At 68.5% G+C, this 43,191-nt stretch carries 41 protein-coding genes and 1 pseudogene; 17 read left to right on the plus strand and 25 right to left on the minus strand.

The genetic code is table 11. The annotated features are described in order from the left end of the window. Positions 1 to 117 precede the first annotated feature (117 nt). Positions 118 to 1,953, minus strand: a complete 1,836-nt coding sequence (locus A5692_RS12440; RefSeq protein WP_068056367.1) for an acyl-CoA dehydrogenase — start codon at positions 1,951 to 1,953, stop codon at positions 118 to 120. 203 nt (positions 1,954 to 2,156) lie between these two features. Between A5692_RS12440 and A5692_RS12445 the strand changes: the two genes are divergently transcribed. Together A5692_RS12445 and A5692_RS12450 are read left to right on the plus strand one after the other, a co-directional pair. Beyond that, complete coding sequence (locus A5692_RS12445) at positions 2,157 to 3,182, plus strand: isopenicillin N synthase family oxygenase (RefSeq protein WP_068056369.1); 1,026 nt, start codon at positions 2,157 to 2,159, stop codon at positions 3,180 to 3,182. A 6-nt stretch (positions 3,183 to 3,188) separates the two neighbouring features. Beyond that, positions 3,189 to 3,677, plus strand: a complete 489-nt coding sequence (locus A5692_RS12450) for a flavin reductase family protein (RefSeq protein WP_068056371.1) — start codon at positions 3,189 to 3,191, stop codon at positions 3,675 to 3,677. A gap of 5 nt (positions 3,678 to 3,682) precedes the next feature. Here the strand turns inward: A5692_RS12450 and A5692_RS29465 are convergent, their stop codons facing one another. The 6 genes from A5692_RS29465 to A5692_RS12475 all read right to left on the minus strand — a co-directional run bounded on the left by A5692_RS29465 (position 3,683) and on the right by A5692_RS12475 (position 8,553). Next, positions 3,683 to 3,838, minus strand: coding sequence for a hypothetical protein (locus tag A5692_RS29465; protein WP_197514438.1), 156 nt, complete (start codon positions 3,836 to 3,838; stop codon positions 3,683 to 3,685). 95 nt (positions 3,839 to 3,933) lie between these two features. After that, entirely contained in the window at positions 3,934 to 4,680 is a 747-nt protein-coding gene (locus A5692_RS12455; RefSeq protein WP_068056373.1) for a succinate dehydrogenase/fumarate reductase iron-sulfur subunit, read from the minus strand. Beyond that, positions 4,680 to 6,596: a fumarate reductase/succinate dehydrogenase flavoprotein subunit gene (locus tag A5692_RS12460; protein ID WP_068056374.1), complete on the minus strand. Its 1,917-nt coding sequence runs from the start codon at positions 6,594 to 6,596 to the stop codon at positions 4,680 to 4,682. The genes A5692_RS12455 and A5692_RS12460 overlap by 1 nt, the downstream gene beginning before the upstream one ends. Before the next feature lie 39 nt (positions 6,597 to 6,635). After that, positions 6,636 to 7,463 carry a hypothetical protein gene (locus tag A5692_RS12465; protein WP_068056376.1) on the minus strand — a complete coding sequence of 276 codons (828 nt, stop codon included), beginning with the start codon at positions 7,461 to 7,463 and terminating at the stop codon, positions 6,636 to 6,638. Positions 7,464 to 7,542: 79 nt separating this feature from the next. Beyond that, positions 7,543 to 7,848 carry a hypothetical protein gene (locus tag A5692_RS12470; protein ID WP_068056378.1) on the minus strand — a complete coding sequence of 102 codons (306 nt, stop codon included), beginning with the start codon at positions 7,846 to 7,848 and terminating at the stop codon, positions 7,543 to 7,545. A gap of 264 nt (positions 7,849 to 8,112) precedes the next feature. After that, positions 8,113 to 8,553 carry an Hsp20/alpha crystallin family protein gene (locus A5692_RS12475; protein ID WP_068056379.1) on the minus strand — a complete coding sequence of 147 codons (441 nt, stop codon included), beginning with the start codon at positions 8,551 to 8,553 and terminating at the stop codon, positions 8,113 to 8,115. Between the two features lie 227 nt (positions 8,554 to 8,780). Between A5692_RS12475 and nirB the strand changes: the two genes are divergently transcribed. Both nirB and nirD read left to right on the plus strand, forming a co-directional pair. Beyond that, the gene (gene nirB, locus A5692_RS12480) at positions 8,781 to 11,360 is read left to right on the plus strand and encodes a nitrite reductase large subunit NirB (RefSeq protein ID WP_082962641.1); all 2,580 of its coding nucleotides are present in this window, start codon (positions 8,781 to 8,783) and stop codon (positions 11,358 to 11,360) included. Beyond that, the gene (gene nirD, locus A5692_RS12485) at positions 11,357 to 11,713 is read left to right on the plus strand and encodes a nitrite reductase small subunit NirD (protein WP_068056381.1); all 357 of its coding nucleotides are present in this window, start codon (positions 11,357 to 11,359) and stop codon (positions 11,711 to 11,713) included. The genes nirB and nirD overlap by 4 nt, the downstream gene beginning before the upstream one ends. Here nirD and A5692_RS12490 read toward each other — a convergent pair. From A5692_RS12490 to A5692_RS12525, 8 genes are all read right to left on the minus strand, one after another. Then, positions 11,710 to 12,162, minus strand: coding sequence for a hypothetical protein (locus A5692_RS12490; protein ID WP_068056383.1), 453 nt, complete (start codon positions 12,160 to 12,162; stop codon positions 11,710 to 11,712). The two genes, nirD and A5692_RS12490, sit on opposite strands and share 4 nt — an antisense overlap. Positions 12,163 to 12,235: 73 nt before the next feature. After that, the gene (locus A5692_RS12495) at positions 12,236 to 13,015 is read right to left on the minus strand and encodes a sirohydrochlorin chelatase (protein WP_068056384.1); all 780 of its coding nucleotides are present in this window, start codon (positions 13,013 to 13,015) and stop codon (positions 12,236 to 12,238) included. Continuing rightward, positions 13,006 to 14,157: a uroporphyrinogen-III synthase gene (locus A5692_RS12500; protein WP_068056387.1), complete on the minus strand. Its 1,152-nt coding sequence runs from the start codon at positions 14,155 to 14,157 to the stop codon at positions 13,006 to 13,008. Before A5692_RS12500 ends, A5692_RS12495 begins: the two co-directional genes overlap by 10 nt. A 77-nt stretch (positions 14,158 to 14,234) precedes the next feature. Then, positions 14,235 to 15,632 carry an MFS transporter gene (locus A5692_RS12505; RefSeq protein ID WP_068056388.1) on the minus strand — a complete coding sequence of 466 codons (1,398 nt, stop codon included), beginning with the start codon at positions 15,630 to 15,632 and terminating at the stop codon, positions 14,235 to 14,237. A gap of 354 nt (positions 15,633 to 15,986) precedes the next feature. Beyond that, on the minus strand, positions 15,987 to 16,898 hold the full coding sequence (locus tag A5692_RS12510; protein WP_068056390.1) for a 5-oxoprolinase/urea amidolyase family protein: 912 nt from the start codon (positions 16,896 to 16,898) through the stop codon (positions 15,987 to 15,989). Positions 16,899 to 16,913: 15 nt separating this feature from the next. Next, a complete protein-coding gene (locus A5692_RS12515; RefSeq protein WP_068056392.1) occupies positions 16,914 to 17,588 on the minus strand; it encodes an allophanate hydrolase subunit 1 in 675 nt (224 codons plus the stop codon). A gap of 112 nt (positions 17,589 to 17,700) precedes the next feature. Continuing rightward, positions 17,701 to 18,699 (minus strand): ABC transporter substrate-binding protein, encoded by a 999-nt coding sequence (locus tag A5692_RS12520; RefSeq protein WP_068056394.1) that lies wholly within the window; start codon positions 18,697 to 18,699, stop codon positions 17,701 to 17,703. Positions 18,700 to 18,756: 57 nt separating this feature from the next. Continuing rightward, complete coding sequence (locus tag A5692_RS12525; protein WP_068056395.1) at positions 18,757 to 19,341, minus strand: TetR family transcriptional regulator; 585 nt, start codon at positions 19,339 to 19,341, stop codon at positions 18,757 to 18,759. 129 nt (positions 19,342 to 19,470) lie between these two features. On the opposite strand from A5692_RS12525, the gene A5692_RS12530 reads away from it, so the two are divergent. Next, positions 19,471 to 20,880, plus strand: coding sequence for an MFS transporter (locus A5692_RS12530; RefSeq protein WP_068056397.1), 1,410 nt, complete (start codon positions 19,471 to 19,473; stop codon positions 20,878 to 20,880). A gap of 7 nt (positions 20,881 to 20,887) precedes the next feature. Here A5692_RS12530 and A5692_RS12535 read toward each other — a convergent pair whose 3' ends face one another. Continuing rightward, entirely contained in the window at positions 20,888 to 22,150 is a 1,263-nt protein-coding gene (locus A5692_RS12535) for a DNA polymerase domain-containing protein (protein WP_068056398.1), read from the minus strand. A gap of 59 nt (positions 22,151 to 22,209) precedes the next feature. On the opposite strand from A5692_RS12535, the gene fadD2 reads away from it, so the two are divergent. Further along, positions 22,210 to 23,889, plus strand: a complete 1,680-nt coding sequence (fadD2, locus tag A5692_RS12540) for a long-chain-fatty-acid--CoA ligase FadD2 (RefSeq protein WP_068056400.1) — start codon at positions 22,210 to 22,212, stop codon at positions 23,887 to 23,889. 30 nt (positions 23,890 to 23,919) lie between these two features. Here fadD2 and A5692_RS12545 read toward each other — a convergent pair whose 3' ends face one another. The 3 genes from A5692_RS12545 to A5692_RS12555 form a co-directional block, all read right to left on the minus strand. Continuing rightward, on the minus strand, positions 23,920 to 24,285 hold the full coding sequence (locus A5692_RS12545) for an ATPase (protein ID WP_067917995.1): 366 nt from the start codon (positions 24,283 to 24,285) through the stop codon (positions 23,920 to 23,922). Between the two features lie 963 nt (positions 24,286 to 25,248). Beyond that, entirely contained in the window at positions 25,249 to 27,450 is a 2,202-nt protein-coding gene (locus A5692_RS12550) for an acyl-CoA dehydrogenase (protein WP_068056401.1), read from the minus strand. A 99-nt stretch (positions 27,451 to 27,549) separates the two neighbouring features. After that, positions 27,550 to 28,680, minus strand: a complete 1,131-nt coding sequence (locus A5692_RS12555; protein ID WP_068056432.1) for an alpha/beta hydrolase — start codon at positions 28,678 to 28,680, stop codon at positions 27,550 to 27,552. Between the two features lie 110 nt (positions 28,681 to 28,790). Between A5692_RS12555 and A5692_RS12560 the strand changes: the two genes are divergently transcribed. The 4 genes from A5692_RS12560 to A5692_RS12575 all read left to right on the plus strand — a co-directional run bounded on the left by A5692_RS12560 (position 28,791) and on the right by A5692_RS12575 (position 33,016). Next, a complete protein-coding gene (locus A5692_RS12560; protein WP_068056403.1) occupies positions 28,791 to 29,429 on the plus strand; it encodes a VOC family protein in 639 nt (212 codons plus the stop codon). Then, complete coding sequence (locus A5692_RS12565) at positions 29,368 to 29,916, plus strand: hypothetical protein (RefSeq protein WP_068056405.1); 549 nt, start codon at positions 29,368 to 29,370, stop codon at positions 29,914 to 29,916. The genes A5692_RS12560 and A5692_RS12565 overlap by 62 nt, the downstream gene beginning before the upstream one ends. Positions 29,917 to 30,214: 298 nt before the next feature. Beyond that, positions 30,215 to 31,636: a condensation domain-containing protein gene (locus tag A5692_RS12570; RefSeq protein WP_068056434.1), complete on the plus strand. Its 1,422-nt coding sequence runs from the start codon at positions 30,215 to 30,217 to the stop codon at positions 31,634 to 31,636. Positions 31,637 to 31,663: 27 nt separating this feature from the next. Next, positions 31,664 to 33,016 (plus strand): hypothetical protein, encoded by a 1,353-nt coding sequence (locus A5692_RS12575; RefSeq protein ID WP_068056436.1) that lies wholly within the window; start codon positions 31,664 to 31,666, stop codon positions 33,014 to 33,016. A 7-nt stretch (positions 33,017 to 33,023) separates the two neighbouring features. Here A5692_RS12575 and A5692_RS12580 read toward each other — a convergent pair whose 3' ends face one another. After that, positions 33,024 to 33,692, minus strand: a complete 669-nt coding sequence (locus A5692_RS12580; protein WP_068056407.1) for a TetR/AcrR family transcriptional regulator — start codon at positions 33,690 to 33,692, stop codon at positions 33,024 to 33,026. Positions 33,693 to 33,772: 80 nt separating this feature from the next. Here A5692_RS12580 and A5692_RS12585 point away from each other — a divergent pair, with 80 nt between their 5' ends. Beyond that, positions 33,773 to 34,684, plus strand: a complete 912-nt coding sequence (locus tag A5692_RS12585; RefSeq protein WP_068056439.1) for an oxygenase MpaB family protein — start codon at positions 33,773 to 33,775, stop codon at positions 34,682 to 34,684. 121 nt (positions 34,685 to 34,805) lie between these two features. Continuing rightward, positions 34,806 to 36,380: a PPE family protein gene (locus tag A5692_RS12590; RefSeq protein ID WP_068056409.1), complete on the plus strand. Its 1,575-nt coding sequence runs from the start codon at positions 34,806 to 34,808 to the stop codon at positions 36,378 to 36,380. Between the two features lie 59 nt (positions 36,381 to 36,439). On the opposite strand, the gene A5692_RS12595 is transcribed toward A5692_RS12590, so the two are convergent. From A5692_RS12595 to rpmB, 5 genes are all read right to left on the minus strand, one after another. Continuing rightward, positions 36,440 to 36,748: a hypothetical protein gene (locus A5692_RS12595; protein ID WP_231984310.1), complete on the minus strand. Its 309-nt coding sequence runs from the start codon at positions 36,746 to 36,748 to the stop codon at positions 36,440 to 36,442. Positions 36,749 to 36,819: 71 nt separating this feature from the next. Next, positions 36,820 to 37,026 (minus strand): 30S ribosomal protein S18, encoded by a 207-nt coding sequence (rpsR, locus tag A5692_RS12600; RefSeq protein WP_231984311.1) that lies wholly within the window; start codon positions 37,024 to 37,026, stop codon positions 36,820 to 36,822. 53 nt (positions 37,027 to 37,079) lie between these two features. Continuing rightward, positions 37,080 to 37,385: a 30S ribosomal protein S14 gene (rpsN, locus tag A5692_RS12605; protein WP_068056416.1), complete on the minus strand. Its 306-nt coding sequence runs from the start codon at positions 37,383 to 37,385 to the stop codon at positions 37,080 to 37,082. Positions 37,386 to 37,387: 2 nt separating this feature from the next. After that, positions 37,388 to 37,552 carry a 50S ribosomal protein L33 gene (gene rpmG / locus A5692_RS12610; RefSeq protein WP_068056418.1) on the minus strand — a complete coding sequence of 55 codons (165 nt, stop codon included), beginning with the start codon at positions 37,550 to 37,552 and terminating at the stop codon, positions 37,388 to 37,390. After that, positions 37,552 to 37,788, minus strand: coding sequence for a 50S ribosomal protein L28 (rpmB, locus tag A5692_RS12615; RefSeq protein ID WP_068056420.1), 237 nt, complete (start codon positions 37,786 to 37,788; stop codon positions 37,552 to 37,554). The genes rpmG and rpmB overlap by 1 nt, the downstream gene beginning before the upstream one ends. A 105-nt stretch (positions 37,789 to 37,893) precedes the next feature. Between rpmB and mrf the strand changes: the two genes are divergently transcribed. The 5 genes and pseudogenes from mrf to A5692_RS12640 form a co-directional block, all read left to right on the plus strand. Next, positions 37,894 to 39,093 (plus strand): ribosome hibernation factor-recruiting GTPase MRF, encoded by a 1,200-nt coding sequence (gene mrf / locus A5692_RS12620; protein ID WP_068056422.1) that lies wholly within the window; start codon positions 37,894 to 37,896, stop codon positions 39,091 to 39,093. Then, positions 39,090 to 39,377, plus strand: coding sequence for a type B 50S ribosomal protein L31 (locus A5692_RS12625; RefSeq protein ID WP_068056424.1), 288 nt, complete (start codon positions 39,090 to 39,092; stop codon positions 39,375 to 39,377). Before mrf ends, A5692_RS12625 begins: the two co-directional genes overlap by 4 nt. A gap of 133 nt (positions 39,378 to 39,510) precedes the next feature. Continuing rightward, entirely contained in the window at positions 39,511 to 40,416 is a 906-nt protein-coding gene (locus tag A5692_RS12630) for a class I SAM-dependent methyltransferase (protein WP_068056425.1), read from the plus strand. 189 nt (positions 40,417 to 40,605) lie between these two features. Continuing rightward, on the plus strand, positions 40,606 to 42,072 hold the full coding sequence (locus tag A5692_RS12635) for a PPE family protein (RefSeq protein WP_068056427.1): 1,467 nt from the start codon (positions 40,606 to 40,608) through the stop codon (positions 42,070 to 42,072). Positions 42,073 to 42,406: 334 nt separating this feature from the next. Next, positions 42,407 to 43,191, plus strand: a pseudogene (locus A5692_RS12640) (type VII secretion AAA-ATPase EccA); the annotation flags it as partial.

Genomic DNA, 43,191 nt, shown 5'->3' on the forward strand with positions numbered 1-43,191 from the left:
AGGGCCGCCGCTGGAGTGAGGGGATCCAGCGGCGGCCTTTTTTGGCGCCGGGAGCGCCAGATAAAAACCCCGCTCCCATTTCGGGAGCGGGGTTTTGCTCATCATCTCGGAGGTGGCCTAGAAGGCGGCCTCGTCGAGCTCCATGATGTCGTTGTCCAGCGTCTCGATCACCTCACGGGTGCCGGCCAGCAGCGGTAGGAAGTTCTTCGCGAAGAACGAAGCCACCGCGACCTTGCCCTCGTAGAAGGACCGCTCGTCGCCGCTGGCGCCAGCGTCCAGCGCCTGCACCGCCACCGCGGCCTGACGCTGCAGCAACCAGCCGATGACCAGGTCGCCGACGCTCATCAGGAAGCGCACCGATCCCAGGCCCACCTTGTAGAGGCTGGTCACGTCCTCCTGCGCCGCCATCAGGTAACCGGTCAGCGTGGCCGCCATCGCCTGCACGTCGGCCAGCGCCTTGGCCAGCAGCTCGCGCTCGGACTTCAGCCGGCCGTTGCCCGACTCGCTGTCCACGAACTTCTGGATCTCGCCCGACACGTGGGCCAGGGCCACACCCTTGTCGCGGATGATCTTCCGGAAGAAGAAGTCCTGCGCCTGGATGGCCGTGGTGCCCTCGTAGAGGGAGTCGATCTTGGCGTCGCGGATGTACTGCTCGATCGGGTAGTCCTGCAGGAAGCCAGACCCGCCGAAGGTCTGCAGGCTCTCGGTCAGCTTGGCGTAGGCCTGCTCGGAACCGACACCCTTGACCACCGGCAACATCAGGTCGTTGACCTTGACGGCCAGTTCGGCGTCCACACCGTGCACCGCCTCGGCAACCGCCGCGTCCTGGTAGGTCGCGGTGTAGAGGTACAGCGCACGCAGACCCTCGGCGTAGGCCTTCTGGGTCATCAGCGACCGGCGCACGTCGGGGTGATGCGTGATGGTCACCCGCGGAGCGGTCTTGTCGGTCATCTGCGTCATGTCGGCGCCCTGCACGCGGGACTTGGCGTACTCCAGCGCGTTCAGGTAGCCGGTCGACAGGGTCGCGATGGCCTTGGTGCCGACCATCATGCGGGCCTGCTCGATGACCTCGAACATCTGCGCGATGCCGTTGTGCACCTCGCCGACCAGCCAGCCCTTGGCGGGCACGTCGTGCTGGCCGAAGGACAGCTCACACGTGGCCGACACCTTCAGGCCCATCTTGTGCTCGACGTTGGTGACGAAGACGCCGTTGCGCTCACCCAGCTCGCCGGTCTCGAAGTCGAACAGGAACTTCGGCACGAAGAACAGCGACAGGCCCTTGGTGCCCGGACCCGCGCCCTCGGGGCGGGCCAGCACCAGGTGGAAGATGTTCTCGAACAGGTCACCGGAGTCCGCGGAGGTGATGAACCGCTTCACGCCGTCGATGTGCCAGGAGCCGTCGTCCTGCTTGATCGCCTTGGTCCGCCCGGCGCCGACGTCGGAACCGGCGTCCGGCTCGGTGAGCACCATCGTGGAGCCCCAGCCGCGCTCGGCGCAGATCACGGCCCACTTCTTCTGCTCCTCGGTGCCGAGGTGGTACAGGATGTTGGCGAAGCCGGCACCGCCGCCGTACATCCACACGGCGGGGTTGGCGCCCAGCAGGTGCTCGTGCAGCGCCCACACCAGCGCCCGGGGCATCGGCATGCCGCCCAGGACCTCGTCGATGCCGACCTTGTCCCAACCGGCCTCGGTGACGGCGCGGACGGACTTCTTGAACGACTCCGGCAGCGTCACCGAGTGGGTCTTCGGGTCGAAGACCGGCGGATTGCGGTCGCCCTCGACGAACGAATCGGCGATGGGCCCCTCGGCCAGCCGGCTGATCTCCGACAACATCTCGCGGGCGGTGTCGACATCCAGATCGCTGTAGTCGCCGGCGCCCAAAGCCTTCTCAACGCCCAGGACCTCGAACAGGTTGAACACCTGGTCACGGACGTTGCTCTTGTAGTGGCTCACTACGGTTCCTCCTCGTTGAGAATGCCACTCGAATGGTTGGGTACTAGGTCTAAGTTACCCACCAGTAACACCGTTAAAATATCGCTCTCGGTTAGTTCAACGCAAGTCAATGTGAGCTAGATTTCATCGTCTAATTAACCAACCGGTTGGGAAGCCCGTGCGGCGACTCTGACCTGCGGAGATAGCGAAACGGATCTCAAACTATGGGATGCACCACCACCCTGCCCGTCGTGGATCTGCGCACGTCGGCGCCCCCGTTGCGGCGGGGGTTACGCGAGGCCGCGCACGAGGTGGGCTTCTTCTACCTGACCGGCCATGGCGTCCCCGACGAGCTCACCCGCAGGCTGCTGGGAGTGGCGCGGCGGCTGTTCGAGCTGCCCCAGGCCGAGAAGGACGCGGTCGCCATGGTGCGCAGCCCGCACTTCCGCGGCTACACCCGGTTGGGCGGCGAACTAACCCAGGGCCAGACGGACTGGCGTGAGCAGATCGATATCGGACCGGAGCGGGCACCCGTCGGGGGACCGGGTAAGCCGGACTACCTGTGGTTGCAGGGACCCAATCAGTGGCCGGCCGCGCTGCCCGAACTGCCGGGCATAGTCGCCGAGTGGGACGCGGCGCTGTCCGCGGTGGCACGCACGCTGCTCCGGCACTGGGCGGCCTCCCTGGGAAGTCCGCCGGACGTCTTCGACCCCGCTTTCGCCGAAACGCCCGCCACGCTGATCAAGATCGTGCGCTACCCGCGGAGCGCCGCCTCGCCGCAGGGGGTGGGCCCGCACAAGGACGCCGGGGTGCTCACGCTGCTGTTGGCCGAGCCGGGCAGCCGGGGTCTGCAGGTGCGCCGCCCGGGAACCCCGGACTGGATCGACGTGCCGCCCGTCGACGGCGCCTTCGTCGTCAACATCGGCGAACTGCTCGAGGTGGCCACTGCCGGTTACCTGCGGGCCACCGAGCACCGGGTGACCCTAGACGCGCAGCAGGCCGACCGGGTCTCGGTACCCTATTTCTTCAACCCCCGATTGGACGCGCGGATCCCGGTGCTGACGCTGCCGGCCGAGCTGCGGGCACGCGCCGGCCGGGTGGTCGACCCGTCGGATCCGATCTTCTCCGTCTACGGCCGCAACGCCTGGAAGAGCAGGCTGCGCGCGCACCCCGATGTGGCTTCAGCGCACGGATATTCGCCAGGTAGGGTCGGGTACGAGAATCCCGTTCTTGGCTCAAGGGGCGAATGAATTCCGGTGAACTCGAACAAGAAGCTGACACCGTCGACACTTCGAGAGGCCTTCGGCCACTTCCCGTCGGGGGTGGTCGCCATCGCCGCCGAGGTCCGGGGCACCCGGGAGGGCCTCGCGGCGAGCACCTTCGTCCCCGTGTCGCTGGACCCGCCGCTCGTGTCGTTCTGTGTGCAGAACACGTCGACGACGTGGCCCAAGCTCAAAGACCTGCCGATGCTGGGCATCAGCGTGCTCGGCGAGGCTCATGATGAGGCGGCGCGGACGCTGGCCGCCAAGACCGGGGACAGGTTCGCCGGTCTGGAGACGGTGTCCAGCGACAGCGGGGCGGTGTTCATCAAGGGCACCGGCCTGTGGCTGGAAAGCGCGGTCGAGCAGCTGATTCCGGCGGGGGATCACACCATCGTGGTGCTGCGGGTCAACGAGGTGACCATCGACGCCGAGGTGGCGCCGATCGTCTTCCACCGCAGCGCGTTCCGGCGCCTCGGCGCCTGACCGGGCTAGGGTCGGCGGCTGAGCTCGGCCCGGTAGCCGGCGATCCGCCGCTCGATCTCGGCGGCGTCGTCGGGGCGGCCTTCCTTGCGCGCAAGATCAGCGCGCGCGGACATCTCCCGGATCGCGGTTCGAATTTCGTTGACGCTGGTGGTTTCTCGCATATCGTCCACACTGCTTTTCGGTTGGGGGCAGACCGTCGGGCTCGGGCCCGACAGGGTGATATGCGGATACCCGGTGTGCCGGGCGCGCTAACGCCTCAGCGCCGGAACAGCTTGTTGCCCAGCCAGACCACCGGGTCGTAGCGGCGACCGGCGACCCGCTCTTTCATCGGGATGATGGCGTTGTCGGTGATCTTGATGTTTTCCGGGCAGACCTCGGTGCAGCACTTGGTGATGTTGCAATATCCGAGACCCGCCTCGTCCTGCGCCAGATCCCGCCGGTCTGCGGTGTCGAGCGGGTGCATCTCCAACTCGGCGAGGCGGATGAAGAAACGCGGGCCGGCGAACGCCTTCTTGTTTTCCTCGTGATCGCGGATCACGTGGCAGACGTTCTGGCACAGGAAGCACTCGATGCACTTACGGAACTCCTGTGAACGCTGCACGTCGGACTGCGCCATCCGGTACTCGCCCGGCTGCAGGTCCTTGGGGGGCTTGAAGGACGGGATCTCGCGCGCCTTCTCGTAGTTGAAGGACACGTCGGTGACCAGGTCCCGGATCACCGGGAACGTCCGCAACGGCGTCACCGTCACCACCTCGTCCTCGGCGAACGTGGACATCCGGGTCATGCACAGCAACCGCGGCACCCCGTTGATCTCCGCCGAGCAGGAGCCGCACTTGCCCGCCTTGCAGTTCCACCGCACCGCGAGGTCCGGCGTCTGGGTCTGTTGCAGGCGATGGATGATGTCGAGCACCACCTCGCCCTCGTTGACCTCAACCGTGAAGTCCTGCAGCGCGCCGCTGGCATCGTCACCGCGCCACACACGCATGGTCGCGTTGTAGGTCATTAGCCTCTCCGTCCTGGATGCTCGGCCAGCTCGTCGTCGGTGTAGTACTTCTCCAGCTCGGAGATCTCGAAGAGCTCCAGCAGATCCGGCCGCATCGGCACCTGGTCCTTGCGGGTGATGCTGATGTCGGGAATCACCTCGTCGCCGCCGGCGGCCTGGCAGACCAGCAGCACCTTGCGCCAGCCCGAATCCATCGACGGGTGGTCGTCGCGGGTGTGGCCGCCGCGGCTCTCGGTGCGCTCCAGCGCGGCCTTGGCCACACATTCGCTGACCAGCAGCATGTTGCGCAGATCGATGGCGAGGTTCCAGCCGGGGTTGTACTGGCGACCGCCCTCGACGTGCATGTTCTTGAACCGCTCCCGCAGCTTGTCCAGGCGGGAGAGCGCCTCGGAGACCTCGTCGGCCTTGCGGATGATGCCCACCAGGTCGTTCATCGACTGCTGCAGCTCGAGCTGCAGCGTGTAGGGGTTCTCCGCCGCGGCGCCGTCGGCCGGTCCCTCGAACGGGGACAGCGCCCGCTTCGCCGCCGTCTCGACGGCCTCGGCCGAGATGGTCGGGCGGCTGCTCAGCGCGCGCACGTAGTCGGCCGCGCCCAGGCCGGCCCGCCGCCCGAAGACGAGCAGGTCCGACAGCGAGTTGCCGCCCAGCCGGTTGGAGCCGTGCATGCCGCCGGAGCACTCGCCGGCCGCGAACAGGCCCGGGACGGTCGCCGCACCGGTGTCGGCGTCCACCTCGACGCCGCCCATCACGTAGTGGCAGGTGGGTCCGACTTCCATCGGTTCCTTGGTGATGTCGACGCCGGCCAGCTCCTTGAACTGGTGGTACATCGACGGCAGCCGCCGCTTGATCTCCTCGGGCGTCAACCGGGACGCGATGTCCAGGAACACGCCGCCGTGCGGGCTGCCGCGGCCGGCCTTGACCTCCGAGTTGATCGCGCGCGCGACCTCATCGCGGGGCAGCAGGTCGGGGGTCCGGCGGGCCGAGTCGTTGTCCTTGAGCCACTGGTCGGCCTCTTGCTCGGTCTCGGCGTACTGGCCTTTGAACACCGGCGGGATGTAGTCGAACATGAACCGCTTGTTGTCGGAGTTCTTCAGCACCCCGCCGTCGCCGCGAACGCCCTCGGTGACCAGGATCCCCTTCACGCTGGGCGGCCACACCATGCCCGTCGGGTGGAACTGGACGAACTCCATGTTGATCAGCGACGCACCCGCCCGCAGCGCCAGCGCGTGCCCGTCGCCGGTGTACTCCCAGGAGTTCGAGGTGACCTTGAACGACTTGCCGATGCCGCCGGTGGCCAGGACCACCGCGGGCGCCTCGAACAGGACGAACTGGCCCGTCTCGCGCCAGTAGCCGAAAGCCCCGGCGATCGCGTCACCGTCCTTGATCAGTTCGGTGATGGTGCACTCGGCGAACACCTTGATGCGCGCCTCGTAGTCGCCGACCTCGGCGTGGTCCTCCTGCTGCAGCGAGACGATCTTCTGCTGCATGGTGCGGATCAGTTCCAGCCCGGTGCGGTCACCGACGTGCGCCAGCCGCGGGTAGGTGTGCCCGCCGAAGTTGCGCTGGCTGATCTTGCCGTCTTTGAGGCGATCGAACAGCGCGCCATAGGTCTCCAGCTCCCAGACGCGGTCCGGTGCCTCCTTCGCGTGCAGTTCGGCCATCCGCCAGTTGTTGAGGAACTTCCCACCGCGCATCGTGTCGCCGAAGTGGGTCTTCCAGTTGTCCTTCGGATTGGTGTTGCCCATCGACGCCGCGCAGCCGCCCTCGGCCATCACCGTGTGGGCCTTGCCGAACAGCGACTTGCACACCACCGCGACCTTGAGGCCGCGTTCGCGCGCCTCGATGACCGCACGCAGCCCAGCGCCGCCGGCACCGATGACGACTACGTCGTAGGCGTGCCGCTCGACCTCAACCATGAAACCCTCGCTAAATTCTGGTTTTCCTCAGATGGCCTGTCAGCCAACAAATCTCAAATCGGGGATGGCGCCGCCGGCCACCAGTGCGATGTAGAAGTCGGTGAGCATCAGGGTGCCCAGCGTGATCCACGCGTACAGCTTGTGCCGGGTGTTGATGTGGCTGACCTGGGTCCAGATCCAGTACCGCACAGGGTGCTTGGAGAAGTGCTTGAGCCGTCCGCCGGTCACGTGCCGGCACGAGTGGCAGGACAGCGTGTAAACCCAGAGCATGACGACGTTGCCCACCATGATCACGTTGCCCAGCCCGAAGCCGAAGCCGCCGGGTCCGCTGTCCGAGTGGAACGCGATGATCGCGTCGTAGGTGTTGATCACCGAGATGATGCCGGCGATATAGAAGAAGTACCGGTGGCTGTTCTGGATGATCAGCGGGAGCCGGGTCTCGCCGGTGTAGTGGACGCGGGGCTCGGCCACCGCGCAGGCGCTGGGCGACTGCCACACCGTGCGGTAGTAGGCGCCGCGGTAGTAGTAGCAGGTCAGCCGGAACAAGAGCAGGAACGGCAGTGTCAGCGCCGCGTAGGGCAGCCACCAGACGTCCGGCAGGACCTGCGGCCAGAAGTCGCCGGCCGCCCCGCACGCCTTGCTCACGCACGGCGAGTAGAACGGGGTCAGGTAGTGGTACTTCGGGACGAAGAAGTAGTCGCGTTGGAACGCGCGCACCGTCGCGTAGATGACGAACGCCGCGAAGCCCAGGTCGATCCGCAGCGGCGACATCCACCACCGGTCGGTGCGTAGGGTCCGTTGGGGGATGCTGGCGCGCGTGGGTGAAAAGACACCTGACGCAGGACGGTTCGCCGTGGGTGCGCTCATCTAGTGTTCCTCTTCGAACGGGCTGTTGGTCGAAGGGTACACAGAGAGCACCCCCTCATTTTTCGGGGGGCTTGGGTTGTCAGTACCTGCTGTGACCCCCGACACCCTCGTCGTCGACGTCGCGCCAGAATTCGCTGTCGTACTGGGTGTCGGGGATGACGATCTTCTCGCCGGAATGCTGCACGGTGGCCCGCGTCAGGTCCAGCACGGACACGTCGGTGTCGAGCAATTCGACGTCGGACAGGATGCGGTCCGCGTCGATGACGATGCGCCGCATCGCCGGGCTGTCGCCGTAGCGATTCCTCAGGGAGCCGACGCACCGCCGCAGGCCGCCGATGAGGTCGTGAAGTTCGGCGAGTTCAGTAGTGCCGGTAGGAAGTGTCACCGGGGATCTCCTCGGGCGGGCGGTGTTGCGGATCACAGTACGCTTCCGATCCTATCCACGGCACAGCCCGGCGTCAGCCGACTCGCTTCCTTACTTTCTTGTGTGTCCGCGGCCCGCGCTCGTGGGTAGGCCGCCGCCGCGCGGCCGCGGCTCGCGGTCGGCCGGGCCGGTGCCGCCCACCCGCCGCCGGTGTGACCGGAGAAAAGCACTGGGAGACAACGGTTCCGGCGCGGCGCACGCCTCGCCGGAACCGTTGTCCACCTGTTACTTGTTGATCGCGATCCGCTGCGCCTGGCTCCCGGCGTACGCGCCGGCGACTCGCACCGTCAGCACCCCGGCGTCGTACGACGCCGTGACGGCGTCCCCGGTGACGTGGGTGGGCAGCCGGAACGACCGGCGGAACGACCCGTAACGCACCTCGCGCAGGGTCCGCCCGTCCTTTTCTTCCCCGTGCTCGTCGCGGCGTTCGCCGTGGATCACGAGGCGGCCGCGGTCGACCTCGACGTTGACGTCCTTCTCGACGTCAACGCCGGGAAGCTCGACGCGTACGATCGCGTCGTCGCCGTCCTTGACGACCTCGGCGGCAGGGTTGAATCCGCTGGTAGCGGGCTTGTACCAGTCCGTCGCGGCGGCGGGGCCGAAGAAGTCGCGCAACCATCGGTCGGTGTCCCAGGCCGGTCGCGACCACAAGGCGAGGTTACTCATCGGGATCTCCTTGTACTTCCTTGAGCTTTGTTGTGGATTTGCTGTGTCCGGCGCCCTTCCGGCCGGCTGTAAGGAAAAACATGAGTCGACCACGCTTAAGTTCCACCTAGGCGTTCGCCTTGGGCGAACGAATATTCACAAGGCTCCCTGTGAGTTGTGAGATCCTCGTCATAGGACCGTCACATTGGGCGAAATCGCGGTAATTTCTCGCCGCTAATCTCAAAGCCATGGCTGCAGACGGGATTTCGCGTGCGCACTGTGCGGGCGGTCACATCGTCGTGGTCGGGCACGGCATGGTGGGGCACCGGCTGGTCGAGGCGCTCCGGGCGCGCGACACCGAGGGCCTCTGGCGCATCACGGTTTTCGCCGAGGAGGCGGACGCGGCTTACGACCGAGTCGGCCTGACCTCGTACACCGAAAGCTGGGACCGCAAGCTGTTGGCACTGCCGGGCAACGACTACGCGGGTGACGATCGGGTTCGGTTGGTCTTGAACGCGCGGGTGACCGAGATCGACCGGGAAGCGAAGTCCGTGGTGACGGCCGACGGGCAGCGGTGCGGCTACGACACGTTGGTGTTGGCCACCGGGTCCTACGCCTTCGTCCCCCCGGTGCCGGGCCACGACCTGGCGGCGTGCCACGTCTACCGCACGCTCGACGATCTCGACGCCATCCGCGCCGACGCACAGCGCACGGCGGAAGCCGGCCGCTCCCCGGCGGGCGTGGTCATCGGCGGTGGCCTGCTAGGCCTGGAAGCCGCTAATGCGCTGCGCCAGTTCGGCTTACGGACACACGTCGTCGAGATGATGCCGCGCTTGATGGCCCAGCAGATCGATGAGGGCGGCGGCGCGTTGTTGGCCAAGATGGTCGGCGACCTGGGCATCGCGGTGCACGTGGGCACGGGCACGGAGTCGATCGAAGCGATCGACCATCCCGACGGGGCGTCGTCGGTGCGGGTGCGCCTGACCGATGGCGACGTTATCGACGCCGGGCTGGTCATCTTCGCGGCCGGCATCCGGCCGCGCGACGAGCTGGCCAGGGCCGCAGGGCTGGAGCTTGCCGAGCGCGGCGGCGTGCTCACCGACTTGGCTTGCCGCACGAGCGATCCGGACATCTACGCGGTTGGCGAGGTCGCCGCGATCCAGGGCCGGTGCTACGGCCTCGTGGGGCCCGGCTACACCTCCGCCGAAGTGGTGGCCGACCGCCTGCTGGACGGTGCCGCGGAGTTCGGCGAGGCGGACCTGTCCACCAAGCTCAAGCTGCTCGGCGTCGACGTCGCCAGCTTCGGCGATGCGATGGGGGTGACGGAGAACTGCCTCGAGGTCGCCATCAACGACGCGGTCAAGCGGACCTACGCCAAGCTGGTGCTGTCCGACGACGCCAAGACCCTGCTCGGCGGCGTCCTGGTGGGCGACGCCTCGGCGTACGGGGTGCTGCGGCCCATGGTCGGAAGCGAGCTGCCAGGGGATCCGCTCGCGCTGATCGCCCCGGTCTCCGGCGAGGCTCCGGCGCTCGGGATCGGCGCGCTGCCGGATTCCGCGCAGATCTGCTCGTGCAACAACGTCACCAAGGGCGATCTGAAGTGCGCGATCGCCGACGGCTGCGCCGACGTGCCCTCGCTCAAGTCGTGCACCGCGGCCGGCACGTCGTGCGGTTCGTGCGTGCCCCTGCTCAAGCAGCTGCTCGAAGCCGAGGGCGTGGAGCAGTCCAAGGCGTTGTGCGAGCACTTCAGCCAGTCGCGGGCCGAGCTATTCGAAATCATCTCGGCCACCGAGATCCGGACGTTCTCCGGCCTCCTGGAGCGCTTCGGCCGCGGAAAGGGTTGCGACATCTGCAAACCCGTGGTCGCCTCCATCCTGGCCTCCACCGGCTCGGAGCACATCCTGGAAGGCGAGCAGGCCTCGCTGCAGGATTCCAACGACCACTTCCTGGCCAACATCCAGAAGAACGGCAGCTACTCGGTGGTGCCGCGGGTGCCCGGCGGTGACATCAAACCCGAGCACCTGATCCTGATCGGCCAGATCGCGCAGGACTTCGGGCTCTACACCAAGATCACCGGCGGTCAGCGCATCGACATGTTCGGCGCGCGGGTGGACCAGCTGCCGGAGATCTGGCGCCGGCTGGTCGAGGGCGGCATGGAGTCGGGCCACGCCTACGGCAAGGCGCTGCGCACCGTGAAGAGCTGTGTCGGCACCGACTGGTGCCGCTACGGGCAGCAGGATTCGGTGCAGCTGGCCATCGATCTGGAGTTGCGGTACCGGGGTCTGCGGGCGCCGCACAAGATCAAGATGGGCGTCTCGGGTTGCGCGCGCGAGTGCGCCGAAGCGCGCTCCAAGGACGTCGGCGTCATCGCCACCGAGAAGGGCTGGAACCTCTACGTCGGCGGCAACGGCGGCATGACACCCAAGCACGCCCAGCTGTTGGCCAGCGACCTGGACACCGAGACGCTGGTCCGCTATGTCGACCGGTTCATCATGTACTACATCCGGACGGCCGACCGGCTGCAGCGCACGGCGCCGTGGGTCGATTCGCTCGAGGGCGGCCTCGACCATGTGCGCGAGGTCGTGTGCGAGGACTCGCTGGGCCTGGCCGAGGAATTCGAGGCCGCGATGGAGCGGCACGTGCAGAACTACAAGTGTGAATGGAAGGGCGTGCTCGACGACCCCGACAAGCTGTCGCGGTTCGTCTCATTCGTCAACGCCCCGGACGAGGTCGACTCGACGGTGGAATTCACCGAGCACGCCGGGCGCAAGATCCCCGTTTCCATCGGGATGCCGAAGATCCGTACGGGAGCTGGAGAGGAATCATGACACTTCTCAACGACATTGCGGTGTGGACGACGGCCTGCGAGTACGACCGCCTGATTCCGGGGCGGGGCGTCGGCGTGCTGCTCGACGACGGATCCCAGGCGGCGCTGTTCCGGCTCGACGACGGCTCGGTGCACGCGGTGGGCAACGTCGACCCGTTCTCCGGCGCGGCCGTGCTCTCGCGCGGGATCGTGGGGGACCGCGGGGGCCGGGTGACGGTCCAATCGCCGATCCTCAAGCAGGCCTTCTCACTGGAAGACGGTGAATGCCTGGACGATCCGAACTTCTCGGTGCCGGTGTACCCGGCGCGTGTCACCGACGACGGCTTCGTCCAGGTCGGCCGGATCGCCGCCTAACGGGTGATGTCGCCGACGAGGTAGCGCTGCATCGTCGGGCCGATCGCGTCGACGAGCGCGTCGACCGACATCGAATGCAGCGGCTCCGAGCGGATGCCGTAGCGCAGGATGCCCAGGCCCACCAGCTGCGAGGCGCACAGCGAGGCCCGCGTGGCGGCCTTGTCCGCCCCCAGCAGCTTGAGCAGCGGGCCGAACACCGGCCCGACGAACATGCTCTGCACGGTTTCGGCGGTCTTGGCCATCCCGGTGGAGGCGATCGCGCTGGCGGCGAACGGGCCGCCGCCGGCGGCGTCCCAGGTGGTGATCAGCATGCGCAGCGTTTGACGGCCCACCTGATTCGCCCCGCCGGTGACGATCCGGTCGATGAATTCCGGTGTGCCGAAGGGCAACCGCAGCATCTTGGCGACCGGGTCGAGGAGCCCACGCGACGGCTCTTCGCGACGGGGCATGGTGCCAGGATCGTCGGAATCGGGCCAAAGATCAAGCGTCGCGGGCGTCGGCGCGCCTCGGCGATCGGCGCCTTCAGGCCGCCGGATTCGGCCGCACGATGCGGTCGTGCACCAACCGCTGGGCGCTCGAGCGGCGCGAAGCGTGCCGGGCGGTGGGGGCCAGCACCGGCGGCATGGCCCGGCGGAATCGATTGGCGATCAGGCGTGTCAGGCCCGGATGGGTGCTCAGCGGCTGGCTGACCAGATCGGCGCCGCAGGCGTGCAGCCTCTCCTGGAACAGGCCGTCGGCCAGCAGGTAGGAGGCGACCACGACGCGCGCGTTGGTGCGGCGGGCGTGGCGTCTCGCCTCGTCCACCGCTTCGGGCAGCTGCGGATCCCCGGTGGCCGCGAAGGCCAGACTCACTCGTGACCCGGTGAGCGCCGACACCAGCGTCGCGGTGGTGTGCAGGTCGGTGCGCGCTTTGACATCCGATGTTCCCGCCGCCGCCAGGATTACCGAATCACCCGGGCGCCAACCGCATTTGAGCAATTGGTCGCCGACGATCCGGGCGATCTGGCCACTGGGGCCCAGGGCGGGGGTGACGATGACGTTGGGGTGCCCGCTGAGGCCGACGTGGGCCGGCAGGTCCGCGCGGACGTGGTAGCCGCGCGACAAGAACGCGGGCAGCACGATGGCGGGCCGGCCGGTGGCCTTCGCCCGCGACAGCACCTCGCTGGGGGTGGGCCCCAACACGTCGACGAACGCGACCTCCACCGGGCGTCCGATCAACGAGCTTGCCTGCGCGGCAAGCTGTTCGACCATCGCCACACCCTCCGGCCGGCGGGTGCCGTGCGCGACCAGGATCAGCGCCATGAGGCGTCCGCCCGTTGCTCGGTCGCGAGCCGGTAGCCACGCTTGACCACCGTCGCGATGATGTTCTTGTCGCCCAGGGCCGTTCGCAGCCGCAGCACGGCGGTGTCGACGGCGTGCGGGTCGTTGCTGTTGCCGGGCAGCGCGCGTAACAGGTCGCCGCGGGGGACGACGTCGCCGGGGCGTTTCGCCAGCGCGCGCAGAATTCCCATACCCGAGGGCGACAGCACCTTGATCGAGCCGTCCACCAGCACGCAGGTGCCGCGGATGTCGACCGTGTGGCCGGCGGCCTGCACGGTGCACGAACCCAGCAGCGGCAGCTCTTCGGCGACGTGACGGGCCAAGGCGCCCAACCGCATTCGTTCCGGCGATGACGTGGGCACGCCTTTGCGGATCAACGGTTTGGACGTCACCGGGCCGACGCACATCGCGTGCACGTCGCTGCGCAAGGCGCCCAACAGTTGGTCCTCGATGTCGAGCTCGCGGCCGCGTTCGAGCACCGCCGCCGCCGCCGGCGCCGACGTGAAGGTGACCGCGTCGAACTGCCGCGCCGCGATGCCCGTCACGAGCTGATCGAACGTGCCGCCCAAAGGCGTTGGCTTCCAGCGGTATACCCGGACGGGCACCACCTGGGCGCCCGCCAGGCGCAACCCGCCGAGGAACTCCGGGAAGGGATCCCACGCGTCGGCGGCGCCGTGCAGCTGGACCGCCACCCGCAGCCCGGCCATTCCCGAGTGGAGCAGGTATTCCAGGACTTCCTGCGACGACTCGGATTCCGGGGACCACTCCTCGTGCAGGCCGGCGGCGCGCAGTGCGCCGGTGGCCTTCGGCCCGCGCGAGACGATGCGGGCCGATGACAGCGCGGTGAGGAGCGGGTTGACCAGCCCCCACCCCTCGGCTGCGGCCAGCCACCCGCGGAAGCCGATGCCGGTGTGCGCGACGAGGACGTCGGGTGGCTCGGCGATCAATGCCTCGGTGTTACGGTGCAATTCGTCGTCGTCGGGCAGCGCGATCATGTTGATCGCCGGCGCGCTGCACACCTCGGCGCCATGGCGGCTGAGCAGCGCACACAGCTCCTCGGAGCGCCGGGCGGACGTTACCGCGATGCGGTAACCCGTCAGCGGCGGGGAGTCCGGCTGGCCCATATCACCTGTGTATGCCTGTCAGATTTCGGTTGCGTTACCTGGCAATTGCTTGCGCATTGCCCACCATGAGGGCGCGCTCACACGCGCGCCAGCGCGCCTGCCGTCTCACCGTCCACCGCCTCGGTGGGTGGCACGGGTCGGCGCACGTACACCGACCAGGTGACGATCGCGGACACGACGTAGGAAGCAAGGAACGCCCAGTATGCCGACGTCTCCTCCCCGGTGGCCAGGTAGGACTGGCGCAGCGCGAGGTTGATGCCCACGCCGCCCAGCGCACCCACCGCGGAGCAGATGCCGATCAACGCCCCCGCCTTGGCGCGCGCCCAGTGGCGCCGCTCGTCCTCGCCCATCGGCAGGGCGCGGCTGCGCGCCTCGTACACCGAGGGGATCAATTTGAACACCGAACCGTTGCCCATCCCGGACAGGACGAACAGCACCATGAAGCCGATGACGTAGCCGATCATGCTGGTCGAGCGGTCCCCGGCGGTGTGATCGTCGATGGTGCTGATGACGACCAGCAGCCCGGCACCGAGCGTCATGCCGGCCAGCACGCCGAGCGTGACCCGGCTGCCGCCCTTGCGGTCGGCCAGCCGGCCGCCGTAGATGCGGGCCAGCGAGCCCAGCAGGGGGCCGATGAAGGCCACCTGCGCGGCGTGCAGCGCCGCGTGCCTGGCGCCTTCCCCGTTGGCCAGGAAGTTCACCTGCATCACCTGGCCGAAGGCGAAGGAAAAGCCGATCCAGGAGCCGAAGGTGCAGATGTAGAGCAGCGAGATCACGTAGGTGTCACGCTCGAACAGGATCGAGCGCATCGTGTTCAGCTCGGTGCCGTGGCTGACGTTGTCCATGAACAGCGCGGCCGCGAGCCCGACGACCACCAGCGCGACCAAGTACACCGCGCACACCCAATACGGCGCCTCGTGTCCGGCCGTGGCCAGCACCAGGAGCGCGACCAGCTGGATCACCGCCACCCCGAGGTTGCCGACGCCGGCGTTGACTGCCAGTGCCGAGCCCTTGAGCCGCTGGGGATAGAAGGCGTTGACGTTGGCGAGCGAAGCCGCGTAGTTGCCGCCGCCCAGCCCGGTCAGGGCGGCGCACGCCACGAAGGGCCACAGCGGAAGGCCGGGGTTGGCGAGCAACACGATCGTGCCGACGGTGGGGATCAGCAGCACGAACGCCGAAAACGCGGTCCAGTAACGGCCGCCGAAGGTGGCGATGCCCAGGGTGTAGGGGATCCGGGCCAGGCCACCGACCAGCGTGGCGACGGCGCCCAGCAGCAGCTTGTCGCCGGCGGAGAAGCCGTAGACGTGCTCCGGCATGAACAACGCCATGACCGGCCAGAGCGTCCAGACCGAGAAGGCGACGTGGTCGCCGGCGATGGTGCAAAACAGGTTGCGGCGGGCGATCTTCTTGTTGCCCGCCTCCCAGGCCTCCGGGTCCTCTGGATTCCAGTCCGCGATGCGGTGATTGCGGGCCATCCGAACGTCACCTTTCGTCGACTGCCAGGCGGGAACGGCACGGCGCAGTGCTCGTTTCCGTTGCCCCGCGGGCGAATTCGGCTGGGGCCCCGCAGCGGGAGAAAATCTGGGCGCCCCAAATGAAGAGGCATGCCCCGCCGCGTGTTTCGATGCTCACATTCGGGGCGGGAATGGGTCAACTCAATCGGGCCCGAATCGGCTGTAAGTTGATTACCAGTTATCTGGTAAGTCGCTGTAGGCGGCGCCCGACGGTGAAATGACCAACCAAATCAGGTGATTCGAAGCCGTCGCGCGGCTTGGTGTGAGCTGGAATACATTTCGGCGGACAATGGGCCCGAGTGAAGTCCGGAAAGACTACGAGAACGGCCAGGCGCCGGCACGCGGTTGGGCGCCGACCAGGGCCCTGGGGCGAGACCAGTGCAGGCGTACCGACTGGCCGGGGCGCACCTGGGCGATCTTGTCGATGTCCCCGTCAACCACCACGCCCACCACCGGGTAACCGCCGGTGACCGGGTGATCGGGCCCCAGGATCACCGGTAACCCGTTGGGCGGCACCTGAATCGCCCCACGGGTGGCGCCCTCGCTGGGCAGCTGGCGATCCGGGTAGCGGTACTGCAGCGGGCGGCCGGTCAATCGCATCCCCACGCGGTCGCTGCGGTCGGAGGCCACCCAGTCGTTGTGCACCAGGACGTCGGGGTCGACGAACCAGTCGTCGCGCGGCCCGGGCACCACGGCCAGCTCGACGGCGCTGCCGGTGATCGCCGCCACCGGGGCCTGGTCCAGCTCGGGGTAGTCGGGGGTGTGCTCCCCGACCGGGAGCTCGTCACCCACCCGCAGCGGCGCCGGGCCGATGGCCGACATCACGTCGTAGCTGCGCGAGCCCAGCACCGGCTCCACGCCGATGCCGCCGCGCACCGCCAGATATGTCCGCAGCCCGGCGCGGGGCGTGCCCAAGGCGATCACCTGGCCGTCGCGGACATGCTGAATGCTGTTGGTGCCAAACTTGTTTCCGTTGACGGTCGGGTCGGTGTCGGCTCCGGTGACCGCGATGTCGACGTCGCCGCCCCGGACGCGGGCCGCGAATCCGCCGAACGTGACCTCGACGGTGGCGCGGTCATCGGGGTTGGCGACCAGCCGGTTGGCCAGCTGGTGCGCGCGCCGGTCGGCGGCCCCGGACCGGCTCACGCCGAGGTGGGCCAGCCCCGGCCGGCCCAGGTCCTGGACGACGGCGAGCGGGCCGGTGCGAAGGATCTCCAGGGTTGCCACGGTGGTCTCCTTACCTCAGACGGCCCGGAACTGAACCCAGGTGCCCTGCGTCAGCAGCGCCGGTTGGAGCCGTTCGAGGTCCCACATGACCGCGTCGGTGCGGCCGATCAGTTGCCAACCGCCCGGCGACTGGCGCGGGTATATCGCGCTGAATTCGCCTGCCAGGCCGACCGACCCGGCGGGCACCGAGATGCGTGGCTCCGGGTGGCGCGGCACCCGCAGCCGGGGATCCCCGTCGACCAGGTACGCGAAACCCGGGGCGAATCCGCTGAATCCGACGCGCCAAAGCGAACCGGTGTGGGCGTCGATCACCTGCGGGATGGTCAGGCCGGTGTGGTCGGCCACCTCGGCGAGGTCCGGGCCGTCGTAGACGACGTCGATGACCACGTCGGCGCGGCGATCGGACGCGGGGACCTCCTCGGCGGTGACCCGCATCTTGCGCAGTCGCTGACGTATCACGCCTTGGCGGCGCGGGCCGTCGAGCTTCACCAGCACCGTGCGCGCGGCCGGGACGATGTCGACCACGCCGGGCAACGCCGCGGCCCGCAACTGCGCCGCCCACGCCAGCACCTCGGCGGTGCTGCCGCATTGCAGCATCAGCGCGCTGTCGCCGAAGTCCAGAACCGTGTTGCCGACCAGGTCCGTGGGCAGGTCCCTGGGCACGTTGTCGGTAAGGTCCGTCACGCTCATTACTCGACGGTAACCGCCCGATCGCCGGCCGGGCGAGGGGCGGGCGACGGATTTTCGAACACTGCCAGAGCTGCCTTAGCAAACACTCAAACGCCGCTGGCGCGGCGGCGATCTAACCGAGGATTTTGGCCAGCTGCGGGGGCAGCTGGTCGGCGACCAACGGGTAGCTCAGCGGCGAGGAGAACGCGATCGCGCCGGCCTGCTCCTTGGTGGTGAAAACGTGCCGGTTCTGCGCGGTGGCCTGTGACGCCGCCACGTCGGGGTCGGCGAGCAGCGCCTTCTGGTCGTCGGGGCTCTCGGTTGTCCAGATGAGCACGTCGGCGGAATCGAGCACCGCCTTGACGCGATCGCGCGGGATGACGGCGCGGTGGCCGGTGCCGAAAGGTTTGATGCTGTCGGCGATCACCAGCCCCATCTGGTTGAGGAAGTCCGTGCGCCAGCCCGCCATGGCCGCGACGACGGTCCCTTGCCACAGCGTGCCCTCCATCAGCAAGGCCTTCTTGCCCGTCCAGGTCGGGTGGTCCTTGCCGACGGCGGTGAACCTCTGGTCGACGCCGTCGATCAGCGACTTCATCTGGTCGGCCTGGAACACCGCCCGGCCGATGACGGTGGCCTGCTCCTTCCACGGCTCGAAGAACGCGTCGCCGTCCGACTGGGGCACGGTCGGGGCGATCGCGGAGAGCTTCTGATAGGTGTCGGCGTCCACCCCGGCGTTGGTGGCCACGATGAGGTCCGGTTTGAGGCCCGCGATCTGGTCCACCGGGATCCCGTTGTCGAGGTTCAGCACCACCGGCTGAGCCCCGCCGAGCTTGGGTTGCGCCCACGGCCACACCGCGAACGGCTGATCGCCGAACCAGTTGGTCACCGCGATCGGTACGACGCCGACCGCGAGCAGGTCGTCTTGCTCGGTGTAGCCGGCACTGACCACGCGCTTGGGGGGCTCCTTGATCACGGTCTGACCGAAGAGGTGGTCGATCGTCACCGATTTGCCGCCGCCGGTATTCGACGGCGGTCTGCCTGACGAGCACCCGGCCGGGGCGCCGGCGACCGCGGCGACGGCTGCAGCCCCTGCGAGCTGCAAGAATCCCCGTCGATTCCAACCCTGTCGCATCGCGTGAGATTATCGCGTTCCCCGCTCGCAACGCCCATCGCCGCGCGGTTGCGCCGCTCAGCCCAGCGGCATGCCGGCGTCCAGGAAGTCCAGCGCCCGATAGATGGTGTCGGAGGTCTTCGGCGCGCTGTCGTAGGCGGCCATCATGGCGCCGACCATCGCGCCGACGAATACCCGGACCTCGAAATCCGTTGCCGGACGGGCGATCCGGCGACCGATCGCCTCCGCCATGACGTTCACGGTGCGGTAGTACTCGTCGTAAAGGGCGGCCTTGAGCTCGGGTATCGAGAAGATTAGGCGCTGTCGGGTGTTCTCGAACTCCAGCTGCTCGGGCGACAGGCCGGCCAGCGTGCTCGCGTACGCGCGGCGGATGGCCTGGCTGGGTGACAACTCGGGTGGCTGGGCGTCGAACGCCGCCAGTATCAGCGGATCGAGGTCGTCGGCCAGCAGCAGCGACTCCTTGGATCCGAAGTACCGGAAGAACGTGCTGGGGGACACCTCGGCGGCCTCGGCGATCTGTTCAATGGTGGTGGCGGCGTAGCCGTTCGCGTCGAACAGGCGGAACGCCTCACGGCGCAGGGCATGGCGGGTCTTGATCTTCTTGCGTTCGCGCAGCCCCAGGGGCCGATCGGTCGCCTGCATGCGGCAATTCTCCCGCATTGGGCGCGCAAAAAGTTCTGACAAGCGGCGAACGGCCGTTGCGAGATCCACGTATCGCCGACGTAACTGCGTCCACGCGGCCCGGTAACAGTCCCTTTCTAACGTCGGGGCGTGACTACGACGACCACGCCAGAGTCGACCGCTCCGGTCCTCGCCCCCGCGCACCCGCGTCATCGAGGTGGGCACTGGATCGATGACTGGCGGCCCGAAGACCCCGCGTTCTGGGAGGCGACCGGCAAGCCGATCGCCCGGCGCAACCTGATCTTCTCCATCTTCGCCGAGCACGTCGGGTTCAGCGTGTGGATGTTGTGGAGCATCGTGGTGGTCCAGATGACCGCCGGTTCGCACGGGCATCCGTCCGCCTCGGGCTGGGCGCTGACCGCGAGCCAGGCGCTGTGCCTGGTCGCCGTGCCCAGCGGCGTCGGCGCCTTCCTGCGCCTGCCCTACACCTTCGCGGTGCCGCTCTTCGGCGGCCGCAACTGGACGACCATCTCGGCGGCGCTGCTGCTCATTCCGTGCGTGCTGCTGGCCTGGGCGGTCAGCCATCCGGGCCTGTCGTTCGCGGTGCTGGTGTTGATCGCCGCCACCGCCGGCTTCGGTGGCGGCAACTTCGCCTCGTCGATGGCCAACATCTCGTTCTTCTACCCGGAGAAGGACAAGGGCTGGGCGCTCGGCCTCAACGCGGCCGGCGGCAACATCGGCGTGGCGGTGGTGCAGAAGATCATCCCGCCCATCGTCGTGGCCGGTGGCGGGGTGGCGCTGTCGCGCGCCGGCCTCTTCTACATCCCGCTGGCGGTGGTGGCCGCGGTGTGCGCGTTCCTGTTCATGAACAACCTGTCCGAGGCGAAGGCGGACGTGAAGCCGGTGTGGCAGTCGCTGCGGCATCCCGACACGTGGGTCATGTCGCTGCTCTACATCGGCACGTTCGGCTCGTTCATCGGCTACTCGGCGGCCTTCCCGACCCTGCTCAAAACGGTGTTCGGCCGTGGCGACATCGCGTTGACCTGGGCATTCCTCGGGGCAGCGATCGGCTCGGTGATTCGGCCCCTGGGCGGCAAGCTGGCCGACCGCATCGGCGGCGCCCGGATCACCGCCGTCAGCTTCGTCATGCTCGCCGCGGGCGCCGCGGCGGCGCTGTGGTCGGTCAACGCCAAAAACCTGCCGCTGTTCTTCGCCAGCTTCATGTTCTTGTTCGTCGCGACGGGCATCGGCAACGGCTCGACCTACCGGATGATCTCGAGGATCTTCGTGATCAAGGGGCAGCTCGCCGGGGGCGACCCCGACACCATGGCGCACATGCGCCGCCAGGCCGCAGGCGCGCTGGGCGTCATCTCGTCGATCGGCGCCTTCGGCGGATTCGTCGTGCCGCTGGCCTACGCCTGGTCGAGGTCGCACTTCGGCAGCATCGAACCCGCGCTGCGGTTCTACGTGGGCTTCTTCCTCACCCTGCTGGTGGTCACCTGGTACTGCTACCTGCGCAAGGGCAACGCCTCCAACGCGCTGGCGCGGGTCGGGGTATAGCCCGATCTCAGCGGGACGGCTGCTGCCGGCCGCCGTATCCCTGCCCCTCCTTTATCCAAGGGCTGTAGTCGGCGATCAGCTCCTCCTGCGGCGGTCGCTGATTGACCGGTACATGCTGCAGGTTGATCCGGATCCGGTACCAGATCGAACTCGGCCCGCGCATGCCGTCGACCAGGACGTCGACCGGTTGCAGCAGGCGAGACGCGTCCGGGTGGCGGTCGCGCCAGGTGTCCAGCGCCGCCAGCGCCTCGTCCTTGGTCTTGGTGCGGGCGACCTCGATGAGCGGCATCACCGACCGGCGCCGGCCGTCGGCCGTGCCGGATCCCTTCGGCGCCCGCTCGGGTGGCCCCATCTCCTCGGCCAGCACCAGCAGGCGGTCGAGTTCGCCGACCGCGTCGTCCATCCCCGCCCAGGGGTCGCCCATGGCGGCGAACCGAGCGGGCACCGTGTCGATGGTGAACTCCCCGGGGCGGCGCTCGGTGACCTCGTCCCAGAGCAGCGGCGTGGACACCCGGGCGTCCGGCGTCGCCCGCACCGAGTACGCCGACGCGACCGTGCGGTCCTTGGCGTTCTGGTTGAAGTCGACGAACACCCCTTCGCGTTCTTCCTTCCACCAGCGGCTGGTCGCGGCGCCGGGCGCCCGGCGCTCGACCTCCCGGGCGACGGTCTGGGCGGCCAGGCGCACCTGCCGGAATTCCCAGCGCGGGGCGATCCGGGCATAGATGTGAAAGCCGCGCGACCCCGAGGTCTTCGGCCAGGCCACCAGGCCGTAGTCCTCCAGCACCTCGCGGGCGACCAGCGCCACGTCGACGATCCGCCGCCAGTCGACCCCGGGCATCGGATCCAGGTCGACCCGCAGTTCGTCGGGATGGTCGAGGTCGTCGGCCAGCACCGGGTGCGGGTTGAGGTCGACGCAGCCCAGGTTGACCGCCCACGCCAGGCCGGCGGCGTCGCGGATGACGGCTTCGGCGGCGGAGGTGCCGCGCGCGTAGTGCAGTTCGGCGACGTCGACCCAGTCGGGCCGGTTCTTCGGCGCGCGCTTCTGGAACACCGCCTCCTCGGAAATGCCCTTGACAAAGCGCTTCAGGATCATCGGCCGGCCGGCCACCCCGCGCAGCGCCCCCTCGGCCACCGACAGGTAGTAGCGGACCAGGTCGAGTTTGGTGTGCGGTCCCGTGCCGCCGTGGGCGTCGAACACCACCTTGTCCGGGTGGGTGATCGTGACCTCGTGCCCGTCCACCTCCAGCGAAACCGGACCCATGTTCATCATCGTAAGTCGGTGGGTACTTACCCCTCGGAATGCGACGGACGTCACATAGGGTGGGATGCATGCCTAATCTGATTGCCCTGCCTGGGCAGGCGGTTGCCAAGGTTCAGCAGTACCTGGAGCGCGGCTCGGCCGAATTGCACTACGTGCGCAAGATCTTCGAAGCCGGCGCCTTCCGGCTGGAGCCGCCGCAGAACTACGCCGCGATGGCCAACGACATCTACAAGTGGGGTGAGTTCGGCATGCTGCCGTCGCTCAACGCCCGGCGCCATCCCGACCGCGCCGCGTGCATCGACGAGGAGGGTGAGTTCACCTTCAAAGAGCTGGACGAGGCCGCCCACGCGGTGGCGAACGGCCTGCTCGAGATGGGGGTCAAGGGCGGCGACGGGGTGGCCATCCTGGCGCGCAACACCCGCTGGTTCCTGATCGCCAACTACGGCGCCGCGCGGGTGGGCGCCCGCATCATCCTCCTCAACAGCGAATTCTCCGGCCCGCAGATCAAGGAGGTGTCGGAGCGCGAGGGCGCCAAGCTGATCATCTACGACGACGAGTACACCAAGGCCGTCAGCAAGGCCGAGCCGGAACTGGGCAAGCTGCGCGCGCTGGGCACCAACCCCGACGCGGACGAGCCGTCGGGCAGCACCGACGAGACGCTGGCCGACCTGATCGAGCGCAGCAGCAAAGAGCCCGCCCCCAAGGCCTCCAAGCACGCGTCGATCATCATCCTCACCAGCGGCACCACCGGCACCCCCAAGGGCGCGAACCGCAGCACCCCGCCGACCCTCGCGCCGGTCGGCGGCATCCTCTCGCACGTCCCGTTCAAGGCCAACGAGGTCACCTCGTTGCCCGCCCCGATGTTCCACGCGTTGGGATACCTGCACGGCACCATCGCGATGTTCCTGGGCTCGACCCTGGTGCTGCGCCGCAAATTCAAGCCGCCGCACGTGCTCGAAGACATCGAGAAGTACAAGGTGACCGCCATGGTGGTGGTGCCGGTGATGCTGTCGCGGATCCTCGACGCGATCGAGAAGATGGACTCCAAGCCCGACCTGTCCAGCCTGAGGATCGTGTTCGTCTCCGGGTCGCAGCTGGGGGCGGAACTCGCCAGCCGCGCGCTGAAGGACCTGGGGCCGGTCATCTACAACATGTACGGCTCGACCGAGATCGCGTTCGCCACCATCGCCGGGCCGCAGGACCTCGAGCGCAACGCGGCGACCGTCGGACCGGTGGTCAAGGGTGTCAAGGTCAAGATCCTCGACGACAACGGCCAGGAGAAGCCGCAGGGCGAGGTCGGCCGGATCTTCGTCGGCAACGCGTTCCCGTTCCAGGGCTACACCGGCGGTGGCCACAAGCAGATCATCGACGGCCTGATGTCCTCGGGCGATGTCGGGTATTTCGACGAGCACGGCCTGCTGTACGTCAGCGGCCGCGACGACGAGATGATCGTCTCCGGCGGAGAGAACGTCTTCCCGGCCGAGGTCGAGGACCTGATCAGCGGGCATCCCGAGGTGGTGGAGGCGACGGCCATCGGCGTCGAGGACAAGGAATGGGGCCATCGGCTGCGCGCCTTCGTCGTGAAGAAGGACGGCTCGGACGTCGACGAGGACACCATCAAGCACTACGTCCGCGATCACCTGGCGCGCTACAAGGTGCCGCGTGAGGTGGTCTTCCTCGAGGAGCTGCCGCGCAATCCGACCGGCAAGATTCTCAAGCGCGAGTTGCGCGAGATGGAGGTCGACTAGCCATCGACTAGTGGATGCCCCCTTCGGGGGTCAGCGCCGGTCTTTGATGGCCCGGGTGATCTGCGCCGCCAGTTTGGGGTCGACCAGGAGCTGGTCGATGAGCGCGGTGAGCACCTCTTGTCCGGTCACCCGGGCGACCCCCAAGCGGTCGGCCGCCTCCCGCTGCCAGATGTCGAGGGCGCGGTGGGTGGCCGCCGGCAGGTCGACCGTGCGCCGCGTGCGCTGAACCCGTCCAGCCTGGTTGTGTGCCGGCGGGCTGACCATCCGCTGGGGGGACTGCTGCCCGAGCCCGGTGAGGCGCTCGGTCGGCGCGGCGTCGCCCGCCGCGGCGCCCGACGGCGCGGGACCCCGGAACGATGCGGCGCCGGGTCCGATGTGGCTGCGGTTGAAGTTCACTGCGGCGGTGCCCTCCGAATGAGTGGCCGATCAGTAAATCAGCGCTCGAATGTGTCGATACTGATTCTTCCACCGTCCACGGCGTAAGTCGCGCGACCGGGCCGCCGACCGGCCGCGTCCCCGTCGGCGGCCGCTTTCTGCAGCAAATAGCTTACGGTAGCTGGCGGACGCGGCGCATGCCGCGGTAATTTCGGGCGCGGGAGAGCTGGACCGCAATTCCGCGCCGCATAACGCAGGGCAATACGCCTATGCGGAATTGCGGAGAACAGTATTTCAGTAGACGTCTTCTGAACAGTGATAATGCCCGACTGCGTAGATCAGTATCCGACATTATTCTGAGATATGGAAATCATCAAATACGACAAAATGCCGACCTTGCACCGTCCGGCAGTCGACTTGTTACATAATTCACAGGACAATTCGTGTGTAGATTAGTTGTTTGCCGGGAAACTCCTGGCTAACGTTTTTGTTGTCGGTATCAGATCCTGGAAGGGGCTCCTGCGATGACGCTCTCTGCACAATCGCTCCGCCGCGCGGCCGCCAGTGCGGCCGGCGCTTCGGCCATGGCGGGAGCGCTGCTGTTCGGCGCCGGCGCCGTTGCCCAGGCGGCCCCCGCACCAGGAACCGACCACAGCTTCACCACCACCGGTCCGCACGGGGCGCCCGGTGGACCCGGAATCCTTCCCGACCGTCCAGGAGGGGGTCATGGCGGATGGGGCGGAGGCCACGGATGGAACGGGGGCCACCGTGGCCCGGGTTGGGGGAACCGCGGATTCTGGGCCCCCGGGCACTGGTGGAACTGGTGGTGGTGAACCAAGCCTCCCCGTGATAGCCGATCAGCCTTGACGTGCCGATCCACTCCTAGGCTGACCGGTCCACGGGATGGGGGGGGAAACCATGCCGGCCTGACCACCCCTCAGGTCGGCATGGCCCTTTTCCGGGGCCGAATCGCACACCGGCGGGTCAGGGATCGCGAGGAAGACCGAGCAACCGCTCGGCGATGATGTTCAGCTGCACCTCGGAGGTGCCGCCGTAGATGGTCGTGGCCCGGCTCGCCAGCAGGTACTCGCCCCACTTGCCGGGCAGCTGGTTGGTGTCGCCGATGGCGGCCTCTGTGCCGAACGAGGACACGGCGAACTCGGCGTACCCCTGCCCGGTGCGCATCGAGAGCAGCTTCGAGATGGCCGCAGACGGCATGGCATCGCCGCCGGCCAGCGTCAACAGCGTCGAACGCAGGTTCAGCACCTTGGCGGCGTGGCCCTCGGCGATCAACTGACCGGCCCGGTGTTGCGCGACCGGGTCGAGGTGCCCGTCGCGAACGAACTCGACGAACTGGCCGAGAGTCGCCAGGAAGTTGGCCTCGCTGCTGCCGATCGAAACCCGTTCGGCGGTAAGGGTATTGCGGCTGACCTCCCAGCCACGGTTCACCTCGCCGAGCACGCATTCGTCGGGCACGAACACGTCGTCGATGTAGACGGTGTTGAACATCGCGTTCCCGGTGAGTTCGCGCAGCGGCTTCACCTCGACGCCTTCACTGCGCATGTCCAGCAGGAAGTAGGTGATGCCGTTGTGTTTCGGGGCGTTCGGGTCCGTTCTCGCCAGCAGGGCGCCCCAATGGGAGAGCTGCGCCGCGGTGGTCCAGATCTTCTGACCGGTGATCCGCCAGCCACCGTCCGTCCGGGTTGCCTTGGTGCTCAACCCGGCCAGGTCGGATCCGGCACCCGGCTCGGAGAACAGCTGACACCAGATCATCTCGCCACGGAAGGTCGGTGGCAGGAACCGCTGCTTCTGTTCCTCGGTGCCGAAGGCGACGATCGACGGGATGATCCACGTCGCGATGCCCATCTGCGGGCGCTTGACGCGGCCTGCGGTGAATTCCTGGGCGATGATGATCTGTTCCACCGGACCGGCGGCGAGGCCCCACGGCTTCGGCAGATACGGCAGGGTCCAGCCGCCCTCGGCGATGGCGACCCTGCGCTGGTCGCGCTCCATCGCCTTGAGCGCGGCCACCTCGGCGCGGATCTCGTCGCGCAGCTTCTCGGTGTCGGGGTCGAGGTCGATGTCGACCGCCCGGAGCCCGGTGCTGGTGGCGGTGTGCACCACTTTCTGCGGGTACTCCGAGCCGCGGCCGAAGGAGGCGGCCAGCATCAGCGCCCGGCGGTAGTACACGTTCGTGTCGTGCTCCCAGGTGAAGCCGATCCCGCCGTGCACCTGGATGCAGTCCTGCGTACACCGCTGGGCGGCCGCCGGCGCCAGCGTCGCCGCGACGGCGGCCGCGAACTCGACGTTGGAAGCGCTCATTTCCCAATCGTTTTCGCGTGCCTCATCGATAGCGCGGGCGGCGTCCCACACCGCCGCGGTGGCCCGCTCGGTGTCGGCGATCATCTCCGCGCACTTGTGCTTGATGGCCTGGAACTGCCCGATCGGCCTGCCGAACTGCTCGCGGATCTTGGCGTAGTGCGACGCGGTGTCGGTCGCCCAGCGCGCCACCCCGATCGCCTCGCCGGACAGCAGCGTCGTCATCAACGCGTGCGCGGTCGCCATGCTCAGGTTGGTCAACGCGGCGTCCGCGCCCACCTCGACGGCGTTGGCGCGCACATGGGCGACGGGGCGCAGCGGGTCGATGCTTCGCACCGGCTCAATCTCGAGTTCCTCGGCGCGCAGCACCACCCATTCCTCGCCGCTGTCGATGGCGACCGGCAGCACCAGCACGGAGGCCTGCGCCGCCGCGGGTACGGCGCGGACCTCACCCCGGAGCACCAACGCGTCACCCTGGCGGGTGGCGGTCAGCCCGCAGCAGTCCATCGCGTACGCGGCGATAGCCGCGCCGGACGCCAGCTCGGAGAGCACCTTGGCGTGCGGATCGCTGGCGGAGATCAGGGCGCTGGCGATCGCCGACGGCACGAAAGGACCCGGCACCGCGCCGTAGCCGAACTCGGCCAGCACGATGGCCAGCTCGAGGATGCCGAAACCCTGCCCACCCACGGACTCGGCCAGGTGCAGGCCCTGCAGGCCCTGGTCCGCGGCGGCCTGCCAGTACGGCGGCGGATTGCCGATCGGCGTTTCCATGGCCGCGTGCAATGCCTCGGACGGCGCGATGCGCGCCACCAGCGACCGCACCGAATCGGCCAGGTCTTGATGCTCAGGAGTGATAGCGATCGGCATTGGTCGCCTTCCCATGCTTTCGGGTTCGTCTCGGCCGGGCAGCTTCCAAACTAACAACCGGTCGGTTGGTTGACCACAGGGGTCGGGGGGCGAGCGCTGTCAGCGAAACCGCTTGGCGATCCAGTCGGCGATGATGTCGGCTTGCTCGTCGCGGGCGCCCGGGGTGGTGAAGTAGTGATCGGTGTCGATCGACGCCTGGGTCTTGTCGGGGCCGGCGAGCGCGGCGAAAATCCGTTGGGCGTCGGACGGGAACACACCGGTGTCGGCCTCGGCATTGATCACCAGGGCGGGGCAGCCGATGCGGGCCAGGTGAGGTTCGGCGCGGGTCTGCGCCACCCGCAGGCTCCACATGCCCAGCCAGTTGCGCAGGGTGCAGGCCGCGGCGATCCCGTGCGCCGACCGGTTTGCCTTCGCCGGGACGCCGGCATAGCACATGTTGGGTTGACGCTTCGTGGGCTCGATGCCGGCATCCACCATGCGGGGATCCGCCCAGGTGCGCATGACGCTGAACGGACGGTCGGAAAACCCCGCCGCACGAACGCGTTTGAGCTCCCGCTCCGCCCAGTCGGTGATGGCGTGGTTGCGCGCCGTCTGCGCACGGCGGTAGCGGGCGAGGAACTCCGGCGCGTACGGCGGGCCGTTGTCCTCGTTGAACAGGTCGAGGTCGGCGTCGGTGGCGACGGGGTCGTTTTCGTCGACGACGGCGGCATCCATCCAGGCCGTCAGCACGTCCGGCCGCCCGGGATGGGCCGCAGTGGCCACGTAGCCGTCGGCCGCGGCCAACTCGGTCAGGCCCGTCGCGGGCCGCATCCCCTCCAGCGGGGTCACGTTCGGCTCCACGGCCTGCGACTGATACGCGGCCATCAGCGACCCGCCACCCGAATTGCCGAGCAACACAACCGTTTCCACCCCCTGCTGTTCGCGCAGCCAGCGCACTCCGACGCCGATGTCCACCAGCGCGTGGTCGAGCAGGAAGCTGCTCTCGAAGCCGCGGAACCTGGTATTCCAGCCGAGAAAGCCGACCCCGCGGGTGGCCATGTAGTCGGCGAGGTAGTGCTCGGAGAAGTCGATCTGGTAGTGGGTGGCGATCATCGCCACCTTGGGCTTACGGCCCTCCCCGCGGTGGTACAGCCCCTGACAGGGATGCCCGCCCGCGCCGGCACGCCCGGCGGTGGGCGACGGCAAACCCACGAACTCGCGGCGCACTATGGCACCGGTGTGAAGAGTCATTTCGGCGGCCCTGCTGGCGACGGACATCTCGGAGAAAACTGAAGCTGATGTTAGATTCTTCAATTACATCTTGGCCAGGATTTCCAAGCCGGGACCGAGGGGAGTGCGCGATGATCAAGCCCCACAACGCCAACACCGAATTCGAACTCGGCGGGATCAACCACGTCGCGCTGGTCTGCTCGGACATGGCCCGCACCGTCGACTTCTACACCAACATCCTGGGCATGCCGTTGGTCAAGTCGCTGGACCTGCCCGGGGGTGCGGGCCAGCACTTCTTCTTCGACGCCGGCAACGGTGACTGCGTCGCATTCTTCTGGTTCGCCGACGCCCCCGACAGGGTGCCGGGCATCTCGTCGCCGGGCGCCATCCCCGGCATCGGCGACATCACCAGCGCGGTGAGCACCATGAACCACCTGGCATTCCACGTGCCGGCCGAGAAGTTCGACGCCTACCGTCAGCGCCTCAAGGAGAAGGGCGTGCGGGTCGGGCCGGTGCTCAACCACGACGAGAGCCCGATGCAGGTGTCCGCCACGGTCCATCCCGGGGTGTACGTGCGTTCGTTCTACTTCCAGGACCCCGACGGCATCACGCTCGAATTCGCCTGCTGGGTCAAGGAATTCGGTAGCAGCGATGCGAACACGGTGCCGAAGACGGCGGCCGACCGCCGACCCGCGGTGCCGGCCGGCCGTGACCGACGGCATTCTCTCCGACGCCCAGATCGCGGCCCTGACGCCCGCGGAGCGACGTGACCTGATCACCCGGCTGGAACAACCCGTGAGCGACATCGTCGACCCGGTATTCCTCGCCCGCGTGCGGCGAATCCGGTTGAGCCTGATGGCCGGTGGCTCCGCGGTGATGATCCCCTGGCTGGGCTATCTGTCCACGACACTGCCGGAGAACTACGTCGTGCACGACTGGCCCCTCACCTGGATGGGGTACGACGTGCTGTTGATGGTCTTCATGGCGGCGACCGCCGCGTTCGGCTACCTGCGCCGCCAGGTGCTGATCCCGGCCGCGTTCACCACCGGTGTGCTCCTGATCTGCGACGCATGGTTCGACCTGATGACCGCCGGCCCCAGGGACCTCTGGCTGTCGGTGGCCACGGCGGTGCTGGTCGAGCTTCCGCTGGCGGCCTTCATGATCGTCAGCGCGCTACGGCTCATGCGCCTGACCATGGAGCGGTTCTGGCTGCTGGATCCCGGAATGCGGATGTGGCAGCTGCCGCTGTTGCCGTGAACCGGTGCGGTTGTTTGCTCCGGGTAGAGAAGATTACCGGCGTCGCCGCGACGATGCGCGGGATTGCGAATCTTGCTCAAAACCGCGTAATCGTCACGTTCCTGTACTAGCGTCCAATAACAGCGACTCGGGGGTACGAGCGACGACCGTAGGTGCAAGCGCCACATGCGGAATCGGTCGCAAAGATCCCTGGTACGAAATTGAATTCATATTGCGCATAGAACCCATTCGGGGATGGGTTTTCGGTACCCCTTTGCCGCACAACGGAATCACCACCAGTAAGAGCGAGGATCAAGAAATGGTCGCACTCGGAAACATCTACGAATGGGAACCGCCGCACGGCCCGCTGACCACGTGGACGGCTACGCCCGCGGCGTACGAAGCGGCTCGCACCGCGCCATTGAGTGATTTGGTTCCGAGTTATCAGCAGACTCAACATCTCTGGACCGCCCACCTCGGCAACACGATGAACCGACAGCTGCCCCGGCTCATGGTGGTGGCGTGGGACATTCCCGGGACGTGTGACATCCCGGCGATGACGGCGGCGATCAACGCCCATGTCCGTGGTCAGGACACCTACCACAGCTGGTTCGACATCGTCGACGGCGTCATTGTCCGCCGCGCGATCGCCGACCCCGAGGTCATCGAATTCGCTCCGACGGCGTTCGGACAGATGAGCCCCGAACAAGCGCGTGAGCACGTCCTGACGACGACGCCCGGGACGCTCGGATGGGGCTGCTTCACGTACGGAGTCGTCCAGGGGCCCGACCACTTCACCTTCTACGCCAGCGTCGACCACCTGCACATCGACGGCGTGTCCGCCGCGCTGATCTTCCTCGACATTCACCTGACGTACCAAGAACTGGTGCTGGGTGCGCAAGGCGGCGAGCTTCCCGCACCCCGCGAGCTGAGAAGTTACCGCGACTACACCGTGCGGCAGCGGGAGAGGGCGGCGAGCCTGACCCTGTCGTCCCCGGAGGTCAAGGACTGGATTGCGTTCGCGCGTGAGGCCGACGGTGACTGGCCGAGCTTTCCGCTGCCGCTGGGCGACACATGGGCCAGCTGCAAGGGCGACCTGGTCACGGTCGACTTGCTGGACGCCGCGGGGACGGAGTCTTTCGACGCCGCGTGTTGCGCGGCCGGTGCCCGGTTCATCGGGGGAGTCCTGGCCTGTACGGCGTTGGCGGAGCGCCAATTGACCGGCAAGGAAACCTATTTCGGGTTCACGGCGAGGGACACCCGGGACATGGGCGTCGACACCATGACGGTGGGATGGTTCGCCAGCCTGATCCCCGTGACGGTTCCGACGGCCGGCGACTCGTTCCCCGAGGCGGCACGGGCGGCTCAGAAATCCTTCGACTCCGCCAAGGATCTCGCCGCCGTGCCGGTCGAGCGCGTGCTGGAGTTGGCGACCTCGGATCAGCTGGGTATCAAGCTGCCCACGCAACTGCCGATGATGTTGTCGTTCCTCGACTTTCGAAAGATCCCCCTTGTCGGGATGTGGACGGAGATGAATTTCGGGACCTATGGCGACAGCCTGTCCGCCGGCGGGATCAACATGTGGATCAACCGGCACGTCGAACGCACCACGGTGACGATCTCCTTCCCCGACAACGAGATAGCCCGCGAGTCGGTGCAGTGCTACCTGGCGGCGCTGATCCGGGAGTTCGCCCGCGTCATCGAGACCACCCCCGACCAGCCCGATGTGGTTGCAGCCTAGACGCACAAGACGGCGGGAGTCGCAATGATGAGCAATGTGCTGGACCTGGCCGACCAGACCATGTTCCTCGGCGAGCGGGCGACCGCCACCACCAGTGTGCTGCAGTGCATCTGGGTATACGACCGCCCGGTCGACGTCGACGGTCTGCGAAGGTTTCATCGCCATCTCGGTCGGGGTCGGCTGCGTCGCCGCATCGAACGGTCCCCCTTGCCGTTCGGTAGGCATCGCTGGGTGGCGCCCACCGGTCAGTCGGAGCTCGAGATGGTCGCGGCGCCGCGGGCGCGTGAGGCGATCGGCGGCTGGCTGGACGAACAGGCGGACAAGCGACCCGACGCCGAGCACGGCCCCGGATACCACCTTGCCGTGCTCCCGTTGACCGACGGCGGCGCGGCAGTGAGCCTGGTGACCACCCATTGCCTCACCGACGGCGTCGGGCTGTGCGAGGCGTTGGCGGACGCGGCGTGCGGCCGCGACGACGCCATCGACTGGCCGGCCCCGGCGGCACGGCGGCGGTGGCGTGCAATGCGCGAGGACGCGCGCCAAACCGTGCGCGACACCGCCGATATGGGCCGCGCCGTGGTCGCCGCGATCCGCCTGGCCGGGACCGCACGCCACGCCGGCGCCGCCACGTCGCCGGCCGGCAAGCGGCCCGCGCCGCCCGCCGGGGCGGACGAACGCATCACGCTGCCGATGGCGACGCTGTTCATCAACGCCGACGAGTGGGACGCGCGCGCGGAGGCCCTCGGGGGAACAAGCAACGCGCTGCTCGCGGGACTGGCCGCCCACCTCGCCCGACGAGTCGGGCGAGTCGGCGCGGACGGGACGGTCAACGTGGGGATGCCGGTCAACGAGCGCACCCCGGGCGACACCCGCGCGAACGCGGTCGTCAACGTCGACATCACGGTCGACCCCGCGCCGGCGACGACCGACCTGCGTGAGATCCGCGCCAGGGTAAAGGAAGCCCTGGCCCGCCACCTGGACGAGCCCGACGAGCGCTGGGCCTTGCTGCCGCTGGTTCCGCTGATCCCCAAGCGGGTCATGCGGCGACTGATCGGCGTGGTCACCGGCAGTGCGATCACCGTCGTGTCGTCCAACCTCGGGACGCTGGACCCCGCCGTCAACCGGCCGGACGGCACCGACGCCGATCACTTCGCCATGAGGACCGTGTACCCGGGGGTGACCACCGCGACCATGTATCGCACCAACGGGGCACTGGCGTTGTTGTCGGGGCGGGTGCACGGCCGGGTGTTCGTCTCGTTCCTCGCCTACGAGCTCGGCCGACACAACTCGATTGAACAACTACGAGACAATGTTTCGAGCGCGCTGAGCGACTTCGGGCTCACCGGCAGCACCGCCTGGCGCACGGTCTGCCCGGCGTAAGCATCCGTTAGGCGTCGGCCGACGCCCGGGATTCCTTGGCGCGGTAGAGCTTTGGCTCGGCGAGCTCGTCGAGCAGGGCGGCCAGGTGATCGACGAGCTGGTCGGGTTGGAGCTGGACGTCGCCGGCGAGCCAGGCGCTGATGGTCTGCCCGACGCCGCCGACCACGAAGTGCGCCGCCGCCTTGATGCGGTCGTTCGCCGGAACCCGCATCGCGTCCCCGACGTGCTGCCCGGACAGCATGGCGAACAACGCGCTGGATTCGGCGCGCTTGCGCACGATCACGGGATCGGCCAGCTGCGTGCTGAACAGCAGGCGCCCGAGCCGGGCGTCGTCGGCGATGGTGTGCACGATGTTGGCCATCCCCGCTCGCGTCTGCTCGGGCGCCGGCACCGCCGCCACCGCGGCCTGTGTGGTGGCGGCCAGCTGGGCGACCACCCAATCGAAGACGGAGCCGACGAATTCGTCTTTGTCGGCGAAGCTCTCGTAGAAGTACCGGGCCGCCAGCCCGGCCTCACGGCACACGCCGCGGACGGTGACGGCCGAGACGCTCTGTTGCTCGGCGCCGAGCAGTTCGAGGCCCGCGGCCAACAGCCGGTTGCGCCGCGTGGCCAGGCGCTGCGCCGCCTCGACGCCGCGGTAGGGCCGAGCGCTGGAGGTCTCGCTCACGCAACCCATCTTGACACCGGCAGGGCGCCGCGACAATATCGGGAAACAGCCGTTCTCACATTAGCGGCGTGCCGCGGGAGGGTATGACGATGGCGATACGCGAGGCTGTTCAGGAACCGGCTCGGCATGTCGAGCGACCCATCGCCGACCCGCCCCGGCGATCCGCCGCGCGGCGGCGCCGGCGGGCCCTCGGCATCGACGAGGGGTTGATGGGCGTCGCGCTGCTGGCCGGCCCGGCCAACGTGGTCATGCAGTTGGCGCGTCCCGGTGTCGGCTACGGCGTCATGGAGAGCCGCGTCGAGAGCGGTCGCGTCGACCTGCATCCGATCAAGCGCGCGCGGACCACCTTCACCTACCTGGCCGTGGCGACCAACGGCAGCGACACCCAGAAGGAGGCCTTCCGCCGCGCGGTGAACCGCGCGCACGCGCAGGTCTACTCCACGCCCGAAAGCCCGGTGCAATACAACGCCTTCGACCCCGCCTTGCAGCTGTGGGTGGGGGCGTGCCTGTACAAGGGCGGGGTCGACATCTACCGCATGTTCATCGGCGAGCTGGAGGGCCAGGACGCCGACCGCCACTACCGGGAGGGCATGGCGCTGGCCACCACCCTGCAGGTGCCGCCGGAGATGTGGCCGGCGGACCGGGCCGCGTTCGACCGGTATTGGGAGGAGTCGCTGGCCAAGGTTCACATCGACGACGCGGTCCGGGACTTTCTTCATCCGATCGCCGCCGGCCGCATCCCGGGGCTGGCGCTCCCACGCCGGCTGCAGCGCGCGTGCGACAACTTCGGGTTGCTCATCACCACCGGCTTTCTGCCGCAGCGGTTCCGCGACGAGATGCGCCTGCCCTGGGACGCCGCCAGGCAACGGCGCTTCGACCGGCTGATGGCGGCGCTCGCCCTGGTGAACCGGTGCCTGCCGCGGTTCGTTCGCCGATTCCCCTTCAACGTCCTGCTGGCCGACGTCGACCGCCGGATCCGGGCGGGGCGCCCCTTGGTCTGACAATGCGGGGGCGCGTGGTCTGACACGCGGGGGCGCGCCGAACCGCGCCGTGTTGATAACGACAATCATATTCATTAAGCTCTCCTCTGCCTGGTAAGCCTTCCCAGCCCGAGGAGTACCTATGACGGCGCCGATCTGGATGGCCTCGCCACCGGAGGTGCACTCCGCGTTGCTCAGCAGCGGCCCCGGTCCGGCGTCGCTGCTCGCAGCGGCGGGGGCATGGTCGGACCTGAGCGCGGAATACGCTTCGACCGCAGCCCAACTCAGCGGCGTCTTGGCCGCCGCGCAGGCCGGATCGTGGGAGGGGCCCAGCGCGGAGTCGTATGTGGCCGCCCACGCGCCTTACCTCGCGTGGCTCACCCGGGCGGGCGCGGACAGCGCTGCCGCGGCCGCCGAGCACGAGACCGCCGCTGCCGCCTACACCGCGGCGTTGGCGGCCATGCCGACGCTGCCGGAACTCGCCGCCAACCACGCCGTCCACGGCGCTTTGGTGGCGACGAATTTCTTTGGCGTGAACACGATTCCGATCGCGGTCAACGAGGCCGACTACGCGCGGATGTGGGTGCAGGCCGCCGGCACCATGACTACCTACCAGGCGGTCTCGGCCGCGGCCGTCGCGGCGACACCGCAGACCGACCCGGCGCCGCCGATAGTGAAGACGGACGCTTCAGCCGACAGTTCATCGAACGTGGACCACGACCCCACGATCGACAATCCGCTCGACGACTTCATCGCGCAAATCCTGAAGAACTTCGGCATCAACTGGGATCCGGCCCAGGGCACGGTGAACGGCCTGACCTATGACTCCTACACCAACGCGTCGGAACCGATTTGGTGGGTCGTTCGGGCGCTGGAACTGCTCGAGGATTTTGAGCAGTTCGGCTACTACCTGGTGCACAATCCGGCGCTGGCCTTCCAATACATCGTTCAGCTCATGCTGTTCGACTGGCCGACGCACATCCTCGAGATCCTGACCACGGCGCCGCAACTGCTGGCCCCCGCTCTGCTGCTCGCCGTCGCCCCCTTCGGCGCCGTCGCCGGCTTCGCCGGGCTGGCCGGCCTGGCCGGGATACCGCAGCCCCAGGTCTTGCCGGCGCCGGTGCCGGCGCCCGCCCCCCCGCCCGCCCCGATGCCGGCCGTCGCGATGACACCGACCGCCGCTGCGCCGGCGGCGGCTCCCGCCTCGGCGCCGGCGTCCGCTCCCGCGCCCACGGCGACCACTGTGACCACAACCGGGCCGTCCGTGCCGCCGCCGCACGCGGCGGGTTTCGCACCGCCGTATGTCGTCGCCCCACCCGGTATCGGGTCCGGCTCGGGCATGAGTTCGGCCGCCAGCTCCAGCGCGAAAAGGAAGGCGCCGGAGCCCGACGGCGCCGCCGCCGCGGCGGCCGCTGCGGCACGGGGGCGAGCCAGGGCGCGCCGGCGCAGGCGGGCGATCGGCCGCGACCACGGCGACGAGTTCGCGGACATGAACGTCGACGTCGAACCGGATTGGAGCGCGCCCGGTGCCGGGGCGGCGTCGGTCGCCTCGGACCACGGTGCGGGGAAGCTGGGCTTCGCCGGGACCGCCCGCCGCGAGGAGGCCGCCGCGGCCGCGGGATTGACCACGCTGGCCGGTGACGAGTTCGGCACCGGCCCAAGGGTTCCCATGATGCCGGGCACCTGGGACGATGACGGTGGCAACGCTGCGCGCTAGCGCACGCAGGGAATCCCCGGCAAACCCTCGCGGGTGACCCGGCTGACAGGGTCGGCGGGTCAGTTGCTGCGGCGCAGACTGGTGGCCCAAAGCTGGTGATTGCCAAGCTCGTTGGGGATCGGAGCGGTCTCCCACTGGCCGCGTTCCAGCCAGTCACGCAGGGCCGCGGCCTGTTCGCTGCTTGCGATGGGTCCGATCCAGTGCGGTGGCCCGGATGCGGCCCGGTCTTTCGTGCAGGGCTGCACAACGGCCATGACGCCGTGCCCGGTCGGCCGGGACGCGCAGGTGACCGGCCCCAGCACGCACGCGGCCGAGACGAGTACGGCGTGGGGGCAGCGCCGGATCGCGGGCCGCAGTTCGTCGATCACCTCATGGTGGGACGCACAAGCAGCGCACACGACGAGGGTGAAGGGGCGGTCGGTGCCGCGCCGCCGCGAGGTCAACGTCCCGTGCCGGGGTAGGGCAGCAGCGCCATCTCCCGGGCGTTCTTGATGGCCGTCGCCACCTGTCGTTGCTGTTGGACGGTGAGGCCGGTGACGTGGCGCGCGCGAATCTTGCCGCGCTCGGAGATGAAGACGCGCAGCGAAGCGGTGTCCTTATAGTCGACTTCGCGTAAACCCAGGCTGGTCAGCAGGTTTCGCTTCACGGACTTGACATCCGGCTGGGCGAGACGACGTCTGCGCTGGGCATTCTTGCCGCTCACCAGCTTGCCTTTCGCACTCCAGGGAGCTGACCCGCGTGGGCGAGCTCGCGAACCCGCACCCTCGACAACCCGAATTTGCGCAGATGCCCGCGCGGGCGCCCGTCTACCGCATCCCGGTTGCGCAGGCGGACCGGGCTGGCATCGCGGGGCTGGCGGGACAGCTCCCGTTGCGCCGCTGCCCGTTGGTCGGGGGTGCTCGATGGCGAACCGATGATGTCCTTGAGCTCGGCCCGGCGCGGCGCGTAGCGCGCCACGATGGCGCGCCGGCGCTCGTTCTTGACGATCTTGGATCTCTTCGCCACGTTCAGCGTTCCTCTCGGAAGTCGACATGCCGGCGGACGACCGGGTCGTATTTGCGCAGCACCATCCGGTCGGGGTCATTGCGCCGGTTCTTGCGGGTCACGTAGGTGTAACCGGTGCCCGCCGTCGACCGTAATTTGACGATGGGTCGAATTTCGTTGCGCGCCATCAGATTCGGTGCCCCTGGCGACGCAGTCGAGCGACGACTGCCTCGATCCCGTCGCGGTCGACGACCTTGATGCCCTTGGCGCTGACCCGCAGCCGGATGCGGCGTCCCTCGGATGGCAGGTAGTACGTCCTGAGTTGGATGTTGGGTGACCAGCGCCGACGGGTCCGGCGATGCGAATGTGACACCGCATTACCGAAACCCGGTGTCCGGCCGGTCACCTGGCAGCGCGCCGACATCGTGTACCTCCACGTCCGTTTATTGAAAATGATTTTCGACAAGGCTTGACGCAGACGGTACCGTACGGAGGGACAAGATGAAAATGATTTTCAATAAGGAGGCCGATGCGGACGCCCGTCATTCTGGTAGCCGGTCAACAAAACACCGACCCGGTTGTGGGTGCACTGTTGCGAACGCCGGGGACGGTGGTCGTCGAGCACCGGTTCGACGGTCACGTGGTGCGGCGCACGACGGTGACGTTGCGGCACGGCGTCCTGACCACGGCCGACGCGGGGCTCGAGCTCGCGCGCGGTTGCGTGTCCTGCACCATCCGCAACGACCTGTTGGTGCTGCTGCGCCAACTCCATCGCCGCGCCGACGTCCATCGGATAGTGGTGCACCTGGCGCCCTGGCTGGAGCCCGAGCCCATCTGCGTGGCCATCGATCACGTTCCGGTGCGGGTCGCGCCCGGATACGTCGATGGCCCCGCGGCGCTGGATGTTTCGATCGCCGCGGTGATCACCACCGTCGATTCCCCGGCGTGGGTGGCTCAGGCGGTCGGTGACTGCGAACTCGACGACGGGCGCACCGAGGCGCAGGTGGTGGTCGGTCAGGCCGAGTTCGCCGACGTGCTCGTGCTCAACCGGCCAGACCCCTTCACCGCCGCTGCGCTGCGTCGCCTGGCACCGCGTGCGCGCATTCAGGTCGGCGTCGACGGTATCGGCGACGCGCTGAACAACTTGTACCGCGACGCGCGGCGGGGCCGCAGCGACGATCCGCACAGTCCGCTGCTCGCCGGGCAGCCACCGCTGAATTCCCGCGGCCCGATCCAGCTCGTTGCGTTTCATGCCCGGCGCCCCTTCCATCCACGGCGACTGCACGAGTGTTTGGACGTCTTGCTCGACGGCGTCATCCGCACCAGGGGGCGGCTCTGGCTCGCCGGCCGGCCCGAACACGCGATGTGGCTGGAGTCGGCCGGTGGCGGACTGCGGGTGGGTCCGGCCGGCAAATGGCTTGCGGCCCTGACGCCGGCCGAGCTGGACGGCATCGACCCGGAGCGGCGTGCTCTCGCCGAGCTCGGGTGGGACGCCGATCACGGCGATCGACACACCGCGATGACGATCCTGGTGTGCGGGGCGAACGCCGCCGACATCCTCGAGGCCCTGCACGGAGCGCTGGTCACCGACGACGAATTCGCCTGCGGCGACTCGATGTTGTGCGACGACTCATTCGGCGAGTGGCACGAAGACCCCGGTGCGGACACGGTGCAAACCGGCGAGGAGAGCGCCCCCGCCCACCACAGCACCGAAGGAGACCGTCGATGAAACCCGAGATCCACCCCGACTATCACCCCGTCGTCTTTCAGGACGCCACGACCGGTGCGCGGTTCCTGACCCGGTCCACGGTCACCAGTTCGCGCACCGTCGAGTGGGAGACGTCGGCCGGCACGCGCACCTACCCACTCGTCGTCGTCGAGGTCACCTCGGATTCCCACCCGTTCTGGACGGGCAGCCGCCGCATCGTCGACAGCGCCGGGCAGGTGGAGAAGTTCCGCCGCCGCTACGGCAGCCGCCGGCCAGCCGATCCGGGCGATGACGTGGACCGCTGAGCGCCCTCCGCCGGGCCGGCTCTGAACACGACGCCCACGCGGACGCGGCGGCCGGGGGCGGTTGCGCCCGCGCTCACCGTTGGCGTTGCGCGCCACGGAAATAGGCACATCTTCGGCCGGTAATGTCGACTACATGCGTAGTGAAGGCGATACCTGGGACATCACAACGAGTGTCGGTTCGACGGCGTTGTTCGTGGCGACGGCGCGGGCGCTGGAGGCGCACAAGCCGGACCCGCTGGCCGTCGACCCCTATGCGGAGGTGTTCTGCCGCGCCGTGGGCGGGTGGGCAGCCGACGTCCTGGACGGCAAGGCCCCCGATCACGAGCTGACCACGGCCGATTTCGGCCAGCATTTCGTCAACTTCCAGGGCGCCCGCACGAAATACTTCGACGAATATTTCCGCCGCGCCGCCGCCGCGGGCGTCCGGCAGGTGGTCATCCTCGCGGCCGGGCTGGACTCCCGCGCCTACCGCCTGGACTGGCCGGCCGGCACGACCATCTTCGAGCTGGACCAGCCGCAGGTCCTCGACTTCAAGCGCGAGGTGCTCACCGAGCAGGGCGCCCGGCCGAACGCGGAGCGCCGCGAGATCGCGGTGGACCTGCGCGACGACTGGCCGCAAGCGTTGCGCGACAGCGGCTTCGACGCCGCCCTGCCGTCGGCCTGGATAGCCGAGGGCCTGCTGATCTACCTCCCGGCCACCGCGCAGGAGCAGCTGTTCACCGGCATCGACGGCCTGGCCGCCCCGGGCAGCCACGTCGGCGTCGAGGACGGGGCCCCGCTTGACCAGGACGACTTCGAGGCCAAACGCGAAGAAGAGCGCGCCAAGATGGCCGACGGCGCCGAGCGGCCCTTCTACCAGCTGGTCTACAACGAGCGGGTCGCCCCCGCGACCGAATGGTTCGGGGAGCGCGGGTGGACCGCGGTCGGCACCCCGCTGGCCGACTTCCTGCGCCAGAACGGCAGGCCGGTTCCCGGCCCGGACATCGATGCCGGGCCGATGGTCGCACGGAACACCCTGGTAAGCGCGGTCAAAGGCTGACCGCCGCCGGGCTCGTGATGAGTTCGCCATGAGTTGACCGCGCGCCGGAACTTTTTCGCGCCGGCCTCCGACTACTACCGGGCTGATCGGTGCGCCGCCCAACAGCCCGGGCGGCGGCGGTCTCGGCCCGGCGAGGAGTTCCGGCGTGACGCTGTGCGCTTTTTTCGATGGCCCGGCCGGCGGTCGACGGTGACCGCCCCCGTTTGGATGGCGCTGCCGCCGGAGGTTCATTCGGCGCAGCTGAGCAGCGGTCCCGGGCCGGCCGGCCTGTTGACTGCGGCGGCCTCCTGGAGCTCGCTGAGCGCGACCTACGCCTCCGCGGCGGACGAGCTGTCCGCGACCTTGGCGGCGGCGCAGGCCGGGGCGTGGGAGGGCCCCACCGCCGAGCAGTACGTGGCCGCCCACGCGCCCTACCTGGCGTGGCTGACGCGGGCCGGCGCCAACAGTGCCGCGGCCGCCGCCCGGCACGAGACCGCGGCCACGGCCTACACGGTGGCGCTGGCCGCAATGCCGACCCTGCCGGAGCTGGCCGCCAACCACGCGATGCACGGCGCGCTGGTGGCGACGAACTTCTTCGGTATCAACACGATTCCGATCGCGATCAACGAGGCCGACTACGCGCGCATGTGGGTCCAGGCGGCCACCACGATGTCCACGTACCAGGCGGTCTCCACGATGGCGGTGGCGTCGACGCCGCAAAGCGACCCGGCTCCCACCATCGTCCAGGCCGACAGCACCGGCGAAGAGGACGACAGCGGCAACGACGACATCATCGACAACGACTCCGGCAACCCGTACCAGCTGAGCTGGTGGATCAACCGCTTCCTGGAGATTTTCCAGACCATCGGAAGGGATCTGGAGGAATTTCCCGAGAATCCGTCCGCGGCGTTGACGCAACTCCTGCACGACATCGGCCTGCTGATCGCGGACGAGTTCACCCATCTAATCGAGGTATTCCAGGCGTTCCCCCAGCTCCTGGCGGTTCCGTTTGTCGTGCCGGCCGGAGCCGCGGGAGGCCTCGCCAGCCTCACGGCGTTGGCCGCGATCCAGCCCGAGCCGGTTCCCGCCCCGGTCGCGACCGCCGCGCCGGTCTCCCCGGCCCCGAAACTGACCGCGGTGGCGGCCGGAGCGCCGGCGGGCATCACGGCCACCGCCCCGGCGCCGTCGACCGCCACCCCGGCCCAAGCCCCCGCACCCACCTCGGTGCCGGCGACCGGAACCCCGCCACCGCCCGCCGGCATCGGCAGCGCCCCCTTCCCGTACCTGGTGGGCGGTCCGACCGTCGGGTCGGGCACGGGCATGGGCGCCGGCGCGCAACGCAAGGCGCCGGAGCCCGATTCCGCCGCGGCCGCGGCGGTGGCGGCGGCCTCGGCGCGGGAGCAGCGGCGGGCCCGGCGGCGTCGGCGGGCGGCGATGCAGGATCACTACCGCGGTTACGAATTCGCGGACCTGGAGCCGGACACCGGCTCGGAGGCGGATGCGTTCGCAGGATCGGCGTCGTCGGTGGCTTCGGAACGCGGCGCGGGGCCGTTGGGTTTCGCCGGGACGGCGAGCACGCGCGCCGCCGATGCGTCGGGGCTGGCGACGCTCGCCAGCGACGATTTCGGCGGCGGCCCGTCGCTGCCCATGTTGCCGGGCAATTGGGCACCGGACTGACGAAGCCGAGCGGGACCGGAACTTTCCCGGTGCGACGGACGACTACTGCGTTGTCCGGAGACCCCAGTGAGGGCCACTCGGATTGATAATGAAAATGATTTTCGATAAGCTCTGACCGCTTAGAAGCGACTGCCAAGGGCCTGCCAACCTACTGAGACAGGGATTAAGACCGAAAATGCGGACAATCGTCCTGGTTAGCATCCTTATCGGCGGAATCGGGCGGGGTGTGGCGTGGTGACGTCGACAGCCCCCGATGCCTCGACACTTAGCTTATGCAATGCTAACTTCAGGCGGGTCAAGTTAGGGGAGGCTACACAAATGGAGAGACGTGGCCGTGGAACTCGGTGACACCGGCGTGCTCGCCGCTCAGCCCGTCAATTCCCGGGTGGAAGCCCGGGTCGACGGCGACGTCGTCAGTCGGTTCGCCACGTGCTGCCGCGCGCTCGGTCTCTCGGTCTACCAGCGCCAGCGCCCGGCCGACCTGTCCGCGGCCCGCTCCGGGTTCACCGCGCTGACCCGCATCGCCCACGACCAGTGTGACGCCTGGACCGGACTGGCCGCCGCCGGCGACACATCCCTGCGGGTCCTGGAGGCGGTGTCGACGACCGCGGCCACGGCCGGCACGTTGCAGCGGAAGGTGGATCTGGCGCCCGGCGCGCTGGGCTTCCGCTACGACACCGGCCTGTATCTGCAGTTCCGCGCTGTCGACCCGGACGACTTCCAGCTCGCCTACGCGGCGGCCCTGGGGACGGCCGGCCGGTTCGCCGACGCCGACCGGATCCTCACCGGCCTGACCGGGCGGCGCCCCAACTGGCGCGAAGCCCGCTGGGTCGCCGTCGTCGTCAACTACCGCGCCGAGCGGTGGTCGGACGTCGTCAAGCTGCTCACGCCGGTCGTCAACGACGCCGACCTCGACGAGGCCTTTGCCCACGCGGCCAGGATCGCGCTGGGCACCGCCCTGGCGCGGCTGGGCATGTTCGCCCCGGCGCTGTCGTATCTCGAGGAACCCGACGGTCCCGTAGCGGTGGCGGCGGTCGACGGGGCGCTGGCCAAGGCGCTGGTGCTGCGCGCGCACGTCGACGAGGACTCGGCGAGTGAGGTGCTGCAGGATCTGTACGC

It is taken from the genome of Mycobacterium sp. E342 (assembly GCF_001667665.1).
In the GTDB taxonomy this organism is placed as follows: domain Bacteria; phylum Actinomycetota; class Actinomycetes; order Mycobacteriales; family Mycobacteriaceae; genus Mycobacterium.

Coding starts and splice junctions, on each gene's coding strand:
- A5692_RS12580 (WP_068056407.1), bottom strand. CDS start 33,692: ATGGGTTGCGTGAGCGAGACCTCCAGCGCTCGGCCCTACCGCGGCGTC.
- A5692_RS12550 (WP_068056401.1), bottom strand. CDS start 27,450: ATGCCGATCGCTATCACTCCTGAGCATCAAGACCTGGCCGATTCGGTG.
- A5692_RS12630 (WP_068056425.1), top strand. CDS start 39,511: ATGCGTAGTGAAGGCGATACCTGGGACATCACAACGAGTGTCGGTTCG.
- rpmG (WP_068056418.1), bottom strand. CDS start 37,552: ATGGCGCGCAACGAAATTCGACCCATCGTCAAATTACGGTCGACGGCG.
- rpmB (WP_068056420.1), bottom strand. CDS start 37,788: ATGTCGGCGCGCTGCCAGGTGACCGGCCGGACACCGGGTTTCGGTAAT.
- A5692_RS12495 (WP_068056384.1), bottom strand. CDS start 13,015: ATGGCGCTGATCCTGGTCGCGCACGGCACCCGCCGGCCGGAGGGTGTG.
- A5692_RS12490 (WP_068056383.1), bottom strand. CDS start 12,162: ATGCCCCGTCGCGAAGAGCCGTCGCGTGGGCTCCTCGACCCGGTCGCC.
- nirB (WP_082962641.1), top strand. CDS start 8,781: ATGGCTGCAGACGGGATTTCGCGTGCGCACTGTGCGGGCGGTCACATC.
- A5692_RS12525 (WP_068056395.1), bottom strand. CDS start 19,341: ATGCAGGCGACCGATCGGCCCCTGGGGCTGCGCGAACGCAAGAAGATC.
- A5692_RS12560 (WP_068056403.1), top strand. CDS start 28,791: ATGATCAAGCCCCACAACGCCAACACCGAATTCGAACTCGGCGGGATC.
- A5692_RS12505 (WP_068056388.1), bottom strand. CDS start 15,632: ATGGCCCGCAATCACCGCATCGCGGACTGGAATCCAGAGGACCCGGAG.
- A5692_RS12500 (WP_068056387.1), bottom strand. CDS start 14,157: ATGGGCCAGCCGGACTCCCCGCCGCTGACGGGTTACCGCATCGCGGTA.
- A5692_RS12465 (WP_068056376.1), bottom strand. CDS start 7,463: ATGAGCGCACCCACGGCGAACCGTCCTGCGTCAGGTGTCTTTTCACCC.
- fadD2 (WP_068056400.1), top strand. CDS start 22,210: ATGCCTAATCTGATTGCCCTGCCTGGGCAGGCGGTTGCCAAGGTTCAG.
- A5692_RS12460 (WP_068056374.1), bottom strand. CDS start 6,596: ATGGTTGAGGTCGAGCGGCACGCCTACGACGTAGTCGTCATCGGTGCC.
- nirD (WP_068056381.1), top strand. CDS start 11,357: ATGACACTTCTCAACGACATTGCGGTGTGGACGACGGCCTGCGAGTAC.
- A5692_RS12590 (WP_068056409.1), top strand. CDS start 34,806: ATGACGGCGCCGATCTGGATGGCCTCGCCACCGGAGGTGCACTCCGCG.
- A5692_RS12625 (WP_068056424.1), top strand. CDS start 39,090: ATGAAACCCGAGATCCACCCCGACTATCACCCCGTCGTCTTTCAGGAC.
- A5692_RS12445 (WP_068056369.1), top strand. CDS start 2,157: ATGGGATGCACCACCACCCTGCCCGTCGTGGATCTGCGCACGTCGGCG.
- A5692_RS12475 (WP_068056379.1), bottom strand. CDS start 8,553: ATGAGTAACCTCGCCTTGTGGTCGCGACCGGCCTGGGACACCGACCGA.
- A5692_RS12515 (WP_068056392.1), bottom strand. CDS start 17,588: ATGAGCGTGACGGACCTTACCGACAACGTGCCCAGGGACCTGCCCACG.
- A5692_RS12535 (WP_068056398.1), bottom strand. CDS start 22,150: ATGATGAACATGGGTCCGGTTTCGCTGGAGGTGGACGGGCACGAGGTC.
- A5692_RS12455 (WP_068056373.1), bottom strand. CDS start 4,680: ATGACCTACAACGCGACCATGCGTGTGTGGCGCGGTGACGATGCCAGC.
- A5692_RS12520 (WP_068056394.1), bottom strand. CDS start 18,699: ATGCGACAGGGTTGGAATCGACGGGGATTCTTGCAGCTCGCAGGGGCT.
- A5692_RS12585 (WP_068056439.1), top strand. CDS start 33,773: ATGGCGATACGCGAGGCTGTTCAGGAACCGGCTCGGCATGTCGAGCGA.
- A5692_RS29465 (WP_197514438.1), bottom strand. CDS start 3,838: ATGCGAGAAACCACCAGCGTCAACGAAATTCGAACCGCGATCCGGGAG.
- mrf (WP_068056422.1), top strand. CDS start 37,894: ATGCGGACGCCCGTCATTCTGGTAGCCGGTCAACAAAACACCGACCCG.
- A5692_RS12570 (WP_068056434.1), top strand. CDS start 30,215: ATGGTCGCACTCGGAAACATCTACGAATGGGAACCGCCGCACGGCCCG.
- A5692_RS12555 (WP_068056432.1), bottom strand. CDS start 28,680: ATGACTCTTCACACCGGTGCCATAGTGCGCCGCGAGTTCGTGGGTTTG.
- A5692_RS12575 (WP_068056436.1), top strand. CDS start 31,664: ATGAGCAATGTGCTGGACCTGGCCGACCAGACCATGTTCCTCGGCGAG.